General features: G+C 46.3%; 44 protein-coding genes and 1 tRNA gene (2 of these 45 cut by a window edge). 17 read left to right on the forward strand and 28 right to left on the reverse strand.

All coding sequences use genetic code 11. The annotated features are described in order from the left end of the window. Nucleotides 1-790: the 3' portion of a LuxR family transcriptional regulator gene (locus AC2UZJ_RS00290; protein ID WP_486948123.1), read on the forward strand. 254 nt of this gene lie to the left of the window's left edge; 790 of the gene's 1,044 nt are visible here — the last part of the coding sequence; its start codon lies off the left edge, out of view; the stop codon is at nt 788-790. Nucleotides 791-899: 109 nt separating this feature from the next. On the opposite strand, the gene AC2UZJ_RS00295 is transcribed toward AC2UZJ_RS00290, so the two are convergent. The 13 genes from AC2UZJ_RS00295 to AC2UZJ_RS00355 form a co-directional block, all read right to left on the reverse strand. Next, nucleotides 900-2,780: a UvrD-helicase domain-containing protein gene (locus tag AC2UZJ_RS00295; RefSeq protein ID WP_486948124.1), complete on the reverse strand. Its 1,881-nt coding sequence runs from the start codon at nt 2,778-2,780 to the stop codon at nt 900-902. Continuing rightward, nucleotides 2,777-4,762 carry an ATP-dependent nuclease gene (locus AC2UZJ_RS00300; RefSeq protein ID WP_486948125.1) on the reverse strand — a complete coding sequence of 662 codons (1,986 nt, stop codon included), beginning with the start codon at nt 4,760-4,762 and terminating at the stop codon, nt 2,777-2,779. The genes AC2UZJ_RS00295 and AC2UZJ_RS00300 overlap by 4 nt, the downstream gene beginning before the upstream one ends. 48 nt (nt 4,763-4,810) lie before the next feature. Further along, nucleotides 4,811-5,998 carry a tyrosine-type recombinase/integrase gene (locus AC2UZJ_RS00305; protein WP_486948126.1) on the reverse strand — a complete coding sequence of 396 codons (1,188 nt, stop codon included), beginning with the start codon at nt 5,996-5,998 and terminating at the stop codon, nt 4,811-4,813. A 308-nt stretch (nt 5,999-6,306) separates the two neighbouring features. Next, nucleotides 6,307-7,932: a glutamine-hydrolyzing GMP synthase gene (gene guaA, locus AC2UZJ_RS00310; protein WP_486948127.1), complete on the reverse strand. Its 1,626-nt coding sequence runs from the start codon at nt 7,930-7,932 to the stop codon at nt 6,307-6,309. Nucleotide 7,933: 1 nt separating this feature from the next. Further along, on the reverse strand, nt 7,934-9,394 hold the full coding sequence (gene guaB, locus AC2UZJ_RS00315) for an IMP dehydrogenase (RefSeq protein WP_486948128.1): 1,461 nt from the start codon (nt 9,392-9,394) through the stop codon (nt 7,934-7,936). A 42-nt stretch (nt 9,395-9,436) separates the two neighbouring features. Beyond that, nucleotides 9,437-13,459 (reverse strand): phosphoribosylformylglycinamidine synthase, encoded by a 4,023-nt coding sequence (gene purL / locus AC2UZJ_RS00320; protein ID WP_486948129.1) that lies wholly within the window; start codon nt 13,457-13,459, stop codon nt 9,437-9,439. Nucleotides 13,460-13,562: 103 nt separating this feature from the next. Continuing rightward, complete coding sequence (gene greB / locus AC2UZJ_RS00325; RefSeq protein WP_486948570.1) at nt 13,563-14,144, reverse strand: transcription elongation factor GreB; 582 nt, start codon at nt 14,142-14,144, stop codon at nt 13,563-13,565. Nucleotides 14,145-14,171: 27 nt separating this feature from the next. Continuing rightward, nucleotides 14,172-15,002 (reverse strand): 3',5'-nucleoside bisphosphate phosphatase, encoded by an 831-nt coding sequence (locus tag AC2UZJ_RS00330; protein ID WP_486948130.1) that lies wholly within the window; start codon nt 15,000-15,002, stop codon nt 14,172-14,174. 3 nt (nt 15,003-15,005) lie between these two features. Next, nucleotides 15,006-15,899: an alpha/beta fold hydrolase gene (locus AC2UZJ_RS00335; RefSeq protein ID WP_486948571.1), complete on the reverse strand. Its 894-nt coding sequence runs from the start codon at nt 15,897-15,899 to the stop codon at nt 15,006-15,008. A 132-nt stretch (nt 15,900-16,031) separates the two neighbouring features. Beyond that, nucleotides 16,032-18,506 (reverse strand): DNA internalization-related competence protein ComEC/Rec2, encoded by a 2,475-nt coding sequence (locus AC2UZJ_RS00340; RefSeq protein ID WP_486948131.1) that lies wholly within the window; start codon nt 18,504-18,506, stop codon nt 16,032-16,034. Between the two features lie 95 nt (nt 18,507-18,601). Next, entirely contained in the window at nt 18,602-19,432 is an 831-nt protein-coding gene (locus tag AC2UZJ_RS00345) for a TatD family hydrolase (RefSeq protein ID WP_486948132.1), read from the reverse strand. Beyond that, a complete protein-coding gene (locus tag AC2UZJ_RS00350; RefSeq protein WP_486948133.1) occupies nt 19,426-20,109 on the reverse strand; it encodes an ABC transporter ATP-binding protein in 684 nt (227 codons plus the stop codon). Before AC2UZJ_RS00350 ends, AC2UZJ_RS00345 begins: the two co-directional genes overlap by 7 nt. Beyond that, nucleotides 20,102-21,376 carry a lipoprotein-releasing ABC transporter permease subunit gene (locus tag AC2UZJ_RS00355; protein ID WP_486948134.1) on the reverse strand — a complete coding sequence of 425 codons (1,275 nt, stop codon included), beginning with the start codon at nt 21,374-21,376 and terminating at the stop codon, nt 20,102-20,104. The genes AC2UZJ_RS00350 and AC2UZJ_RS00355 overlap by 8 nt, the downstream gene beginning before the upstream one ends. A 15-nt stretch (nt 21,377-21,391) precedes the next feature. On the opposite strand from AC2UZJ_RS00355, the gene AC2UZJ_RS00360 reads away from it, so the two are divergent. Together AC2UZJ_RS00360 and recJ are read left to right on the forward strand one after the other, a co-directional pair. After that, nucleotides 21,392-22,375 carry a hypothetical protein gene (locus AC2UZJ_RS00360; protein WP_486948135.1) on the forward strand — a complete coding sequence of 328 codons (984 nt, stop codon included), beginning with the start codon at nt 21,392-21,394 and terminating at the stop codon, nt 22,373-22,375. Further along, a complete protein-coding gene (recJ, locus tag AC2UZJ_RS00365) occupies nt 22,357-24,072 on the forward strand; it encodes a single-stranded-DNA-specific exonuclease RecJ (protein WP_486948136.1) in 1,716 nt (571 codons plus the stop codon). The genes AC2UZJ_RS00360 and recJ overlap by 19 nt, the downstream gene beginning before the upstream one ends. On the opposite strand, the gene AC2UZJ_RS00370 is transcribed toward recJ, so the two are convergent. Then, on the reverse strand, nt 24,044-24,949 hold the full coding sequence (locus AC2UZJ_RS00370; RefSeq protein ID WP_486948137.1) for a DMT family transporter: 906 nt from the start codon (nt 24,947-24,949) through the stop codon (nt 24,044-24,046). The two genes, recJ and AC2UZJ_RS00370, sit on opposite strands and share 29 nt — an antisense overlap. Nucleotides 24,950-25,150: 201 nt before the next feature. Here AC2UZJ_RS00370 and infA point away from each other — a divergent pair, with 201 nt between their 5' ends. The 4 genes from infA to lysS all read left to right on the forward strand — a co-directional run bounded on the left by infA (nt 25,151) and on the right by lysS (nt 28,962). Further along, nucleotides 25,151-25,426 carry a translation initiation factor IF-1 gene (gene infA / locus AC2UZJ_RS00375; RefSeq protein ID WP_486948138.1) on the forward strand — a complete coding sequence of 92 codons (276 nt, stop codon included), beginning with the start codon at nt 25,151-25,153 and terminating at the stop codon, nt 25,424-25,426. A gap of 132 nt (nt 25,427-25,558) precedes the next feature. Continuing rightward, nucleotides 25,559-26,663 (forward strand): peptide chain release factor 2 gene (prfB, locus tag AC2UZJ_RS00380; RefSeq protein WP_486948139.1). Its coding sequence is split into 2 segments (ribosomal slippage): nt 25,559-25,639 and nt 25,641-26,663, totalling 1,104 coding nucleotides; the frame shifts between segments, so codons are not numbered across the junction. 11 nt (nt 26,664-26,674) lie between these two features. Next, entirely contained in the window at nt 26,675-27,427 is a 753-nt protein-coding gene (locus tag AC2UZJ_RS00385; protein WP_486948140.1) for an SDR family NAD(P)-dependent oxidoreductase, read from the forward strand. 11 nt (nt 27,428-27,438) lie between these two features. Continuing rightward, the gene (gene lysS / locus AC2UZJ_RS00390; protein WP_486948141.1) at nt 27,439-28,962 is read left to right on the forward strand and encodes a lysine--tRNA ligase; all 1,524 of its coding nucleotides are present in this window, start codon (nt 27,439-27,441) and stop codon (nt 28,960-28,962) included. 42 nt (nt 28,963-29,004) lie between these two features. Here lysS and iscA read toward each other — a convergent pair whose 3' ends face one another. From iscA to uvrB, 5 genes are all read right to left on the reverse strand, one after another. Further along, nucleotides 29,005-29,328, reverse strand: a complete 324-nt coding sequence (iscA, locus tag AC2UZJ_RS00395; protein WP_486948142.1) for an iron-sulfur cluster assembly protein IscA — start codon at nt 29,326-29,328, stop codon at nt 29,005-29,007. Nucleotides 29,329-29,344: 16 nt separating this feature from the next. Further along, nucleotides 29,345-29,752 carry an iron-sulfur cluster assembly scaffold protein gene (locus AC2UZJ_RS00400; RefSeq protein WP_486948143.1) on the reverse strand — a complete coding sequence of 136 codons (408 nt, stop codon included), beginning with the start codon at nt 29,750-29,752 and terminating at the stop codon, nt 29,345-29,347. Between the two features lie 2 nt (nt 29,753-29,754). Then, nucleotides 29,755-30,927: an IscS subfamily cysteine desulfurase gene (locus AC2UZJ_RS00405; protein ID WP_486948144.1), complete on the reverse strand. Its 1,173-nt coding sequence runs from the start codon at nt 30,925-30,927 to the stop codon at nt 29,755-29,757. Between the two features lie 23 nt (nt 30,928-30,950). Continuing rightward, on the reverse strand, nt 30,951-31,463 hold the full coding sequence (locus AC2UZJ_RS00410) for a Fe-S cluster assembly transcription factor (RefSeq protein ID WP_486948145.1): 513 nt from the start codon (nt 31,461-31,463) through the stop codon (nt 30,951-30,953). A gap of 129 nt (nt 31,464-31,592) precedes the next feature. After that, nucleotides 31,593-33,620, reverse strand: coding sequence for an excinuclease ABC subunit UvrB (gene uvrB / locus AC2UZJ_RS00415; protein ID WP_486948146.1), 2,028 nt, complete (start codon nt 33,618-33,620; stop codon nt 31,593-31,595). Nucleotides 33,621-33,708: 88 nt separating this feature from the next. On the opposite strand from uvrB, the gene AC2UZJ_RS00420 reads away from it, so the two are divergent. Both AC2UZJ_RS00420 and lexA read left to right on the forward strand, forming a co-directional pair. Then, nucleotides 33,709-34,911, forward strand: coding sequence for an amino acid aminotransferase (locus AC2UZJ_RS00420; protein ID WP_486948147.1), 1,203 nt, complete (start codon nt 33,709-33,711; stop codon nt 34,909-34,911). A gap of 119 nt (nt 34,912-35,030) precedes the next feature. Then, nucleotides 35,031-35,645, forward strand: coding sequence for a transcriptional repressor LexA (gene lexA, locus AC2UZJ_RS00425; protein WP_486948148.1), 615 nt, complete (start codon nt 35,031-35,033; stop codon nt 35,643-35,645). Between the two features lie 27 nt (nt 35,646-35,672). Here the strand turns inward: lexA and lon are convergent, their stop codons facing one another. The 4 genes from lon to tig all read right to left on the reverse strand — a co-directional run bounded on the left by lon (nt 35,673) and on the right by tig (nt 41,603). After that, complete coding sequence (gene lon / locus AC2UZJ_RS00430; RefSeq protein WP_486948149.1) at nt 35,673-38,111, reverse strand: endopeptidase La; 2,439 nt, start codon at nt 38,109-38,111, stop codon at nt 35,673-35,675. Between the two features lie 135 nt (nt 38,112-38,246). After that, entirely contained in the window at nt 38,247-39,542 is a 1,296-nt protein-coding gene (gene clpX, locus AC2UZJ_RS00435) for an ATP-dependent Clp protease ATP-binding subunit ClpX (RefSeq protein WP_486948150.1), read from the reverse strand. A 94-nt stretch (nt 39,543-39,636) separates the two neighbouring features. Further along, entirely contained in the window at nt 39,637-40,296 is a 660-nt protein-coding gene (gene clpP / locus AC2UZJ_RS00440) for an ATP-dependent Clp endopeptidase proteolytic subunit ClpP (RefSeq protein WP_486948151.1), read from the reverse strand. Beyond that, nucleotides 40,296-41,603: a trigger factor gene (gene tig / locus AC2UZJ_RS00445; RefSeq protein ID WP_486948152.1), complete on the reverse strand. Its 1,308-nt coding sequence runs from the start codon at nt 41,601-41,603 to the stop codon at nt 40,296-40,298. The genes clpP and tig overlap by 1 nt, the downstream gene beginning before the upstream one ends. A 324-nt stretch (nt 41,604-41,927) precedes the next feature. Between tig and AC2UZJ_RS00450 the strand changes: the two genes are divergently transcribed. From AC2UZJ_RS00450 to AC2UZJ_RS00460, 3 genes are all read left to right on the forward strand, one after another. Further along, nucleotides 41,928-42,012, forward strand: a tRNA-Leu gene (locus AC2UZJ_RS00450). A 71-nt stretch (nt 42,013-42,083) separates the two neighbouring features. Next, nucleotides 42,084-42,995, forward strand: a complete 912-nt coding sequence (gene prmB, locus AC2UZJ_RS00455; RefSeq protein ID WP_486948153.1) for a 50S ribosomal protein L3 N(5)-glutamine methyltransferase — start codon at nt 42,084-42,086, stop codon at nt 42,993-42,995. A 21-nt stretch (nt 42,996-43,016) separates the two neighbouring features. After that, a complete protein-coding gene (locus AC2UZJ_RS00460; RefSeq protein ID WP_486948154.1) occupies nt 43,017-44,942 on the forward strand; it encodes an ATP-binding cassette domain-containing protein in 1,926 nt (641 codons plus the stop codon). On the opposite strand, the gene AC2UZJ_RS00465 is transcribed toward AC2UZJ_RS00460, so the two are convergent. The 4 genes from AC2UZJ_RS00465 to purN form a co-directional block, all read right to left on the reverse strand. Beyond that, nucleotides 44,939-47,218, reverse strand: a complete 2,280-nt coding sequence (locus AC2UZJ_RS00465; protein ID WP_486948155.1) for a UvrD-helicase domain-containing protein — start codon at nt 47,216-47,218, stop codon at nt 44,939-44,941. The genes AC2UZJ_RS00460 and AC2UZJ_RS00465 overlap by 4 nt on opposite strands. After that, the gene (locus AC2UZJ_RS00470) at nt 47,215-48,426 is read right to left on the reverse strand and encodes a DesA family fatty acid desaturase (RefSeq protein WP_486948156.1); all 1,212 of its coding nucleotides are present in this window, start codon (nt 48,424-48,426) and stop codon (nt 47,215-47,217) included. Before AC2UZJ_RS00470 ends, AC2UZJ_RS00465 begins: the two co-directional genes overlap by 4 nt. 96 nt (nt 48,427-48,522) lie before the next feature. Continuing rightward, a complete protein-coding gene (locus AC2UZJ_RS00475; protein ID WP_486948572.1) occupies nt 48,523-49,755 on the reverse strand; it encodes an RsmB/NOP family class I SAM-dependent RNA methyltransferase in 1,233 nt (410 codons plus the stop codon). 150 nt (nt 49,756-49,905) lie between these two features. Further along, nucleotides 49,906-50,553 carry a phosphoribosylglycinamide formyltransferase gene (gene purN, locus AC2UZJ_RS00480; protein WP_486948157.1) on the reverse strand — a complete coding sequence of 216 codons (648 nt, stop codon included), beginning with the start codon at nt 50,551-50,553 and terminating at the stop codon, nt 49,906-49,908. A gap of 45 nt (nt 50,554-50,598) precedes the next feature. Between purN and AC2UZJ_RS00485 the strand changes: the two genes are divergently transcribed. From AC2UZJ_RS00485 to dut, 5 genes are read left to right on the forward strand one after another with little or no spacing between them, the layout of a single operon-like run. Further along, complete coding sequence (locus AC2UZJ_RS00485) at nt 50,599-51,564, forward strand: bifunctional riboflavin kinase/FAD synthetase (protein ID WP_486948158.1); 966 nt, start codon at nt 50,599-50,601, stop codon at nt 51,562-51,564. Continuing rightward, on the forward strand, nt 51,554-54,394 hold the full coding sequence (gene ileS / locus AC2UZJ_RS00490; protein WP_486948573.1) for an isoleucine--tRNA ligase: 2,841 nt from the start codon (nt 51,554-51,556) through the stop codon (nt 54,392-54,394). Before AC2UZJ_RS00485 ends, ileS begins: the two co-directional genes overlap by 11 nt. After that, nucleotides 54,369-54,926, forward strand: a complete 558-nt coding sequence (gene lspA, locus AC2UZJ_RS00495; protein ID WP_486948159.1) for a signal peptidase II — start codon at nt 54,369-54,371, stop codon at nt 54,924-54,926. Before ileS ends, lspA begins: the two co-directional genes overlap by 26 nt. Beyond that, the gene (gene coaBC / locus AC2UZJ_RS00500; protein ID WP_486948160.1) at nt 54,904-56,103 is read left to right on the forward strand and encodes a bifunctional phosphopantothenoylcysteine decarboxylase/phosphopantothenate--cysteine ligase CoaBC; all 1,200 of its coding nucleotides are present in this window, start codon (nt 54,904-54,906) and stop codon (nt 56,101-56,103) included. The genes lspA and coaBC overlap by 23 nt, the downstream gene beginning before the upstream one ends. 18 nt (nt 56,104-56,121) lie before the next feature. Continuing rightward, complete coding sequence (gene dut, locus AC2UZJ_RS00505) at nt 56,122-56,571, forward strand: dUTP diphosphatase (RefSeq protein WP_486948161.1); 450 nt, start codon at nt 56,122-56,124, stop codon at nt 56,569-56,571. Nucleotides 56,572-56,584: 13 nt separating this feature from the next. Here dut and clpA read toward each other — a convergent pair whose 3' ends face one another. Then, nucleotides 56,585-57,671, reverse strand: partial view of an ATP-dependent Clp protease ATP-binding subunit ClpA gene (clpA, locus tag AC2UZJ_RS00510; RefSeq protein ID WP_486948162.1) — the 3' portion only. The gene runs 1,259 nt beyond the window's last position; 1,087 of the gene's 2,346 nt are visible here — the last part of the coding sequence; its start codon lies beyond the right edge, outside the window — the gene reads right to left on this strand; it ends in the stop codon at nt 56,585-56,587.

Raw genomic sequence — 57,671 nt, forward strand, 5'->3', positions numbered from 1 at the left:
TAGCGAAATCATCCGGCTAATAGGTCTGGAAGCAATGGTGCGCATGCAGCGCCAACTGCTACGTCAGTTCATAAAGACAAGTGATGAACAAACCCAAAGAGATCAGTGCTTCGTCGCAACCATTGAATCGTTAATCGCATTAACATGGGATTGCGCCTGTAAGCGTCCGAAGAAATCAGCAGCGACCAAAGGCGTCAACCTAAACGTACAACGAAAACATAATTTCTGCGAATTCTGTGGAAACCTTACGGAGTACTCAAAATTCATGCTCGCAGTCGAGCAGAAACAAACAAATGAGGTTGAACTTATAGACCACAAGAAACTAGAACTTAGCCACAATTACTGTAAAGAGCATCGCCCCAAACTTGCCAATGACGAGTGGAATCCAAGTTACAAACAGGCAAAGCGCTCCCTCGCACAATTCAATATCGAGCTTTCCAGGTTAACTCATCAATCTGCACATCGCGCTAAGCCTCATGCAATGTCAGGAGACAAACTGATCGATGACTATTTCTTCCTATTCATGTTGAATTTAACATTACAGCCAGCAGACGTGGCGGAGCTTCGCAATCTGGCTCGAAAGATGGTCGACTCTAAACTTTCAGACAATAAGAAGAAAATGCTGGTACTTCAGCATTATGGCTACACTCAATCTCAAATTGGCAAAAAGCTACCAAGCAGAAAACAACAACCAATGACACCTCAAGCAATATCTAAAGCATTAGCAGCGGTTCGAAAAGATTTTTTGCTTCCTGCTAACAGGCCAGGAAAAGGCCAACGGAAATTTTAGCGGCTAAAATATACCAGCTCAGGCTTGAGCCGATACTCTCTGTCCGAATTGGCAGGAAGCAACGGCCCAAAGGAGACATGAAACTTCTATTGCATGGAGCGGGAGAGCATTACCTTGGCTGTACTAAGGTAGCACCCAATATGGTCGTACCGTCTATGGTTTCGACTCCCGCCGGGGCCAGTAATTGCCGTATCCAGCCAATAGCACGCCCTCGCTCAACACTCTGGGAGAAAAACGCACGCTGCTTTGCTCTGGTAAAGGCAACAAAAAAGGTGTTTAGCTCTTCACCCCGTTGCGGCGTAAGGCTCCACCAAGTCTGATTGTCGAGCCCGTAAAATATCATCGTATGGAACTCAAGACCTTTGCTTTTATGGACGGTCATCAGAGCTACCTGGCCAATACCTTCGAACTCATCCAGCGCCTCCGTCCAGTTGCTGCTGTGTTCTGCGCACTCTTTCAGGAGAGTGACGAATCCATTCCACACCCTCGCAAAATCCCTTGCACGCTGGTAAGCGGGAAAGGATTGCCGAAACGTAGGGGTTCCGACAAATTCAAGAAGCATCTCTGCAATCTCTTCCGCCGAATCCGGACCAGGCTGGCGATGCGCTAGCTCTGCTCTTAATTGACGGACGAATGCTTCAAGCTTAACCAGCAATCGCTCCTGCGTGAGATCGTTATCCGGATCGGCAGCCTCCAGAAACAGATAGTTCTGCTGGGCCTGCTCCCAGTTTTCCGGGCTTCGGCTCGTCGCTCCCAGGCGGAGCAAAGGAACGAATATGCCGGTCAGCTCTTCACCAAGCAGATCCTGTATCTGAATTTCACCGACTGACCGGGCCGCATTTCTGATTCTGAGACCTCGTTGAGCAAAAGCAGGGGATATTTCACCCTCAACCTGATCTGCCCGCATTCTGATCAGAATCGCTACATCATGTGGTGCAACACGCCCTGACTGAACCTCACGGCTCACCCATTCAGCCAGATAATTGTTCTCGTCATCTGCGCTCCGGAATTGCCAGATAGCAGAAACCTCACCTTCGATTTCACGGGTCCCTTGTGCCTGCGCTTCTTCCACATTATCGTCTATCCGGCGGGCAATCTCGTGCTGAATACGAACCAGATCCACATGTGAGCGCCAGTTAGAAAGCAGTGTTATGCGTCTGGCAGCAAAGTCGTTTTCAAACTGGTCAAAGGCGTCATCCATGGCTCCCGCCCATCCCATGATGCGCTGCTTATCATCGCCGACTGCTGTGAAAAGAGCATCGCTACCATTGAACGCAGTTAGCAGCATGTCGAACTGGGCATAGGTGGTATCTTGGTATTCATCAAGAAAAACGATGGGATATGTCGCTTGTAAGGCCCGACGGATATATGAGTTTTCCTGCAGCAGCAGTTTTACAAGCCTGTTTATCATCGGGAAGGACAAAGATATCTCCTCTCCTCCGAAAAATTGTTCATGCCAGTAATCTGCTAACGCACGATTTACTTCAGATCCATTTGACAAGTCAATTGGCAGGTCTGTCAGAAGCAGTCTTCTCTCAAGCTGTTGAGCACTCACTCCATAATAACCATGACGCTCAATAAAATCCTCATAATCCCTACGAAACGGATTAATGATCTGATACATACCGGGGGCATTGAACGGCTCTGGTAAAGCAGAACGGAATCGGTCCAGAAGCCCCTTGGTAAAGGCATCAAAAGTCATTGAATCAAAGCGACGCGCTTGATCCCTCGGGCAACGTTTTGCAACCCTCTCAGCAAGGTTTCGGGCGGCATCCTTTTTAAAACTGATGGCCAAAATGCGTTTGGGGGCCGGACAAATACCTGTCTGAAGAAGATAGGTCGCCTTTTGTGCCAGGAACTCTGTTTTTCCGGCACCGGCACCAGCAGTCACGAGGACGCTGCTTTCGGTTTCACGTAAGGCTTCCCATGCTCTGTTTTCAAGACCACCAACTCCCTGAGGTACCCAATCATCCTTGCGTACGCGAGTCATGCATCCTCTCCCGGCAGCTCAAGCTTCTGTTTTACATGCTCAATGAGCGTCCTAAGCTCATGAGGTGCTAACCTAGCAATATCGCCGTCTGGAATACGGGAAAAGGCCGATAGGTGAGTCTCGGGCTTGCTGCTGCTCAGGAACAGATACGGGTACCATTTAAAAGCGTCATCATAATGATGAGTGTATAAAGCGGGACTGCCACCTGTTTTCAGGGTGGTGCGCTTCCTAGCCTGAATTGCCTCTTCAGTCCCCATGGGGCCGCGCCCACCGGGGTTAGGCACCTGATATGCCTGCGGAAATGCGCGTAGCATGGCAAAATCGAGATCGATAGGATAGGAGAAGAAAACACCTTCCTCACGGAAAGCATGAAGCCAGTTTGTTTGTATATCGCCGCCAAGAAGGTTTTGGTTTGTGAGCTGATCAGCTTCATCAGGATCGACATTGCCAAGCAAATATTGAGTGTTATTTCGAAAGTCATTCCCAATAGCAGCCAGGTTCTCCAAGCAGCTTCTCATGGTATTCGCCCCACCATGCCTACGCCCCAGATCAAGATCTAGCAATGTGGCATGTGGAATCTCAAGATCACTAAGCAACCGCCAGAAATGCGCTACAAACCGTCCTCCTAACGGGACGACAGGAACAAATGACGGGTCAAGTGGAACCCCCATATCTTCCGCAATTTTCGGAATGACGACGCGCTCTGAATCCCCCTCACCCAGGATTACAAATCGCGCAAAATAGAGTTCAGGATATGCTTTTACTGCCAGCCTGACATATACACTTGCCTCAGTACCATCCTCCGGTAATGTCAGCTCGCGGATCGATGAGCATCGGGCGCCTCGATCCATACGATGATATCTCACTTCATTCGGCTCTATTCGGCTCAGAATCGCCGGTGAATGGCTAGATAGCAGAACCTGCGCGGAAGGCAGTGCGCCTATATCCCTCGCTTGCCTGATAATACGAGAAAAAAAGAACGGTGAAAGGCTATTTTCAGGCTCTTCGATGGCAAGAATCGTTAGGTGAACACGGCGTAACTTATCCTGTTCAAATGAGCTGTCATCAGCAGGCAAAGAAAAAGCTTCCCGCTCGGTTTCGAGCGTTGCCGCTGTAAGGGCAATATGAAACAGAGAACGCTGCCCATCACTCAGTTCGGACAACCGACGCTCCTGCCCTTCTTCATCAGGCGCAAAGGTAAATTCGGCCTTACGAACAAGCTCCTCAAAACGATTTTCGATGAGCCTTAAACGCGGCTGACTGTCTGTATCAGCTTCATGGACCTGTTGCCACCGCTTTGAAAGACGCTTCAGCAGAACCTTCGACGGTTCTTCCGCCTCGAAGCGGTTCTGGATCTGATCCGCATTATCAAAACTTGCATCCCTGAATACCGGCGACCATTTAGCAGCCTGCCATAACCGCCCCTTAAGAAGTGCGGTCACCTGCGTCGTCGCATCACGGTTGGCTGGTAAATAGATAAACTGGATCGAAGAGCGCTCTACAGCCTGAACCCTGGAACAGTCATCCCATTCAAAATTATCATCTAGGGTTCTTATCCAGCGTATATCCTCCTCAATTGCTCCTTCCGGCGTACCGTCATCCGTCCATGTTGCTTGTAGTCGTATCCGGGCCTTAAGGGGCTCTCCCTCACCGGAAGCCGCCATCTGATTAAAGAACTCCGGAACGGCATCAAGAGGAGAAGCGTCTTGCTCTTCCAGTTCAGGGAAGGCAAGTACTGCTTCGACAAACAGACTATCGCCAGACTGCAGCTCCTGCCGGTCAATAGGTATATGAAAATCCCGACGCTGTACCGACCGCTGCGCTGATGATGTACCAAACAACCGGGACACAGCTTGCAGCACTGCCGTCTTTCCGGAGCCGTTTCCGCCGACAAGTATTGTCAGTTCTTCCTCGAAATTTAGCTCGACCACCTCATGCCCGAAACAACGAAAATTTTGTAGCTTTATCTTCTCTATTTTCATCCCTGATTACCTTTTTGTAAGAGATGCCTTTAAAAGTTGGCGAGCCCCCTAAATAACCCACTCATCAATCATATCAGCCCAGTCCTGCAACATAGATGTACGCTGCTCACGATATTCGGCTTTGTTATAGATTGCCCTTACGCCTTTTTGCTCATGTGCTAGGCATTTCTCTATCCAGTCGGTGTTGTAACCGGCTTCATGGAGCAAGGTACTGGCCGTGCGCCTCAGATCGTGGGGTCCAAACTTGGCAAGAGGCTGCCCCTCTTTCTGAGCCAGCTTGTAAGTCATCGTCATCACCCGGTTCAGCGTGGCACTGCTCATGGGGACGTCAGAATCGTAGCGTGACGGCAGAACATACTCCGATCCACCGGAGAACGTCTTCAAAGCGATGAAGATGTCCATGGCCTGCCTGGATAGAAACACCAGGTGAGGGTTTCGCCGTTTCATCCGTTCCTTGGGAATCGTCCAGAGCGCTTCGCTGAAGTTGATCTCACTCCAGGTGGCATTCGTCAGCTCGCTTTTACGCACCATCGTCAACAACAGTAGCTTGACCGCTGCCCGGATCGATGGCGATGTACCAATACGCCCCATGTACTGGTACATAAGTCTGATTTCTTCAGGCGTTAGGGTACGATCTCGCGGCTCAAACTTGGCAATGCTCGCTGGCCTCACCAGGTCTGCCGGGTTCTCGACTTTCTGGCCTCGCTCAGTCGCCCAGCGGTATACTTGGAGTACGATCTCACGCGCATGAACCGCCGTAGCAGGTGCACCGCGCTCTACGATGGCGTCGGTTAATGCTCGCAAGTCCTCGTGGGTGATTTCGGTCAGCTTCTGATTGCCGAATTTCGTTTCCAGCTCTCTCGTATAAACCGAGCGGCGCATATCACGGGTAGAATCGGCCATCTGATAGCCACGTAGCCACTTTTCCGCCCAGGCACCAAAGGTTTCAGCCCCTTTAACACGCGCCTTGTCTCGGGCCTTCTCCTTCGCTGGCGACTTTCCATCGGCGACCATCCGCTTGGCTTCACCAAGCCGCTCACGGGCTTCTGCCAGAGTGATACCCCCAACGCCATAGCGGCCAAAGGTGATTGTCTCTTGCCTACCATTGATCGAGTAGTTGTAACGGAATGAGATAGAACCGGCAGGAGTGACGGCCACGTAGAGGCCATCCCGGTCATTCACTTTGTAGAGTTTATCCCTCGGCTTGAGGTTGCGCAGCTTGGTATCGGTCAGCAAGAGTCTTATCCTTCTTCGATTCCAATACCATGCTGGAAGATTACCCGAAAATCAGGCCATAAAGCCAATAAAAACAGTTAGTTAAACAATTTCGATACCATGAACACATAAGATCAAGCAGCATGGTATCGGCTATCACTCATGGCATCATGTCTCGATAATACCACCTTGGATACCACGCTCAAGCGGTGCTTCCCGCTGCCATCAGTTGCCAAACACTGCCAGACATAAAAGTAAAAAAGCCCATGAAAACATGGGCTTGAGTATCATTTAATGCCAGTTAGTACCAGCTAATGCCTAACGTGTGATCATTCCCACTCAATCGTCGCCGGCGGCTTACTAGACACATCGTAGGTGACACGGTTAATACCGCGCACTTCATTAATGATACGACTAGAAACGCGCTTCAATAAAGCATAGGGCAGTTCAGCCCAATCGGCAGTCATAAAGTCTGACGTTTCTACAGCACGCAGGGCCACTACGTACTCGTAAGTACGCGCATCACCCATCACCCCTACGCTTTTCACCGGTAAAAACACCGTAAACGCTTGAGAGGTTAAGTCATACCAGTTTTTACCGGTTTCGGCATCCACAGTATTACGTAACTCTTCAATGAAAATAGCATCCGCACGGCGGAGTAAATCGGCGTACTCTTTTTTCACTTCACCTAAGATACGCACCCCAAGTCCTGGACCGGGGAATGGGTGCCTATAAACCATATCGTGTGGTAAGCCTAGGGCTACACCCAGTTTACGCACTTCGTCTTTGAAAAGCTCACGCAGTGGTTCAAGTAAACTTAGGTTTAAGGTATCTGGCAAACCACCCACATTATGGTGTGACTTAATACCGGTGGCTTTACCCGATTTGGCTGCCGCCGATTCAATTACATCGGGGTAAATGGTACCTTGCGCTAACCATTTAGCATTATCTACCTTGCTGGCTTCACGTTGGAAGATTTCTACAAACTCTTTGCCAATGATTTTGCGTTTAGCCTCGGGGTCGGTAACGCCGGCTAACTCGCCCATGAACTGGGCGGTAGCATCCACATGAATGATTTTCATGCCGAAGTTTTGCGCGAAGGTTTCCATCACCTGTTTGCCTTCGTCTAAACGCAGCAAACCATGATCTACAAACACACAAGTGAGCTGATCACCAATGGCACGGTGTATTAACGCTGCCGCCACCGAGGAATCCACACCACCCGATAAACCTAAAATAACGTGATCGGTACCCACTTGCGTGCGTATGCTGGCAATGGCCTCTTCCACGTAATCGGGCATATTCCAATCACCCGTGCAGCCACAAATATCCCGCACAAAACGCTGGAAAATAGCCGCCCCTTGCTTGGTGTGTGTGACCTCAGGGTGAAACTGTAAGCCATAAAATTGCTTGGACTCTTCCGCCATACCTGCAATGGGACAAGACGGCGTGGAGGCCATCACTTTGAAGCCTTTAGGTAATTCTGTGACTTGATCACCGTGTGACATCCAGACATTCAACATGCCATGGCCTTCATCAGTAACGAAGTCTTCAATGCCATTTAAGAGGGCCGTATGCCCATGAGCACGCACTTGCGCATGACCAAACTCACGCCGTTCAGTTTGCTCAGTTTTACCGCCTAAATGCAACGCCATGGCTTGCATACCATAGCAAATGCCTAAGACCGGCACACCGGCCTCAAACACCGCACTAGGCACTTCTAAAGCATTATCAGCATAAACTGAAGCATGACTACCTGACAAAATAATGCCATGTAAATTGGGCTGCGCAGCAATGAAATCATTGCCTACGTCACCGGGATGAATTTCACAAAACGCACCCGCTTCACGCACCCGACGCGCGATGAGCTGTGTGACCTGAGAGCCATAATCTAAAATAAGAATACGTTGATGCTGTGGCTGATGTTCAGACTGATTAACTTGATTTTGTTGCATATTAATCAGCTCTGTAATTAGGGGCTTCTTTGGTGATTTGCACATCATGCACATGCGACTCACGTACACCTGCTGCCGTAATTTCTACAAACTCGGCCTTTTCATGCAAATCAGTAATGGATGCAGCACCGCAATACCCCATAGAAGCACGAATACCACCCACCAACTGATAAATAATGGCTAGCACTGTGCCTTTATACGGTACACGCCCTTCAATGCCTTCAGGAACGAGCTTATCCGCATTGCTACCGGCTTCTTGGAAATAGCGATCTGCAGAGCCTTCTGCCATGGCACCTAAGCTGCCCATACCACGGTATGATTTGTAAGATCTACCTTGGTAAAGAACCACTTCACCAGGGGCCTCTTCGGTGCCGGCAAACAACCCACCCATCATACAAGTGGATGCTCCAGCGGCTAAAGCTTTAGCCACATCACCGGAGAAACGAATGCCGCCATCAGCAATTAGAGGTACGCCGGTGTCTTTTAACGCTTCTGCCACATCACTGATGGCCGTTACCTGAGGCACACCCACACCCGCTACAACGCGTGTAGTACAAATAGAACCTGGGCCAATGCCCACTTTGACGCCATCTGCACCTGCTTCAACTAGGGCTAAGGCAGCTGCAGCAGTAGCAATATTACCGCCAATAACTTGGATATGCGGGTAATTTTCTTTCACCCAACGCACACGGTCAATTACGCCTTTAGAATGGCCATGAGCGGTATCTACCACAATGGCATCTACGCCAGCCTTAGCCAGTAAGGCCACACGTTTTTCTGTATCACCACCTACGCCTACAGCAGCAGCCACACGCAACTGACCGTACTGATCTTTACACGCTTTAGGGTGCTCGGTGTTTTTAACAATATCTTTAACCGTAGCTAAGCCACGTAATTCGAAATCGTCATTGACAATTAGCACGCGCTCTAAACGATGCTTATGCATAAGCGCTTGCGCCTGCTCTAAGGTAGCACCTTCTGGCATAGTGACTAGGCGCTCTTGCGTGGTCATCACCTTACTAATAGGCAGTTCTAAACGGTCTTCAAAACGAAGATCACGGTTAGTCACAATACCTACTAATTTGCCGTTATCAATAACCGGCAAGCCAGAAAAACCATTTTCTTTTTGTAAATGAATGGCATCACGTACCGTCATGCTAGGAGTCACCGTGACTGGGTCAATCACTATACCGAACTCATGACGTTTAACGCGAGATACTTCCCGTGCCTGCTTTTCTGCAGAAAGATTTTTATGAATGACCCCAATACCGCCTTCTTGAGCCATCGCAATGGCAAGGCGAGCCTCGGTAACCGTATCCATAGCGGCTGAAGCTAAGGGTATATTGAGTTTAATATCCTTTGTAAACTGTGCGGTGAGCACCGCATCTTGCGGTAACACCTGCGAATATGCTGGCACTAACAACACATCATCAAAGGTAAGTGCTTTTCTGATAAGACGCATGTTCTTATATCCCGTCCAAAACCTGATTATACGCTTAAGTTTTTAACCTAGCCAGACCCGTGCGTTATAGAACAAACGCATCCAGGGAGTTAAGCCACCAGTTGTGGCTTGGTCACCACCACTATCTGCACTACCCCAGCGCTCTGGAGCCCATGAAAGTTGTACATTACGAATCACTCGCTCAGGGTGCGGCATCATGATGGTAAAGCGACCATCGGTGGTAGTGAGGCCGGCTATACCGCTGGGACTGCCATTCGGATTAAAGGGGTAATTTTCAGTGCGTTGACCCTGATTATCGGTGTAATGCAGTACCGATTTCGCTTGCGCCACATTCCCCTGGCGATCAAAGTTCGCAAAACCTTCACCGTGCGATACCACGATGGGTAAACGTGCTCCAGCCATGCCTTGTAAAAAAATGGAAGGAGATTCAGCAACTTCAACGGTAGCCAAACGCGCTTCATACTTCATTGACTGGTTTGCCGTAAATAATGGCCAGTCTTCAGCCCCCGGAATCATGGGTGCCAAGGCAGCCATCATTTGACAGCCATTACATACGCCCAAAGCAAAGGTGTCTTCACGTTGAAAGAAGGCGGAAAACTGATCGTTTAATTTTGAATTAAAACGAATAGTGCGCGCCCACCCTTGGCCTGCACCTAACACGTCCCCATAGCTAAAACCACCGGCTGCCACAATGCCTTTTAAATCGGCTAAATCATAACGTCCGCTCAGTAGATCAGTCATGGGGAGATCAATCACATCAAAGCCAGCTTGATCAAAAGCCCACGCCATTTCTACTTGGCTGTTACTACCTTGCTCACGCATAACGGCAATTTTAGGACGTACACCCGTTTTGATATAAGGTGCAGCACTATTTTCTTGGGGGTTAAAGACCACATTAGCGACATTAAGACCTGGATCTTCCACATCATCCCAAAGGGAATGTTCAGCAGCAGCACTAGCTGGGTTGTCACGTAACAACATCATTTGATGCGTCACCTCCGACCACACTTTACCTAGCTCAGCGCGTGCAATTTGATAAATACACTCACCATCACGGTACACCCCTATAGTATCTGTACTATTAGGCTTGCCGATTACATGTGAATAAGGTGAGAGCCCTACCTCACGTAACTGGTGTAATACCTCATCACGCTTATTAGCAGGCACTTGAATGACGGCACCCGCCTCTTCGTTAAAGAGGGCTTTAAAAGTGAGCTCATCACGCTGTACAGCCACTTGATTTGCACGGATTTTAAAATCACCCCAATCGGCAGCATGTGGGTCTATGGTGAGCATATCAATGTTTAATGACACACCGGTATGCCCCGCAAAGGCCATTTCGGCCACCGTCGCAAATAGACCACCGTCAGACTTATCATGGTAAGCCCACAGCAGATCTTGGTCTGCTAGCTGGCGGATACTATTCACAAAAGCCGTCAAACGTGCCGCATCGGTAAAATCTGGGGCCTCTACGCCTTCCTGATTAAAAGCATGACACAGTACGGAACCGGCCATGCGTTGCTGACCCGCCGCTAAATCAATAAAAATTAAGACACTATCTTCATCTGTACGCAACTGTGGGGTTAAGGTTTTACGTACATCAGCCACTTGAGCAAAAGCGGTAACCACCAGAGATACTGGAGCAATCACATCACGCTCACTGCCATCTTCAGCTTGCCACGTCGTACGCATAGATAATGAATCTTTGCCTACCGGTATCGATAAACCTAACTCTTGACACCATTGGCTCACAGCAGACACCGTGTCATACAGAGCCGCATCTTGGCCTTCTACTCCGCAAGCAGCCATCCAGTTAGCAGATAGTTTAATATCATCAAAACTGCGCACATCACTGGCAACAATATTTGTGATGGCTTCGGTAACCGCCATACGGCCAGAAGCCGGAGCATCAAAAATAGCAATAGGGCTACGCTCACCCATGGCCATGGCCTCACCACGAACTTGCTCAAAATCCGCCAAAGTAACCGCGCAATCCGCCACGGGAATTTGCCAAGGACCTACCAGCTGATCTCGACTACACAAACCACCCACACTACGATCGCCAATAGTAATTAAAAAGTTTTTATTAGCAACAGTAGGATGCCGCATGACGCGTTCTACCGCTTCATTTAAAGCTATCACCGGTAAATCCAAGGTACCTTCAAAGCGATCTTCACGCTGTACATCACGCAAGGTGCGCGGCGCTTTACCTAAAATCACCTCTAGCGGCATATCTACTGGACTAGACTCGCCATCAAGTACACGTAACTGACGCTCTTCGGTCGCCACACCCACTACCGCCCAAATGCAACGTTCACGCTCAGCAATGGCCTTAAAGCGATCTAAGTCTTCGGGGGCAATTGCTAACACGTAACGCTCTTGAGATTCATTACACCAAATTTCAGCGGGAGATAAACCCGATTCTTCTAGAGGCACCTTTTTTAAATCAAAGGTAGCACCACGCTCGGCATCATTCACGAGCTCAGGGAAGGCATTAGATAAACCACCCGCGCCTACATCGTGAATAGCAATAATGGGGTTGTTATCCCCTTGCTGCCAACATCGATCAATCACCTCTTGGGCACGGCGTTGCATTTCTGGGTTACCCCGCTGCACAGAATCAAAATCCAGCTCAGCCAAATTCATGCCAGAGGTCATGCTGGATGCCGCGCCCCCACCCATACCAATACGCATACCCGGACCGCCTAACTGCACGAGTAAAGCACCTACGGGTAAAGGGTCTTTGTGGGTCAAGCGATCATCAATGGCGCCCAAGCCCCCCGCAATCATAATAGGCTTATGATAACCCCAGTGTTTGTTGTTAATGGTTTGTTCAAAACTACGGAAGTAACCCAGTAAATTCGCCCGACCAAACTCATTATTAAAGGCTGCGCCCCCTAAAGGGCCTTCGGTCATAATATCTAAAGCCGTAGCAATGCGCTCAGGAAAACCATGGGAATCTTGCTCCCAAGGCTCGGTTAAGCCCGGTAAATGCAAATGCGATACGGTATAACCAGTTAAGCCAGCTTTGGGCTTAGAACCCCGGCCTGTCGCGCCTTCATCACGAATTTCCCCACCTGAGCCCGTAGCGGCCCCAGGATACGGCGCAATCGCGGTAGGGTGATTATGCGTTTCTACCTTCATTAAGGTGTGCATGGTGGCTTCGTAAGACTGGTATTGCCCTTTAGTCGCTGAGTCAGGCAAACTGGCATAAAAAACCTTGGCTTTACCGCCAGACATAATGGCGGAGTTATCAGAATAGGCAACTACCGTATTACGCGGCTGCGCGGCATGCGTTTCACGAATCATGCCAAATAAGGTTTTATCTTTGGTTTGACCGTCTATCACCCACTGCGCATTAAATATCTTGTGTCTACAGTGCTCACTGTTTGCTTGAGCAAACATGAGCAACTCTACATCATGCGGGTTACGCTTTAACTTCGTAAACGCCTCAAACAGATACTCAACTTCATCTTCAGACAAAGCCAAGCCCATTTGAGTATTTGCCTGCACCAAAGCATCAATGCCTTGTTCTAATACAGGGATAGATTGCATAGCTTTAGGCGCCAGCTCGTGAAAGAGTGCGCTGCCATCAAATGCCTGATCAACCACCTGTTCTGTCATGCGATCATGCAATGCATCAGCTATTTGTTGAAGCTGCTCTGGGCTAAAAGTCTTAGTACCGAGTAATCCACGCACGGGCTCAATCACATAACGCACACCACGCTCTAAGCGATGTATCTCATCTAAGCCACAATTATGTGCAATATCTGTGGCTTTACTGGCCCAAGGAGAGATGGTACCTAAACGTGGAATCACGCGCAGCACGAGCTGATCCTTAGATTGCGCCTTTGGGTCAAAGGTGGGCTGACCGTCATCAAGCAAACTAATAAGCTGCTGATATTGCTCTACGCTTAGTTTCTGCCCTACGGGTTTAACGTAGTACTCGTAATACGCCGTAATACCTTCAATAGGTAAGGCTAAAGATTGAAAATGGTTTAAAAGACGCTCGCTTTGAAAAGCGGGCAAGGCGGATACGCCTGGAATAGTTAGAATAGTGGACACGATGTGAGCCAATGCAAGAGTGTTATCAATGCACGTCATTTTAACCATAAATCTTACCAAATAGGTTGGCTTATTACGGCTTAATCAACGCACAGGACTAAAATTATTCGTCGTGACGTAGTTCTGTCACGGTATCGGGGTAATGGACTTCGAGTATATCTAATTCTTGTATGCCGCCTGGTGTACGTAAAGTCACCATATCACCCTCTTCGGCTTTTAATAAAGCGCGTGCTACTGGAGATATCCAGCTGATTTTGCCATTTAACGGCTCAGCCTCATCGACTCCCACTATAGTAACTCTGGTTTCCGCACCGTCTTGGTCTGCATATACTACGGTAGCACCAAAAAAAACACGGTTTTTATTAGGCTGTAAGGCGGGATCTACCACTTCAGCAATATCTAACCGTTTAGTAAGAAATCGAATCCGTCTATCTATTTCGCGTAAACGTTTTTTGCCATAAATATAATCACCGTTTTCAGATCTATCACCATTGGAGGCGGCCCACGAGACCACACTAACCATTTCGGGGCGCTCCGTTCTCAATAGATGCCGAAGCTCATCTCTTAAGGCGATGTAACCTTGCACGGTAATATAGTTTTTAGTGCCTTTAGGTAATTGGACCGCTTCAGGGACTAAATCCTCTTCGATTTCATTGTCGTTTTCTTTAACAAATGCTTTACTCATCATTTTCTCCTGCTTTATGACTTAGTCTCACAGCCAACGCTGCCAAATAGGGCGTAAACCACTGGGCAATGCGGGCACTTGCCCAAGATCCATACGCCCTTCCACAAAGCCATGAAAGTCAGAGCCACAGGAGGCCTCAAAACCATAGCGCTTAGCAACACGAGCGTACTCTTGGTATTGATCAGGACTGTGGCTACCCGTGACTACCTCTATGCCTTCACCGCCTAACTCTTTGAAAGTATCAAATAACAAATCAAACTGCAAAGTACTGAAATTATAGCGCCCTGGGTGGGCAATGACAGCTACCCCACCGGCTTCGTGTATCCATCTTACGGCATTTTCTAAACGTGCCCACTGCATAGGTACATAAGCTGGGCAACCTTCACCTAAGTATTTATCGAACACCTGCTGTATGGAGCTGCAATGCCCTTCGTTAATTAAAAAACGCGCAAAGTGAGTACGTGAAACCAGCTCAGGATTTGAGGCTAAAGACTCTGCACCCTTTAAAGCGCCTTCAATACCTAGATCAGCTAGGGCTTGTGCCATGTCTTTGGAGCGCTGCACTCGCCCTGAGCGCACATAACGTAACGCATCTACTAGCTCTAAGCGCTGGTAATCAATGTTTAAACCCACTATATGTACGGTTTTATTGAGCCAGGTAACGGAAATCTCTACGCCGGGTATAAATTGTATGCCTAGATCGGTAGCTATTTGTTCGGCCTCTGCTAAACCGCCCACCTCATCGTGGTCAGTCAAGGCCCACATTTCAACCCCATTGGCATGGGCGCGCTGCGCCAAGGCTACGGGTGATAATAGACCATCAGATACGGTTGAGTGTGAGTGTAAATCTACATTCATTGATTATTCCTGCAATAAAAACTGTTTAATTTTTTCAATTTGCCTGGGTTGCATTAAGGTAGGAGCATGACCTACGTCACTGACTTCGTAAAGACTGGCTTTAGCATTACGCGCTAGCATTTGCTCTGTGGTTTTTTTGGATAATAAATCCGAGTCTACACCATGTATTATCAATACCTCAGCAGGCAAACTTTCAAACGCTTGCCACAATACCTCTTCGGCCTCTTCTACTATGGCTTCGGCTTGCTCATCTTTTTGTTGTAAAAACTGCTTTTTAAAAGGCGCCGCAATACCTAAATCATAGGCCAACACCCACTGCCCATCTTGCTGCATAAATACATAAGTCGTTAGGTGCTCCCATTGCTCTTGAGTGTGTGGACCAAAGTCTTGCCAGCGTACCTTAGCGTTCTCTACCGCCTCCCCAAAGCTATCAAAAACCAACTCTTGGTCAATGTAATTCCCGATACGGGCTAGACCTTCCGCATTAATCACCGGACCTATATCATTAATTACCATGCGTCTAAAAGGTATAAGCTCACTGAGATCTGAAGCCGCCTGGGCGGTGCTCCAAGCTAATAATTGTTGAGCGTTACTTAAGCCCGCAGCCACTCCCAACCCAATTAACCCACCCATAGAAGTGCCTACCCAATCTAAGACAGTGGGTTGTAAGCGAGCAATTAGAGTAAAAATATCTGCTACGTATTGCGGCACCACATAGGCATCAGGATCAGCTAGACGGTCAGAACTGCCCCGCCCTACTATATCTGGACAGACAACGCGATAATAAGGACTAAGTGCTTGAGCTAAAGCATCAAAATCTCTGCCTGTACGGGTCAGACCATGCACACATAATAAAACACGTGAATTTGTAGGGTCACCCCACTCCCAGTATGCCATACGATGGATACCAGCCGAGCTAGTACACACCACGTAATTTAATCGAGGTGTGGTTTGTAGAGTTTGTGTAGACAAAGCAAGCTCCTTTTTCTTCATTAATCGCTTTGTCTTAGTATACGCTGTGCGCGCCGCTTATTCTTTGAGTCTGCCATTATTTTGCCAATAACGTCTCCGTACAAGGCGCTCTTTATAGGTCTCTAGTCCTGCTATGGATGAATGCACAATAATTGCACCCTGATAATCAGTGCGTAAAAACTGAGCTCCAGAGCGCAGCCACCTATGTTCTACTTCCTCGTGTGGATGACCATAACGACTCCACCATCCCACTTGCGCGATAGCAATTTGGCTTTGCAGTTGGTCTACCCACAACTGCCCCGACGAAGTCTTGGAACCATGATGACCTACTACCACCACATCTTGGGTGGGCAGACCTGCTTCAATAAGCTGCTTTTCCTGCGCAACACCTATATCACCCGTTAATAGAGCACGGTGATGAGCCCCTTTCACCTCCACCACGCAGCTGTTGGCATTTTTATCGTTATTTGTCTGCACAGTAGAACTAGGCCACACAAAACGAAATTGCACGCCGTCAACTTCCCAACTCTGGCCTCGCTGACAAACACTTTGTGCCCAAGGTAAAACTACAGCAAGTGTTGAATTATCTAATAACCGAGCTTCGCGTTTTAAATAAGCCGTCAAATCAAAGGAGCTATATGACTGCTGTACGGGGAAAAACTGCAACACACTGCGCGTACCCCCTACATGATCTAGATCCGCATGTGACAACACCAGAGTATCTATTTTTGTATGCCCTAAACTGCGTAAATAGGGCACTATAGTGCGCAGCCCTTCATCGCTCTCAGGGCCACGGCGCAATCCCGTATCAAAAAGCAAAACGGAGCTAGCGGTTTCTACTATTACGGCACTACCTTGCCCCACATCTAGCGCATGCAAGCGCCACTCTCCTGTAGACAAGGTAGGATTACGCCAAAACAAAGCCGGAACCACTAAACCCCAGCCTAACCATGCCAAAGGAAAAGCTCTAGGCATCAACGCTACAATCATACCAAGTAGAGCAATTAACAATACCCAAAACGGGGGTTTAGCTGCTGGTAAACTCGCCAAGGGCTGCTCACTTAACCAAATCGTAAGTTGCATCATAAACAATAATAAGGAATGCGCTGTCCACAACACAGCCTCCGTAAGCCCAGGAAAAGGCAACAAACTTAGTAAGGCAAACAACAAAGCTAATGGGGTGACCAATAAACCAATAATGGGAATAGCATAAGCATTCGATAAGGGCGAGACCAAAGAGAGCTCAAAAAACAAAAAAGCCAGGGCAGGTAAAAGCGCAACGGAAATCAGCAGCTGCCAAATCGCTGCCATACGCCATTTCTGCCACGTTTTCTCCCAGTAACCTTTACCACCATTCCACAATACTTCACCCCACCATTTTGCACAGGCTACTAAAATAACCACCGCACCAAATGACAGCCAAAATCCTGTCGATTTAATGGCCAGAGGATCAAAAAGCAAAACACTCACCGCTGCTGCGGCAATAATCTGTGTAACAGACAACGGTAAACGTAATAGTAAAGTAACTATGGTGACCGCAAACATAGTGAATGTACGTTGTGCGGGCACGCCCCAGCCCGCTGTTAGGCTATATAAGCCTGCTACCATTAAAGCAAAGCAACCCGCTGCTACTGCCGTAGGCACATACTCTGGCAACATCTTCCCCATCCAGTGCAATCGACGCCAGCCAAACGCGAAAAACAACGCACTAAAAGTAGCCAATAAAGTGACATGCGTGCCGCTTATAGAGACGAGGTGCGTGAGCCCCGTACGATTAAACACCTCCCAGTCCGTTGAGTTAATACTGGCTTGATCACCTATGGATAACGCTAATATCACTCCCCCCCAACGCAAAGACTCCACATAGGGCAACATAGTCTCTCGCAAGCTATGGCGCCACCTTTCAGCCGCCAAGGAAATAGACCAGCGTTGTGGACTTTCACTAACTAGCTTAGGCGTACCCCGTATAGCCCCTATGGCTCGAACACCTTGAGCAAACACATACGCCTCATAATCAAAACCATTGGGATTGCGAGCACCATGTGGTGTTTTTAAAAATGCCGTCACTTGCCAAACCTGTCCTGGTTTTATAGCAGGAAAAGCATATTTTTTAGGCTGAGCATAGGGACCACCCCACTCAGGACTGCTCCAGCTCAAAGAAATAGTTTTAGGTACCTGACGGGGATTCGCTTCTAAAACCGTGGCTCTAAAACTGCGGCTATCCGGCTTTAAACGCACTAAACTATCCACCTGTATTAAAAGCTTGAAGGGTTTGTTTTCTTCATGGGCTGGAAGTTGTTGCCGTTGCAAAACGTCAGCCTGCCAGTTAGCATTAGCCAAAGCCAATAAAAAAGTTGCGCCTAATGCCAAGTTATAGCGTACAAAACCGCTTTTTAAAACATACGCAGTGCCTATCCCCACTAACGCCACGACTAATGCCATGGCTTGCCAAGCAACAGGCCAAAGCTGTGACCATAACTGCACCCAAGCTGTACCTAATATAAAGGCCGCAGCCATTATTCTACCTAGCATTCTTTTCCCTTAGCTCTCTTGTTTTTCTACTTATTAAGATATAAAAAAAGCGCACCAAAAGGTGCGCAAAGAGGGGAAATAAAACCTACGTATTTTTACGCATACGTATGGCTCTGATGCCACTGCTGTAGGCGGGGCAAAACGCGCATAGCAGTGTGGGTTGTTTCCTTTTTAATTCTGGCTATATCTAGCTGCCGTAAATCAGCTAATACTTGAGCTATAGCGGCTATCTCGGCAGGCCTATTGTATTGCTCAGGGTGCTCTTTGGGATTTAGCCAAGCGGGAGCAATATCAGGCGCATCCGTTTCTAATACTATATGCGATAAATCAATATCTGTGGCTAATCGGCGTATCTGTTTGGCGCGAGTAAATGTCATAGCGCCCCCGAAACCCAAAGCAAAACCGCGATTTATAAATTGTTCGGCTTGTTGATGACTACCATTAAAGGCATGCGCTATGCCCCTAATACTTTCATGCCTACGCAAATATTTTAAAATTTCATCTTGTGATCTACGCACATGCAGTAACACCGGCAACTCAAACTGCTTGGCTAATTTGAGTTGCTGTTCATAGAAATAAAACTGTTTTTCTCGCATACCCGCTGTGCGTAAGGTGGGAACAAAAAAATCCAGACCTATTTCACCTATAGCAACTAATTGAGGATCAGTAATGTGCTGCTCAAGCTGAGCTTCTAGAACCTGTAAATCGTCTTCGGTGGACTCTGGGACACATAAAGGGTGAATGCCCAGTGCGTATGTAAGACTGGGGGCACTATGTGCCATCTGCCGTACGCTTGCAAAATTATTACGGCTAATTGCAGGAATAACTATATAGCCCACGCCTTGCTTTTGAGCGGCAGCAATTAGCTGAGCTGGCGTTTCAGTAAAAATCTCAGCATCTAAATGACAATGTGTATCAATTAACATCCATTTAATATACCTTGATCCATGGCCAGTTGGCGATGGGCTAAGGCAGCTAAGGCCGAATCATGTGTAACAATTATAAACGCGATGCCTAGTTCTTCATTCATTTTTTGTAACAGCGCAAACATAGCTTGAGCGGTTTGTCTATCTAAATTTCCCGTAGGCTCGTCAGCCAATACACAAGCAGGCTGCGTCACTAAGGCTCTGGCCAAAGCGATACGTTGCCGCTCTCCACCCGACAGTTGGCCCGGGTAATGATGGGCACGTGCGGTTAAGCCAACTTGCTCGATAATTTGAGCTGCTTGCTCCCTAGCCGATGATCGACTCATACGGCGTACTATTAATGGCATGGCCACATTATCTAAGGCAGTAAACTCAGGCAATAAATGATGAAACTGATACACAAAACCTAAAGATTGGTTACGAATTTGACTGCGTTGCTTTTCATTTAGCGTCTCAGTGCTTTGGCCTGCAATGGCTAATTTGCCGGCGCTTGGCTTATCTAAAAGACCCAAGACATGTAGCAAGGTACTTTTACCTGAACCTGACGCCCCCACAATGGCAACCATTTCTCCGGTTGCGACCTGCAAATTCACATCTCGCAATACTTCCACACGATTGTCACCATCCTCGTAATAACGTTGTATATGTTGAGCATCAAGCACCAAATGTTTAATCATGACGTAATACCTCTGCAGGCTGCAAGCGTGAAGCACGCCAGCTGGGATAAATGGTGGCTAATAAAGAAAGCACTAAAGAGGTAACACCTATAATTACCATATCGCCCACTTGAGGGTTTGAGGGCATTTGACTAATGAAATAAATTTGTTGGGGTAAAAACTCTTGGCCAGTCATGCGTTCTAAAAAAGGCACAATAACATCGATGTTATAAGCCACCAAAGCGCCTAAACTCACTCCGATGACCGTGCCCAAAACACCAATAATGGCTCCCTGCACTAAGAAAACACGCGCCACCTCATTGGGCGTTGCGCCCAAACTGCGTAAAATAGCAATATCGCTACGCTTATCTTTTACTGCCATCACTAAAGAAGACAGCAAATTAAAAGCCGCTACCGCCACAATCAGCGTTAAGATTAAAAACATCATACGCTTTTCCGTTTGCACTGCTGCAAACCAAGTTTTGTTGTTTTGCGTCCAATCATTGACCCGAATAGTAGGTGGTAATTGTCCAACTAATTCATCGGCTACCTGCGGTGCTTTTTGCATATCTTGAATACGTAAACGCACACCGCTACTCCCACTATCCCTAAACACTCGAGCCGCATCTTGATAATGCACAAAGGCTAAGGTAGCGTCATACTCATAATGCCCTGAGGAATAAAGACCCGCTACGGTAAACTGCCGCATACGCGGGGCAAAGCCGGCTGGCGATATGGACCCTTGAGGTGCCATCAACATTAAATTATCGCCCACTGTGACGCCTAGGGCATGAGCCAACTGATTCCCTAATATAATGCCAAAACCTTTGTCTTCTAAGGCGTCCACCCCATTAAATATCATTTGATCTGCTAGCTCAGAGACTGCCGATTCCAACGCCGGGTCTATACCGCGTACTTGCACACCGTTTAATTGATCACCGCGCACCAGCATAGCTTGTGCAGCCACAAAAGGGGCAGCCCCTATAACGTTAGGATTTTCTTGTGCCTTGTCTGCTACCTCTTGCCAATGCGACAATACCGTTTGGTGATCCGCGCCATTTATGGTTAACTCCATATGTGGCAAAACCGACAGCATGCGATCTCGTACTTGGGTTTGAAAGCCATTCATCACTGATAACACAATAATCAGTGCGGCCACGCCTAGCGCAATGCCTGCCATTGAGCTAGCAGCAATAAAGGAAACAAAACGGTCTTTACGCTTTGCTCCACGGCGACTAAACCCGGCTATGCCGGCGTAGCGCGCTCCTATCCAAAACTCATAAAACATAGATATTTACCGTTAATGACTGCTGAAAATTTTAGTATTGTACTAACTGAAGGCTTAGCGCCTGCACCTATTGCCACCGAACTACTTAAGCAACTACCTACTTATGCTCCGCATTTAACCAGTTATTTAGACCAGTGCAAAAGTGAAAGAACCACCCTAGAGCTCAACCAAATTAAATGTACTGCTTTTGAGGCATGGCAATTAGAGCAGGCGGGATTTGCTGCATCGATGGCAAAGCATAACGCAGCTTTGGCGCTTTTGTTAGCCAGTGAGCAACAAAAATTAACAATGGCTGCTTCTACATCACCTTTTTGGCTCGTCGAACTAGTGCATATTTCACCCGCCCGTGATGGTGCCGCTTTAATCCCCGCATCGGCCTTGGCAATAGAATCCACGCATAGTGAGGCGCTATTACAAAGTGCTCAACGCCTTTGTGAAGGAACGCCCTTTCGCTTAAGCTCTTGGTCTGCCACGCATTGGCAGCTACACAATGACGGTGACAACCCACTACCTGCTATCTTTGCAAGTAGTGATTTAGTAAGTCGTATGGCGGTTAACGACTGGTGGGATCAAGACGCCCGCAGCCGTGAATGGCGCCGTTTTGTAAATGAAATTCAAATGCTTTATTTTGATCATCCCATTAACATTACACGCCAACAAAACGGCCAGCCTCCTCTCAATAGCCTATGGCCAGTGGGCGGTCTCAGTCCCGCAGTCTGGCAGCCTCAACCACCCCTACAGTCTCACAAAATATTTACTGCTCTTAGCGCTGCTTATTTACGTCAAGACTGGGGCCAATGGCTACTAGAGCTACAAAACATAGATAAAGCAATCGCTCCCCTATTACAAGTAGAAGATTCTACGCTCAGGCCACAACTTATATTAACGAATACCAACGAATACTTAAGCGCTTGCCCACAAGCAACCCGCTTTTGGCAACGTTTTTTACCTTTTAAATCCATCCCATCTTGGAGAAACCATTGGCTAGCCCAGTCTTAAGCCCTCGCCCATCACAACCGGCGGTTGCCCAACAACTAGAACAAGGCGGTTTACATCCTTTATTAGCGCAGCTGTACGCCGCCCGCAATGTAAACACTATTCAAGAAACCACATCTAAATGGGCGGCTCTACTGCCTCCTCATTCTTTACATCATATAAAGCAAGGCGCCCAACTTTTAGCCGATGCTATTGAAGGGCAATGGCGTATTTTAATTGTGGCCGATTATGACTGTGATGGCGCCACCGCCTGTGCGGTAGGCATACGTGCCCTAACAGATATGGGCGCTGATGTGGATTTTATTGTGCCAAATCGCTTTGAGACGGGTTATGGCTTATCACCCGAAGTAGTGCACATTGCCGCAGAACTGCCAGAAGGTAAACCCGATTTAATTATCACCGTAGATAATGGTATTGCGGATGTACAAGGGGTAGAAATCGCTAAACAACTGGGCATACAAGTATTAATTACCGATCACCACTTACCTGGCGATACGCTGCCTGATGCCGCAGCCATCATTAACCCCAGTCATCCAGAGTGCAACTTTCCTTCAAAAAGCTTGGCTGGTGTAGGCGTCATTTTTTATTTGATGCTGGCTTTACGTGCGGAATTGCGAGAACGTGGTGCCTTTGGCGTGGAAGATCAACCACGCTTAGATCAACTGGCAGATATTATTGCCTTAGGCACGGTGGCCGATGTGGTGCCTTTAGATGCAAATAATAGGCTTTTAGTTGCTCAAGGCTTAAAAAGAATTCGAGCTGGACGCGCGCACGCAGGCATCGCTGCCTTGTTTACGGTTGCCGGGCGTGATGCCTCCAAAGCCAACACCTTTGATCTAGGATTTGCTGTGGGTCCGCGTATTAATGCTGCAGGTCGCCTCACCGACATGAGCATTGGCATTCATTGTCTTTGCACCGATGATCCTTTAAAGGCCATGGAGTTGGCTAAGGAATTAGATCGTATAAACCAAGAACGTAGGCAAATTGAAAGCGGCATGCATCAAAGTGCATTGCAATCAGTGGAGCAAATGATGCAGCTCACACCCAGCGCTAGCGTTTGTGTGTATGGTACAGATTGGCATCAAGGCGTAGTAGGACTAGTGGCATCACGTCTTAAAGAAAAGTATTGGCGTCCCACTATCGCCTTTGCTCCCGGTGATAACGGTGAAATCAAAGGTTCTGGCCGCTCTATTCCTGATGTGCACATGCGTGATGTGATTGATCTTATTGCCAAAAAACACAAAGATATGGTGTTGAAATTTGGCGGCCATGCTATGGCAGCCGGTTTAAGTATTCACGAATCCAAACTAGACGCTTTCAAACAAGCCTTTGATGAGGCAGTCATTCAATTTACGGGCCGCACTCACTTTGAACCCTTGATTGAACATGACGGTTCATTAGCTACCCAGTACATAGATGTAGCTACTGCGACCTTGCTGAACCAAGAGGTATGGGGTGCAGGCTTTCCGCCCCCAGTCTTTGTGGATCGCTTTACCGTGCTACACCAACGGGTACTCAAAGAAAAGCATCTTAAACTGCGTTTAGAACGCGATGGCCTAGTGCTAGATGCCATTTGGTTTAATCATGCCGAACCCTTTACACTCAATGAAACCGTGAAAGCCGCCTATAAAATGGATGTGAACCACTGGAACGGCAAAAGCAATGTGCAGCTTATGATTGATTACGCGACGCATATATAATGCCTCCCACAATTAATAGGAAGGCAATAGCATGATAAATTCTTGGACTTTCTCCTAAGAAAATGGTGGATAACAGTGCAGCAAACAAGGGCATTAAATTAGCAAAAAACCCGGCCATCGTAGGCCCTACGCGCTGCACTCCTAAGCCCCAAAATCTGAAGGCGATAATGGCGGGACCGGTAGACACATAAAGCAGCGCTAACACCAAACCCCAACTCCATTCAATATGCCAATCAGTAATAGCCCACTCCCCAACAGAGAACATCCCCGCCCACATCACCCCAAAGGTAACTTGAGCCAAGAGAATCATAGACCAATTCTCCTTCATCTCAGGCTCGTGTTTGTCTTGACTTAAAAGCCAGCTATAAAAAGCCCAAGCAATGACTGCAACCAGCATATAAATATCACCAATCACAAAGCTGAAATCTTGCAGCTGCGTGAAATCACCACGCACCAATACCAACGCAACCCCTAGCAATGATAAAAAGGCCCCACCAAATTGCTTAAAATTAATAGAAGCACCAAAAAACAAACGCCCCACTAATAGCATCCAAATAGGCATACTCGAATTCACTAAGGTGACATTAATAGGCGTAGAGCTATGTAAAGCCATGTATTGCAAGGCGTTATACATACCAATACCCAACAAACCTAACAAGGCATACTCACGCCAATTACGCCATAAAGCGCTGTCTTTACGGAGGATTTTCCCGCCAAATAACGCCAATATACAAAAAGCAATAGACCAGCGTATGAAGTTCAACGTAATAGGTGGCACCATATCACTAATTGCGCGCCCTACAACCGCATTACCTGCCCACAAAAACGTTGCGGTCACCAACAGCAATACTGCAGTAGGCGTTAATTTTTGACTCATGCTGCACCTTTAAAGCAAAAAGCAGATCACACACTGCTGATAAATAATTGAAATAGTTGAAATAATTAGAATTCGAAAGAATTATATAGTTAATCACCCTCTAATCCCATGACAAAAGTATCTAGCAGCGCGTAAACCATTGACTCATAAAGCGTTTTCGCGTAAAATAGATAGATTGATAATTTTATAAGGATTTACTATATGTCAAAAGAAGAACTACTTGAAATGCAAGGTTCTGTTACTGAAGTATTACCCGATTCACGTTTTCGCGTTACGCTAGAGAACGGTCACTCTGTGATTGCCTATACAGGCGGTAAAATGCGTAAGCACCACATACGTATCTTAGCAGGAGATCAGGTTACATTAGAAATGTCACCTTATGATTTAACTAAAGGTCGTATTACTTTTCGTCATTTACCTAAACGCACTCATCAGCCTACTGGTGGTGGTAATCAGCAAAATCGTCGCCGCCGTTAATTTTTTATGTAGCGAAGGTCTGACGCAATTACAATGCAATGCAGCAACATGCTAAATGAAATCACTCAAGCCATGGATCGCTACCATGGCTTTTGTATTTTTAACTCTTAGAATTCAGTATAGGAATTGTCCATGGAATCCGAACGTCTCAATCAACTCGAAGCCCAATTAGATGATTATCTAGAGCGCACTACCGAACTACGGAGGTATCTTTGACTACGATGAAAAAGCGCATCGCTTACACGTAGTTAATGCCGAGTTTGAAAATCCAAATATTTGGGATGACCACGAACACGCCCAAGAGCTAGGCCGTGAAAAAAAGAGCTTAGAAGATGTGGTGCACGGTTTAGATGAAATAGAACAACAATTATCCGATGCTAAAGAGCTTTTTGAGCTGGCAGCCATGGATGATGACACGGAAACCATTGCAGCGATTGAGGCTGACAGCACTAAACTTAAAAAACGTATAGAAGAATTTGAATTCCGGCGTATGTTTTCGAACCCGGCGGATAATTTAAACTGTTTTATGGATATTCAAGCTGGCGCAGGAGGTACCGAAGCGCAAGATTGGGCCTCTATGCTGTTACGTCAATATACTCGCTATGCCGAACATAAAGATTTTAAAGTTGAAATACTCGAGCACTCTGACGGTGAGGTGGCTGGTTTAAAATCCGCCACTATCAAAATTGAAGGCGAATACGCTTACGGCCTGTTACGTACCGAATCTGGCGTACATCGCCTAGTGCGCAAAAGCCCTTTTGATTCATCTAATGGCCGCCATACTTCATTTTGCAGTGTGTTTGTGTATCCGGAAATTGACGATTCTTTCGAGATAGACATCAATCCTGCTGATTTGCGCGTAGACACCTACCGTGCTAGCGGGGCGGGTGGTCAACACGTGAACAAAACTGACTCTGCTGTGCGTATCACCCACGCTCCTTCTGGTATTGTGGTGCAATGTCAAAACGATAGATCACAACACCGCAACCGCGCTGAAGCCATGCAAATGCTGCGCTCACGCTTATATGAACTAGAAATGCGTCAGCGTATGGCCGAGCAGCAGAAAATGGAAGATGCAAAAAGTGATGTGGGTTGGGGCCATCAAATTCGCTCATATGTACTAGATCAAAGCCGCATCAAAGATTTACGTACCAATGTGGAAATATCAAATACCCAGCGAGTCTTAGATGGCGACCTAGACCCTTTTATAGAAGCCAGTCTTAAACAAGGGGTATAAGCAAAAGCGATATGATACAAAAACTCATTATTATCAGTGGCTCATCACGTGGCCTAGGCTTGGCATTAGCACAGCAATTAGCTACAAAAAACACCTTGCTCATAGGTATTTCACGTAGTAATAACCCTGAGTTAGCCGCATTCTGCCATCAATCTGGGGCCTCTTACAAGCACATCAGCGCCGATTTAGCGCACATACAAGGGGTTGAACAAGCCGCTAGCGCACTACAATCGCTACTTGCACAACACACAGAGCTTCAGCATTACTGGCTAGTTAATAATGCGGGCACCGTTGCCCCAATGGCACAGTCTCATCAAATGCAAGATCCCCATGCCATTGCTCAAGCGCTACAATTAAACATTGGCAGCCTAATGAGTTTAACGGCTACCTTTTTAGCGCATAGTCCAGAAAACGCAGACAGACGTGTGTTAAACATTTCCTCAGGCGCTGGACGTGGCCCTGTACCAGGTTGGGGCGTATATGGAGCAACTAAAGCCGCCGTAGACCACTTCACCCAAACCTTAGCTACTGAACACCCCAGCGTGGGCTGCGTTGCTTTAGCTCCAGGTGTGGTAGATACAGATATGCAAGCTGAAATTCGTGACATGGATGTGGAGCTATTTCCAAACCGCGATCGTTTTATTCAATTGCACCAACACCAACAACTTAGCTCTGCCAGTACTACCGCAGAACATATTGCCCATTATTTGACGCGTAATGACTTTGGTGCCAAAACCATTGATGACATTCGCCATTATTTTTAATTGTTAGCCTCATGACTTCTACTCCTGAGTCAACTCCCGTTGACGAAAACCATCTCATTACCGAACGCCGCGCAAAACTTAACTTACTACGCGAATCCGGTAATGCTTATCCCAATGATTTCACCCCCAGCAATCAAGCAGCTGAATTACACCAGCTGTATGGTGAGCAAGACAAAGAAAGCTTAGCAGCCACACCCAGCATCGTTAGTGTGGCAGGTCGTATGATGCTCAAACGTGTGATGGGCCGCGCCAGCTTTGCTACCCTACAAGATAGCAGTGGCCGTATTCAGCTATATTTAGATAAAAAAACCTTAGGTGAAACGCTCTATGAGCAATTCAAGACCTGGGATATAGGTGATATTTTAGCTGTTAGCGGTGAGATGTTTAAAACCAATAAAGGCGAACTCTCAATTAAGGTCAGCGAGTTACGTATACTCGCCAAATCACTACGTCCCCTACCTGATAAATTTCATGGTTTAGCTGATCAAGAGCAGCGTTACAGGAACCGTTACGTAGATCTTATTATCAATGAAGAGACGCGTCATACCTTTTTAGCTCGCAGCAAAGTGATTAACAGCCTCAGAGAGCACATGGTGGAGGCGAACTTCTTGGAAGTAGAAACCCCCATGCTGCACCCCATCCCAGGGGGAGCCGCAGCCAAGCCTTTTGTAACGCACCATAATGCGCTGGATATGGAAATGTACTTACGCATTGCACCGGAGCTATATCTAAAGCGTTTAGTCGTGGGTGGTTTTGAGCGTGTATTTGAGATTAATCGTAATTTTCGTAACGAAGGCGTAAGCCCCCGTCATAACCCAGAATTTACTATGATGGAATTTTATGCGGCTTACACCAACCACCACTGGTTAATGGATTTCACCGAAAACTTGGTGCGTGATGCGGCGATTGCAGCCAGTGATACCGGCTCAGCTCATGTGCAATATCAAGAGCAAGATTTACGTTTAGATCAACCTTTTGATCGTTTAACCATAGTGGAAGCCATTCAAAAGTACTTCCCTCACTACAGCACCGAGCAGCTTCACGATACGGATTTTTTACGTGCCGAACTGAAAAACAAAAAAGTTGATGTGGATGCTCCGGCTTTTATGCATGCCGGTGTGGGCGCCCTACAACTCGCCCTTTTTGAAGAAACCGCTGAAGCCAAGTTATGGCATCCTACCTTTATTGTGGACTATCCGGTAGAGGTTTCACCCCTAGCTCGCGCTTCTGACGAAGACAACACGATTACTGAGCGTTTTGAACTGTTTATTACCGGCCGTGAAATTGCCAATGGTTTCTCAGAGTTGAATGACCCTGAAGATCAAGCGGCACGCTTTTTGGCACAAGTGGAGGCCAAAGATGCCGGTGACGAAGAAGCCATGTTTTATGATGAGGACTATATACGGGCACTAGAATACGGTATGCCACCCACAGGAGGATGCGGTATTGGCATAGATCGGTTGGTCATGTTGCTAACTGATAGCGCCAGTATTCGAGATGTGATTTTATTCCCGCATTTACGTAAAGCGGAGTAGAAAAAAGCCCGATTAATCGGGCTTTTTTTGGATTTTTAGTGATTAAACGGTAAAAGATTCACCGCAACCACAAGCAGCTTTGGCATTAGGGTTCGCGAACTTAAAGCCATAACTTAAGCCTTCCCGCTTATAGTCTACGCGTGTACCGTCCACAAAAGGCAAGCTACGTGGATCAACAAACACTTTAATGCCCTGATCTTCAAAAATATGATCAGCGTCCGTGCTCTCATCAACGTAATCCACCTGATACTCCATACCTGAACATCCTGTTAAACGTACACCTAAGCGCAGGCCTATGCCAGCACCACGTTTTTCAAGGTGCTTATTAATATGATCAGCTGCTTGAGGGGTAAGTGTAATAGACATAAAAAACCTCTTTAAATTATGAATGACTAGCGCTAGCTGATTGCCACGCTATGGTAATTTTCTCTAGCGCCTCGCTAGCTAACCAAGTGCAATGCATTTTTACCATAGGCAACTCAAGCTCTATGGCCAACTCTTGAGTATTAAAAGACTGCAATTGCCCTAAGTTTAAACCAATCAAACGCTCACATAAAACATCAGCCACGGCAATGCACGCTCCGCAGCCATACATTTGAAACTCAGCACTGATGATTTTTTCTGTTTGTGCATCTACACGCACAAAAAGGCTAAGCATCGCCCCTTGCTCTTGAGCGCCTACACTCACTTTATAATAAAAGGGCTGAGCACTGTCATCAAGCTCCATCTCCTTATAGGCATATTGTGTATGCATAAAACGAGACATAATAGCGTCCGAATAAGCGGCCATAATTAAGCCCCCCACACAGGTGATAATGCACGTAACCTATTTACCTGGGTAATGATCTCATCTAAAGCAATCACCACATCAGCTTCCGTACTTTGACGCCCTAAACTAATACGCAACGCACTATGCGCTAATTGATCATCACGCCCTAAGGCTGTAAGCACATAAGAAGGCTCTAAACTGGCTGAGCTACAGGCAGAGCCGCTCGATAATGCCAACCGCTGTAAAGACATCATTAAGGCCTCACCTTCTATGCCTGCAAAGCTAACATTCAAATTGTGAGGCACCCGCTGTGCGACCGAACCATTTAAATAAATTTGAGGTAGAGCCTCAGATAAACCTTGCCACAATTTTTTTTGTAACGCTGCAATACGTGCATTGTCTGCCGCCATTTCCGCTTTTGCTAATGCAAAAGCCTCGCCCATACCCACAATTTGATGGGTAGCTAAAGTGCCTGAGCGATGGCCACGCTCGTGGCCCCCACCATGAATCTGCGCTATGAGACGCACTCGCGGTTTACGCCGTACATACAAAGCGCCTATGCCTTTAGGCGCATACACTTTATGGCCAGAAAATGAGATTAAATCAATGGCTAAATCATTTACGTTTAATTCAATTTTACCAGCCGCCTGAGCAGCATCTACATGAAACAAAATATTATGTTCTGCACATAAATCGGCAATAGCAGAAAGATCCTGAATGACTCCAATCTCATTATTTACTGCCATAATGGAAATTAAAATCGTATCCGGGCGTATGGTGGCTTGGAGCTCATTAATGTCTATTAACCCCTCGGCATTCACATCTAAATAACTTACCTCAAAGCCTTGGGTCTGTAGGTATTCCATAGGGTCTAAAACCGCTTTGTGCTCTGTTTTAACCGTAATCAGATGCTTACCCTTATGAGCATAAGCTTGTGCGGCGCCTTTTATGGCTAGATTGTTTGACTCCGTAGCCCCGGAAGTCCAAACAATCTCACGCGGATGCGCTCCGATTAGATCCGCCACCTGAGCCCGTGCCTTTTCTACCGCCTCTTCAGCTGCCCAGCCGTAGGCGTGACTCGTAGAAGCCGGGTTACCAAAATTCATGGTTAACCATGGGAGCATTTGCTCTAAAACACGTTTGTCTATGGGGGTGGTGGCAGCGTAGTCCAAATAAACAGGATTGGATGTGGACAAGATAAACTCCAACTTTATATTGATTAGCTAGCAGCTGGGTAAGGGTTAAGGGGATGGGTTTTAGAAGCCGTACCATTTTGCTTTTGCTGTTTACGCACCGAAGCTTCTAGTTGACGCATACGCTGTTGATCAACTAAATCTTGTAACGATACAGAGTCTAGGTAATCCACCATCTTGCGACTTAAGGTAGCCCAAAGCTCATGCGTCATGCATTGGATACGATTTCCGTCTGCATCAATCTCGCAATCACCCTTACCGCCACACTTAGTAGCATCTAAAGGCTCATCCACTGCAAAAATAATATCAGCAACAGTAATGTGTCTAGCTAAACGCGCCAAGCTATAACCGCCCCCTGGGCCTCGTGTGCTATCAACTAACTCATGACGACGTAAGCGGCCAAATAGCTGCTCTAAATACGACAAGGAAATGCTTTGGCGCTCGCTAATTTTTGCTAAGGTAACCGGCCCGCTTTGCTGACGTAAAGCCAAGTCTATCATAGCTGTGACTGCAAAACGCCCTTTAGTAGTTAAACGCATAATCGGAATCCTTGAGTTAATTTGTTTATGTCGGCACAAGCACATAAAGCTATACCCGACTAATTTAGTCCAGTATAACAAATACCCATTAAATTAGTAAGGATTTGCGTGATTTATTCGTTAATTCCTTTATGCGAGTAACGCCTGCTCTTTAAGACGACGCAGCTGATCTCTGGTTTGTGCTGCTGCTTCAAACTCTAAGTTTTTAGCGTGGTCTAGCATTTGCTTCTCTAAGCGTTTTAGCTCACGTGCTAACGATTTCTCATCTTTGAGCACATCTAAAGAAATGTCTTCTAAGCTTTCAACAGCAGCTTGATGCGGGGCAATAATGCCATCAATTAATTCTCTAACCGCTTTATTAACACCACGTGCCACAATGCCGTGATCTATATTGAACTGTAATTGCTTTTCTCGTCTACGTTCCGTTTCATCCATGGCTTTACGCATGGACTCGGTAATACGATCTGCATATAGAATCGCATGGCCATGTAAATTTCGTGCAGCGCGACCTATGGTTTGTATCAAACTGCGCTCTGAGCGTAAGAAACCTTCTTTATCGGCATCCAAGATAGCCACCAAAGATACCTCAGGTATATCTAAGCCTTCACGCAATAAGTTAATACCTACCAACACATCAAACACACCTAGGCGCAAATCACGAATAATTTCCACGCGCTCAACAGTATCAATATCGGAATGCAAATAGCGCACTTTTACGCCATGCTCAGCCAAGAAATCACTCAAGTCTTCAGCCATGCGTTTGGTCAACGTAGTGATCAATACACGCTCTTGACGGGCTACCCGTTTATGAATCTCAGACAACACATCGTCCACTTGTGTAATGGCAGGACGCACCTCCACTTCGGGATCAACTAAGCCCGTAGGGCGCACCACTTGCTCAACCACTTGATCTGCATGACGTTGCTCATACGCTGCAGGCGTCGCAGACACAAACACAGTTTGCGACATACGCGCTTCAAACTCTTCCATTTTGAGTGGACGATTATCTAAAGCCGAGGGCAGCCTAAAACCAAACTCCACTAAAGTACTTTTGCGCGATCTATCCCCTTTATACATACCACCAATTTGCCCCATAGTGACGTGACTTTCATCAATAAACATAATGGCATTTTTAGGTAAATAATCAATTAACGTGGGGGGAGGATCGCCGGCTTTGCCGCCTGATAAATGACGCGAATAGTTTTCAATACCCTTACAAAAACCCAGCTCATGCATCATTTCCAAATCAAATCGGGTGCGTTGCTCTAAGCGCTGTGCTTCCGCAAGCATGCCTTGCTCTGTTAAGTGCGCTAAACGCTCCTTAAGCTCCTCTTTAATGGTTTCTACTGCGCGTAATACCGTCTCACGTGGTGTGACAAAATGAGAGCCGGGATAAACCGTAAAACGAGGCAACTCTTGTTGCACTTTACCGGTGAGCGGATCAAATAAGGCTAGCTCTTCAATTTCATCATCAAATAAGGTGACGCGTAAAGCTTGTTCAGCATTTTCCGCTGGGAAAACATCAATAATTTCACCTCGAGCTCTAAACATACCGCGCTCAAAATCCGTATCATTGCGCTCGTACTGCATAGAAACCAAACGCGCCAACAACTCTTGACGTCCTATTTCATCACCTACGCGCAAGGTGAGCACCATAGCATGATAATCCGCCGGGTTACCTATACCGTAAATACACGACACAGAGCCCACAATAATGGTGTCAGGACGTTCTAATAAGCTCTTAGTAGCAGATAAACGCATCTGCTCTATGTGCTCGTTAATGGAAGAATCTTTTTCTATGAATAAATCTCGTGAAGGCACATAGGCTTCCGGTTGATAATAATCATAGTAAGAAACAAAGTATTCAACGGCATTTTTAGGGAAAAACTCGCGCATCTCCGCATACAGCTGCGCAGCTAACGTTTTATTTGGCGCCAACACAATGGCTGGCCTGCCACTGCGTGCAATTACATTCGCCATGGTGAAGGTTTTACCAGAGCCTGTCACACCTAACAGGGTTTGGTACATCAGTCCATCTTCCAGTCCTTCTATCAATTGATCTATAGCTGCAGGCTGGTCGCCAGCAGGTGGATAAGGCTGAAATAATTGAAATGGACTATTCGGATATTGAACAAATTGCGGTGTAAAGGTTTGCATACTGCCCCCACATTAGTAGATACTTCTATTATCACATTAATTTTCGGGCATTTGCCCGCTTCTGTTTACCCCCTCTTATTATTCAACTATGACTTCCCTATTTAACAGCGTTAGCCAAGCGCCACGTGACCCAATTCTTGGCCTCAATGAACAATTCAATGCCGATTCCCGCGCTCACAAGGTCAATCTAGGTGTAGGCGTTTATTATAACGAGCAAGGCTCTATGCCTTTACTGCCGTCGGTAGCTACCGTAGAGCAACAACTAGCCGAGCAACCGGCTGCCCGAGGTTATTTACCCATAGATGGCATGAGTTCTTATAATTTAGGCGCTCAACATCTGCTCCTGGGTGCTGAGGCTGAAGCTATTGTTGCTGGTCGTGCTGTAACTATCCAAAGCTTAGGTGGCACTGGTGCCCTTAAAGTGGGTGCTAGCTTTTTGAAAACCTTAATTCCTAACGCCAAAGTGGCTATTAGCAATCCTAGCTGGGAAAACCACCGCGCGTTATTTGAAAATGCCGGCTTTGAAGTAGTTGAATACCCTTACTACAACCCCCATACCAAAGGCTTAGACCTAGAAGGTATGTTGCAAGCGTTAGAGCAACTGCCCGCTCAAAGCATTGTGGTGTTACATGCCTGCTGTCACAACCCCACAGGCATAGACCCAACCTTTGAACAATGGCAACAAATTGCCGACATACTAGTAGCTAAACAACATATTCCTTTTATGGATATTGCTTACCAAGGCTTTGGTGCAGGCTTAGAAGAAGATGCCGCAGCTGTACGTATGCTGGCGCAACGCCAAATCCCTATGCTAATTAGCTCTTCTTTTTCTAAATCCTTTGCTTTGTATGGTGAGCGCGTGGGTGCACTCACTGTGCTCACCACGGATGCCGAACAAAGCCCACGGGTATTAAGCCAGTTAAAACGTTTAGCACGCACTAATTACTCAAACCCTCCCACCCATGGGGCAAAAATCATCAGCACCATATTTAACAATCAACCGTTGCTACAACAATGGCAAGGTGAACTCCGCCATATGCGTGAACGCATTAAGCAGATGCGTCATCAGCTAGTAGCCAAACTTAAAGAGCACGGCGTAGAACAAAACATGGATTTTGTTCTAGAGCAAAATGGTATGTTTTCTTATTCAGGTCTCACACAACCTCAAGTGCAAAAACTGCGTGATGAAGATGCTATTTATATATTAGACACGGGACGCATCTGTGTAGCAGCGTTGAACGATACTAATATAGATACCGTAGCAGCGGCTATTGCTCGCGTATTACGTTAATACATCAAAAAAGAAAATAAAATCAAGGGAACTAAGACATAACGCCTTAATTCCCTTGATTTTTTTACACTTTTAACTGACAATTGGGCTGTATATAACTCCAGTCCAATAGGTGCTTTGTGAAACTTACCGCACGTCAACAACAAGTCTATGATTTAATCCGTACTGAAACTCAACGTACGGGCTTTCCTCCAACGCGCGCAGAGATAGCACGCATCTTTGGTTTTAAATCGGCTAATGCTGCTGAAGATCACCTTAAAGCACTTGCTCGCAAAGGCGCTATAGAATTAATAGCGGGTACTTCGCGCGGTATACGCCTTCTAATAGACTCAGAAGAAACGAATAAGCCTTCCTTGCCTATTATAGGTCGAGTAGCTGCGGGTAGCCCTATATTAGCCTCTGAACACATAGAACGAGAGATTGATATTGAGCCTTCTTTATTTAGCCAACCTGCTGACTACTTACTGCGTGTACGCGGCCTTAGTATGCGTGATGCTGGCATTTTAGAAGGCGACTTACTCGCCGTTAAAAAAACCTCTGAGGCGCGTCATGGGCAAATTGTAGTAGCTAGACTTGGTGATGAGGTTACCGTTAAGCGCTTACAACATATAGATAAAAAAATAGCGCTATTACCTGAAAACCCCGATTTTGAACCTATTATTATCACCTCTCAAGATGACTTCACTTTAGAAGGCATTGCAGTAGGACTGATTAGGGATCAGGCATTTCATTAATTATGGGGGCTAGGCCCCCATGATTAATTAATGCTTGGTCACACCCGCTTCACCTGCAGACACCTTAGCGGCTACGGCTTCAGCTGTAATGCGTGCTAATTCCTCATCAGACAATGGCACAGGCATATTTTCTAAAGCGACCTCTAAAACGCGATCTATCCAACGTACTGGAATAATCTCCAAGGTGTTTTTCACGTTATCAGGAATCTCAGCTAAGTCTTTGACGTTTTGCTCAGGGATCATCACGGTTTTAATACCACCGCGCTGTGCTGCCAACAACTTCTCTTTCAGACCACCAATTTCTAATACCTCACCACGCAAGGTAATCTCACCTGTCATGGCGACATCAGCACGTATAGGAATACCGGTTAAAGAAGACACTATAGCTGTGGTTATAGCAATACCGGCTGAAGGGCCATCTTTAGGAGTGGCGCCGTCTGGAAAGTGAACGTGTATATCTCGCTTCTCAAACACCGGATCAGCAATGCCCCACTGTTGCGCCCGTGCACGTACTACCGTACGAGCCGCTTCTACCGACTCCTTCATCACGTCACCAATAGAGCCTGTACGTTGTATTTGCCCTTTACCTGGTACGTCCGCAACTTCAATGGTGAGTAAATCACCACCTACTTCAGTCCAAGCTAAGCCCGTGACTTGGCCGACCTTGTTTTCAGTCAAAGCAACACCAAAGTCATAACGGCGTACACCCAAGTAATCATTAAGGTTTTCGCTATTGATCACAATCACATCGGCCTTCTCGCCTTTTTTCAGACCCAAGCTCAATGTTTCGTGTACCACTTTACGACACACTTTGCTGATTTCACGCTCTAAGGAACGAACACCTGCCTCACGTGTGTAGTAGCGCACAATATCGCGTACCGCTTCTTCTTCAATTTGCATTTCACCTTTTTTAACACCATTGTTTTTCATCAACTTTGGTATTAAATGCTTGAAAGCAATATTTACCTTTTCGTCCTCGGTATAACCCGATAAACGAATGACTTCCATACGGTCTAATAGTGCCGGCGGAATGTTTAAGGTATTACTAGTAGCCACGAACATCACATCAGACAGATCAAAATCCACCTCTAAGTAATGGTCTTGAAACGTGTGGTTTTGCTCAGGATCTAAGACCTCTAATAAGGCCGAAGACGGATCACCGCGGAAATCAGCTCCCATTTTGTCAATCTCATCTAACAGGAATAAGGGGTTACGTACACCCACTTTACCCATATTTTGGATGATTTTGCCTGGCATAGAACCAATATACGTACGACGGTGACCGCGAATTTCCGCCTCGTCACGCACACCACCCAAAGCCATACGAATGTACTTACGGTTAGTAGCTTTAGCTATAGACTGCCCAAGTGAGGTTTTACCTACACCCGGAGGCCCTACTAAACAAATAATAGGCGCTTTGAGCTTAGACACCCGCTGCTGTACGGCTAAGTACTCTACAATACGCTCTTTTACTTTTTCTAAACCGTGATGATCGGCATCTAGCACTTTTTGCGCATTATCTAATGAGTTATTAATGCGACTACGCTTGCGCCATGGTAAATCAATCAATGTGTCTAAGTAATTGCGTACTACTGTAGCCTCTGCCGACATAGGCGACATCATTTTCAGCTTTTTTAACTCAGCTTCAGCTTTTTTAAGTGCTTCTTTAGGCAACTTAGCATCCGCTAGACGCGTTTCAATTTCTTCAATTTCTGCGCCGTCTTCGCCATCACCCAGCTCTTTCTGAATGGCTTTAACTTGCTCGTTTAAGTAGTAATCACGCTGGCTTTTCTCCATTTGCTTTTTAACGCGACCACGAATGCGTTTTTCAACTTGGAGTATGTCAATCTCAGTCTCTAACTGCGCCAATAACGCTTCTAAACGTTCGACCACAGCCACAGACTCTAGCATGTGCTGCTTCTGCTCTAACTTAAGTGGTAGATGAGCGGCGACCGTATCGGCCAAACGACTCGCTTCGTCTATAGCACTCAATGATGTCAAAATCTCTTGTGGTATTTTTTTATTGAGTTTGACGTATTGTTCGAATTGCGCCACCACCGCACGGCGTAATGCCTCAGCCTCAGCGGGTGCTTCTTCAGCAGATTCCACTGCTATGGCTTGACCACTAAAGTGTGTTTCGTTATCAATAACTTGCTGTACCCGAGCACGCTCTACCCCTTCTACTAGCACTTTAACGGTGCCATCAGGGAGCTTTAGCATTTGTAAAATCGTAGCGGCACAGCCAATTTCATACATATCATCAACAGTGGGCTCGTCTTTACTTGCTGTTTTTTGAGCCACTAATAAGATAGTATTGCCCGACTCCATAGCCAACTCTAAGGCTTTGATGGAGCGAGACCGTCCAACAAATAGCGGAATCACCATATGCGGAAACACCACTACATCACGTAATGGCAATAAAGGGAGTTCCGTGGATTCCATAGATAAAATCTGGCTTGCAGACATAGTAATTTCCTTTTAATTACCTACAGACTAGAAGGGGAAGCAAGATCGCTTCCCCTTCTAGCTCTAGCTTCTGCATTACACATTGTGGCGATCTTGATTATTTCAAGTCTTTTTGAGTAAAAACAGGACTAATTGTTAGGCAACAGCATTATGAGGCGTAGCTGCGACTTGTTTTGTACCATCATTAAAAACTAATGTTGGTTTCGTTTTACCCTCTACAGCTTCTTTAGTTAGCACCACTTTACTAACATTTTCTAATGAGGGTAACTCATACATGGTGTCTAATAATGATTTTTCAACAATAGAACGTAAGCCACGCGCTCCGGTACGACGTGCAATAGCCGCTTGAGCTATAGCTTGTAAAGCCTCATCTTCGATTTCCAGCTCTACTTCCTCAAGCTCTAAGAGTTTTTGAAACTGTTTGACTAAAGCATTACGCGGTTCAGTTAATATACGAATTAGGGCTGACTCATCGAGCTCTTCTAAGGTAGTCACTACAGGTAGACGCCCCACTAATTCTGGTATTAAACCAAACTTAATAAGGTCCTCTGGCTCCACTTCTGAAAAAAGCTCTCCTACGCCACGCTCACTTTTTGCGCTTACATTCGCGCCAAAACCTATACCGGACTTTTCTGTACGGTTTTGAATCACTTTCTCTAAACCATCAAAGGCTCCACCCACTACAAAAAGAATATTAGTGGTATCCACTTGAATGAAGTCTTGATTTGGGTGTTTACGCCCACCTTGAGGAGGTACAGAAGCTACTGTACCTTCGATTATTTTTAATAACGCTTGCTGCACACCCTCTCCAGAGACGTCGCGAGTAATGGAAGGGTTGTCCGCTTTACGTGAAATTTTATCTATTTCATCAATATAGATAATAGCGTGCTGTGCTTTATCTACATCGTAATCGCAAGCTTGCAGTAATTTTTGTACGATGTTTTCAACGTCTTCACCCACATAACCGGCCTCAGTTAACGTGGTTGCATCTGCCATCACAAAAGGCACTTTAAGCATGCGGGCTAAGGTTTGAGCGAGTAAGGTTTTACCCGAACCCGTGGGACCTATGAGTAAAATATTACTCTTAGATAACTCTACCCCATCATCACCACCACCACTACCGGTATGTTGAATGCGTTTGTAATGATTGTAGACGGCCACCGCTAAGTTGCGCTTGGGTTGATCTTGACCAATCACGTAATCATCAAGAAAAGTTTTAATTTCTTGAGGTGTGGGTAATTTTGAGCCTAATAATTCCGTTGCGGTCTGCTCTTGATTTTCCTCAATGATCATTTCATTGCAAAGACTAATACACTCATTGCAAATATAGACCGCCCCAGGCCCTGAAATCAGCTTGGTGACCTCAGTTTGAGATTTATTACAAAAGGAGCAATGTAAGGCTTTATCATCGGCCGAATGTTTGTCGGACATAAATATATACAGTCATTAAAAGAGCGGCAAGCCGCAAATGGCAAATAAGGTAGCAACGGACTAATCAATACAAGATAAGCCCGCTGCCTCCCCTTTAAATATCGTCTGAACGATGTGTTAGCACCTTATCAATGATGCCATACGTCACGGCTTCATCCGAATCCATAAAACGATCACGTTCGGTATCTAACGCGATTTGATCAATGGTTTGGCCAGTTTTATCAGCCAAAATCTGATTAAGACGCTCACGCAGGCTTAAGATTTCCTTAGCTTGAATTTGAATATCTGACGCCTGACCTTGAGCACCACCAGACGGCTGGTGAATCATAATACGAGAATTAGGCAAGGCAAAACGCTTTTCTTTTTGACCAGCAGCCAATAAAAAAGCCCCCATACTTGCTGCCATCCCTGTGCACAAGGTCGCCACCTCAGGCTGGACAAACTGCATCGTATCAAAGATAGCCATACCCGCATATACTGAACCGCCAGGCGAGTTAATGTATAGCGAGATATCTTTCTCTGGGTTTTCCGACTCTAGGAATAATAACTGCGCCACAATTAAGTTAGCGGAGTGATCATGTACCGGCCCAACCAAAAAGATAATGCGCTCACGCAATAAGCGTGAATAAATATCATAAGAACGCTCTCCGCGGCCAGACTGCTCAACCACCATAGGAATGTAGCCTAAACCCGAAGGGGTTACAGACTGCCCACCGTGCATAGAAGCATAGAAGTCGATAAAACTAGACGACATTAGTTATTTCCCATTAATTGCTCAAAGTCTACGTCTTCATCGGTCACCTTGGCTGCAGCCACAACGTGGGCAACCACATTGTCTTCCAGCACAATAGCTTCGATTTCAGCGTGACGCTGAGGGTCAGATAAATAATAGCTGATGACTTGCTCAGGCTGCTCGTAATTTTGTGCAAACTCTTCGATGCGCTCACGAACTTGTTCTGGTGTAGCTTTTAGGTCAGCGCTTTCAACCAGTTCAGCAAGTAATAAACCTAAACGTACGCGACGCTCAGCTTCCTCTTGGAAAACCTCCTCAGGAATAGGCATATCATCAGCATTTGGTAAACCACGCTCTTTAAGCTCTTCACGCGCCATGGCTATACGATTTTTAACCTCGTTAGCAACCAAAGCTTTAGGTGCATCAAACTCAGTAGCAGCCAATAAAGCTTCCATCACACTGGCTTTAGTTTTAGCATCTACACGAGATTTGGCTTCACGCTCAATATTGGCACGTACATCAGCTAATAACGCTTCTATATCCCCTTCTGCTTGACCTAGCTCTTTAGCGAATTCGTCATTCAGCTCAGGTAACTGTGGCTCAGCAACTTCAGTGATTTTAATAGTGAACTCCGCTGTTTTACCAGCCACTTCTTCACTACCGTAATCTTCGGGGAAATCTAAGGTAAAGACTTTCTCTTCACCGGCTTTTAAGCCTGTAGCCGCCTCTTCAAACTCAGGCAACATACGGCCTTGGCCAAGTACGAAACTAAAGCCTTCAGCTGAACCACCTTCAAAGGCTACACCATCTATAGTACCAACAAAGTCAAGCGTAACACGATCTTCCTCTTGAGCGGCTCGGTCTTCACGGGCTTCGTAATTAGCACGTTGTTTACGTAGAATATCTATAGTGCGCTCTACATCCTCATCTCCTACCTCAATCTGGCTACGAGTCACCTCTAACTCAGACAGCTCAGGTAGTGTGATTTCAGGATAAACCTCAAACGTAGCACTAAACACCATAGAACCTTCTGGCGCGTCTTCTTTACCTTCTACTGAAGGTGCACCAGCAATACGTAGACCGCTTTTTTCAATGGCACTATCTAATGCTTTACCTAGCTCATTATTAATGGCGTCGTAGCGAATGCCAGCGCCGTGGCTACGCTCTACAATGGATAGCGGTGCTTTTCCTGGGCGAAAACCCTGGATTTTGGCAGTACGCGCTACACGTTTAAGTTGTGTCTGGACTTCTTTTTCGACATCAGCTGTGGAGATAGCCACATCGATGCGGCGCTCCAAACCGGACAGAATTTCAACCTCGGGCTGCATTAGAGACCTATATAAATGAATGGTTTAAAAAAATGTATTTTACCGTATATACCTATAGCTCTGGTAAAATATGTGTGAAAATATATGAATAGCTGTGAGTAGTATTTATAACACTCAACCATCACAAAGTATAAGAGTACCTGTGTTTTAACATGGCTTCAATCTCTACTTTCTTATTTCTTCGTGAAAAACAACTAGACAGCCATCCCATATTAGGTTAATATTATTTTTTTGCAGTAATACACTCGCAAAAAAGAAAACAACAGGTAAAAATATCTTTACAATATTATTTTATTGAATTATAATTTTATCTTTACGCACCAAGCGAACGTGGCGGAATTGGTAGACGCACCAGATTTAGGTTCTGGCGCCGAGAGGTGTGAGAGTTCGAGTCTCTCCGTTCGCACCAAAAAACAATCCTTTGTTAGCATCTATGCAGCAAGGGATTTTTTTTTCCCTTTTTCGGCTAGGATTCTACCTGTGGCAACCCTCCCTCCCCCTTATATAGATGCCGTTCATGAGCTACGCACCGTGCGTGACCTATTACGCTGGACTATGAGCCAGTTTAACCGCCATCAACTTCAATTTGGCCATGGCAGTGATAATGCCTGGGACGAAGCTATCTACCTGCTCTTACACAGCCTACACTTACCTTTAGATCAATTAGAGCCCTATTTAGATGCTGCCACCACGCAGACTGAACGCACTGATTTTATTCAATTAGTGCAACGCCGCTGCGAAGAACGCTTACCTGCAGCCTATATTACTGGTGAAGCGTGGCTCCAAGGTTTACGTTTTAGAGTTAGCCCAGACTGCATCGTCCCGCGCTCGCCTATTTCTGAGTTACTCAGCACACAATTGGCGCCTTGGGTAGAGGACCCTACTGCCATTAATGCGGTATTAGACGTATGTACGGGTTCAGGCTGTTTAGCCATTTTAGCAGCACTGACTTTCCCTCATGCCCAAGTTGATGGCGTGGACCTCTCTACCGCTGCTTTAAATATAGCCCAGCAAAACATTGCCGATTATGACTTAGAAGACCGCGTGCACGTACTTCACAGTGATTTATACACGGCAGTACAAGGTAAAAAGTACGATATTATTATCTCTAATCCACCTTATGTGAATGAAAGCTCTATGCAAGCGCTGCCTGCCGAGTACTTGCATGAGCCACGCATGGCCTTGGCGGGTGGTGATGATGGCATGGATCTAATACGCACTATTATAGCGCAAGCTGCTGAGCACCTGAATGATGAGGGTTTCTTACTCTTAGAAATAGGCCATGAGTACGCACACTTTTGCGCTGCCTTCCCTCACTTAGACCCCATGTGGCTCAGTACTGAAAATGCAGATGATCAAATACTGCTACTACATAAAACCCAATTAACCTAACTTACAAAGAAAGGATACTCCGTGATTCGCGCAACTGATCTGGGACTACGCCGTGGCGTTAAAGTTTTACTCCAAAATACGAGCTTCGTTATAAACCCCCAAGAGCGAGTAGGTATAGTAGGACGTAATGGCGCCGGTAAAACCAGTTTATTTGCGCTGATTCAGCACCAAATAGAACCTGACAGCGGACTACTTGATATGCCTGCACGTTGGCGTTTGGCCAGTGTAGAGCAAGAGATCACTGAAAGAGATAGACCTGCACGTGAATTTGTGATTGATGGCGACACGCATTTACGTGAACTACAGTCCCAGCGCGCCCAAACCTCAGACGACGATGGCAATGCCATTGCCGCCTTAGAAACGGCGCTGATTGAAGCCGATGCGTGGACGGCCCCCTCACGCGCTGAACAGTTATTGGCGGGCTTAGGCTTTAGGCCTGATCAGTGGCTGCAACCCGTAGGACAATTTTCAGGCGGCTGGCAAATGCGTATAGCTTTAGCTAGAGCGCTGATGGCTCCTTCAGATCTACTGCTGCTTGATGAACCCACCAACCACTTAGATTTAGATGCCATGCTCTGGCTAGAGCGTTGGTTACAATCTTACCCTGGCACCGTACTGATTATTTCGCATGATACCGAATTTTTAGATGCCACTACCACCCACATACTACATTTTGATCAGCAACAATTAATAAAATATCGTGGTAATTACAGCAACTTTTTAACCCAACGAGCGGAACGTTTGCGTCAAGACCAGTTTGCTTGGGAAAAGCAACAAAAAGAAGTGGCGCACCTACAAAGCTTTATTGATCGTTTTAAAGCCAAAGCCACCAAAGCCAAACAAGCTCAAAGCCGTGTTAAAGCTTTAGCTAGGATGCAAGAACTGGCCCCCGTACGTTTTGATGCCGAGGTACAATTCTCCCTCCCCACACCTGAGTCTATGCCTGACCCGCTACTGCGTCTAATACATACTGATTTAGGTTACAGTCAACCTGAAACTAAAACCATTCTACATAATGTAAACGTAGATGTACGTAGTGGCAGCCGCATTGGTATTTTAGGCATGAATGGTGCCGGTAAAAGTACCCTCATTAAAACCTTAGCAGGTGAAATCAACCCTTTAACAGGCGAGTTCCTCCCATCAGCACGCTTAGAAATTGGTTATTTTGCTCAGCATCAACTTGATATGATTGATGCCGAACTGAGCCCCATACAGCATTTGCAACGTATCGCTCCTGAAGTACGTGAACAGGAATTACGCAACTATTTGGGCCGCTTTGCTTTTAGTGGAGATATGGCAACAAACTCCACTGCTGGTTTTTCTGGTGGCGAAAAAGCTCGTTTAGCCTTGGCACTCGTGGTTTGGTTTAAGCCTAATCTATTATTATTGGATGAGCCCACCAACCATTTAGACGTAGAAACTCGCGAAGCCTTAGCCGCCGCGTTAGCTGAGTATGAAGGCAGTGTTTTAGTGGTATCACACGATAGACAGCTGCTACGCTCTACCGTTGATAACTTCTGGATAGTGGCTGACGGCGCTGTTTCTGAGTTTGACGGAGACCTTGAAGACTATCGCGATTGGTTACTCACTCGTGCAACTGCCATGCGTACCAGTAATAACAAGTCTTCTAATGTGCAAACTGAAGACAATGAACCGGTGATAGATCGTCGCACCCAGCGCCGTCTAGAAGCCGAGGCCAGACAAAAGACAGCCGTCTTACGCAGACCTTTAGAAAAGAAAGTAAACCAATTAGAAAAACAGATGGATCAGCAACGCGCCCGTCTGCATGAACTCGACGAACTCATGGCAGATCCAGAGTTTTATGGTGACAACTTTAAAGATGAACGCCCCGTGCTCTTAATGGAGCACGGGGAGCTCAGTAAAGCCTTAGAGGATAATGAAGAAAATTGGCTGGAGCTCCAAGAGCAAATTGAAGCCCTTGACTAACCGCCCGTAATAATATCCAGCTTAGCAATGCCTAAGGCCAAGGTCTTGGTACCGGCATCACGGAAATGAATTTGGGCTTGGGCTTCATTACCACTCCCACTTAATGTGAGCACCGTGCCTTCACCAAATTTAGCATGGTTCACGCCTTGGCCTATACGAAAATGCTGATCACCCACAATAACGCCGCTAGCTGCCATAGCAGGCGGCACTCCACCGTAGTTTTGCTTAGCCTTATCCCAAGACGCCCCGCCACGACCAAAACCACCTGTCCAAGAGCTGGCTACCACGGGAGCCGCTTGACGAGGAGTAAGCCATTTGAGGTTTTCATCAGGGAGCTCATCTAAAAACTGTGAACGCGTAGCATAACGTGTTTTACCGTGCAACATACGGCTTTGCGCTAAGGTTATATACACGCGTTTACGGCCACGCGTGAGAGCCACATACATTAAACGACGCTCTTCTTCTAAACCATCAAGCTCAGCTAAACTGTTTTCATGTGGAAATAAACCCTCTTCTAAGCCCGTAATAAACACCGCATCAAACTCTAGGCCTTTAGCTGCATGAATGGTCATCAACTGCACCGCCGCTTGACCAGCTTGCGCTTGATTATCACCGGCCTCTAAAGAAGCGTGCGTTAAAAAAGCACCTAATGGTGACATGGCCGCTAATACAGGGTTGCCCTGATCATCTATTTGCGCCTCAGTGCCTAGGCTAACAGGAAGACGTCCGGCCACTTCTTCAGCTAAGCCTTCTTCATTCACAAAAACCGCCGCAGCATTCACTAATTCTTGTAAGTTTTCTAAACGGTCTGCGCCTTCACGATCTTTTTTATAGTGGGCTAATAATCCGCTCTCATGCACTACGTGCTCTATAAGCTCAGGCAAGGGTAGCATTTGAGCTTGAGATGCCAACTGATTAATGAGAGCTACAAACTTACCTAAGTTTGTACCGGCCCGCCCTGTCATATAAGGTACGGCACGGTATAAGCTGCAATTATATTGACGTGCTAAATCACTGAGCTGCTCTAAAGAGCGTGCACCTATACCGCGTGTAGGAAAATTCACCACTCTCAACCAAGAGGTGTCATCGTGAGGATTATCTAATAAACGTAAATAGGCCAATGCATGTTTTATCTCTTGGCGCTCAAAAAAACGCTGGCCGCCATACACCTTATAAGGTAAACCACTACTAAATAAATGATGCTCTATAACGCGCGATTGGGCATTACTTCTGTATAGCACAGCGATTTCATCGTGAGCATAACCATCATTATTAATGAGCGCTTTAATTTCTTCTACTACCCATTGCCCCTCTAAAGCATCAGAGGGTTTTTCTACTACGCGTATACTTTCACCAGGACCTGCATCCGTCCAAAGTTTTTTACCTAGGCGTTCAGAATTATTGGCAATAAGCGCGTTAGCGGCGTCCAAAATATGGCCAGAGGAACGGTAATTTTGCTCCAGACGCACCACATTCCCTTTGGCATAATCGCGCTCAAAACTCTTCATATTACTAACATCAGCCCCACGAAATGCATAAATGGACTGATCATCATCACCTACGGCAAACATTTGACCACTATCACCAGCTAATAAAGTGAGCCACGCGTATTGCAAGGGATTAGTATCTTGAAACTCATCGATTAAAATATGCGAAAAACGCTGCTGATAATGCTGCCGTAAAGCCACGTTATTTTGTAATAACTCATATGCCCGCAGCAATAACTCAGCAAAATCCACCACGCCCTCGCGCTCGCATTGCATTTGATACAGCTGGTATATTTCTATTAATCGACGCGTATGCGGGTCGTAGGCTTCAATAAAAGCCGGACGTAAGCCTTGGTCTTTCTGATTATTAATGAAGCGCTGCACTTCACGCGGCACATATTTTTCATCGTCTATACCATTGCCTTTAATCAAACGCCTTATAGCAGCTAACTGATCCGCACTATCGAGTATTTGAAAACTTTGTACCAGTCCGGCATCTTGGTGGTGCAAGCGTAACAACCTATTACATAAGCCATGAAAAGTACCTACCCACATGCCACGCGTATCTATAGGCAGTAACGCATTAAGCCGCGCTAACATTTCACGCGCGGCTTTATTGGTGAAGGTAACGGCTAATAAGGCATAAGGACTAATGCCTTGCTGCATGAGCCAAGCCATCCGAGTGGTAAGTACCCGGGTTTTACCGCTACCCGCCCCCGCTAAAATTAGCGTGTGTTGGGCGGGCTGCGTAACGGCTTGTTGTTGCTGAGGATTTAAACCATTAATCATGCGTAACGGCGTAATCTCAAGGCAAATTGCTCTAGACTATCTATGCCGCTTTGTTGAGCACGTTGCACCCAAGCGCGTAAATCAGCCAATAACTGATCACTGCTAGCGCTAGAGCTTTCCCATAAACGAGCCAACTCAACCTGCATTTGTACTACGGTGGAGAGTTTACCTTCGTCATTTAGTACGGTTTGCAGCTGGGCACGCTGAGCATCATCTAAGACCTCATCGCCTCTACCAATCCAGTCTCTACAACGTTTTAGTAAAGACAACTTTTTATGATCTTCGGAAGATTTTGTGCTTAAGCGCGCAATTTCTTCAGAAGCCGTATGACGAATCACATCGGCGTAGCGCGCTAGAATTTCATAACGGTGGGTAATAACCCCCTGTAAGGTATCTAAGCTAATGTCTGCTGCAGCCGCTTTGTCAGCGGGGGCTAAACGTAACTTAGGTGCTACTTTTTTCACGTGCGCCAGTTTAAAGAAACGCAAGATGCTGATATAGACCCAACCTAAGTCAAACTCATACCACTTACTAGAAAACTTAGCTGAAGTTCCGTAAGCATGGTGGTTATTATGCAGTTCTTCACCACCAATAATAATACCCCACGGGAAGACATTAGTGCTGGTATCAGGACTGGCAAAGTTACGGTAACCAATGGCATGACCTATACCGTTTACTACTCCGGCTGCCCAGAACGGAATCCATGCCATTTGTACTGCCCAAACAGCAAAGCCCACTAGACCAAACAAGGCAAGATCAATACCTAACATGATCAAAATACCGAGGAAATTATGACGCGCATAAACATTACGCTCCATCCAGTCATCTGGGGTGCCGTGACCGAAGCGTTTTAATGTTTCCTCGTTTTTGGCTTCTTCACGATACAACTCAGCACCCCGAAAAAACACCATACCCAGACCAAAAACCACCGGGGAATGAGGATCACCTTCACGTTCGCAACGCGCGTGATGCTTACGGTGGATGGCGACCCATTCTTTGGTGATCATACCCGTGGTAAGCCACAACCAAAAACGGAAAAAGTGCATGGGAATGGGGTGCAAATCCAAACCTCGGTGCGCTTGGCTACGATGTAAAAACACCGTAACTGAAATAATGGTGACGTGCGTAACAGCCAATGTGAACAAAAGAATTTGCCACCATGACCACTGCATTAGCCCGCCGGCTAGAAAATTAAGTATATTTTGCATAGACCTTATTGAAAAGTGATCCATGTGAATTTACAACTAAAACCTATGGAACCTCGTATTATAGACATGCTGGATCTCAGGCTGTCTTGCGCCATATCAAATGGCCTCGGTTTTACGTTGCAGTACGGCCGCAAAGAAACCATCGGTATGATGATAATCTGGGCGGAGTTCTAAAAAGGGCCCTGACATGGATAATGTAGGACTACGTGTGGCTATTATAGGATTAATATCCATAAGCTCAAAATGGGGATGCTGCTCTAAAAACCAAGTGATTTGATTTTGATTCTCTGTAGGCAACATACTACAAGTAGCATAAACCAAACGGCCGCCGGGCGCGACACATTTCGCAGCCCGTTGCAAAATGTCACGTTGTATACCCACATAATAATCAATGGTTTCTGGGTGCTGTCGCCACTTTAAATCCGGGTTTCTACGTAAGGTACCAGTACCGGTACACGGTGCATCAACCAATACACGTTGTGCTTTGCCTTGCAAACGTTTAACACGGGTGTCATTTTCTTCGTTAATCACTACAGAAACCACATTAGATAACCCACTGCGTGCAAAACGCGGTTTGGCTCTAGCAAGGCGTGCCGCTGAAGTATCAAAGGCATACAAACGGCCCGTAGAGCGCATTAAAGCACCTATTAACAAGGTTTTCCCACCCGCTCCGGCACAGAAATCAATAATCATTTCACCACGCTTAGGTGCCACTAGAGCGGCTAACAACTGGCTGCCTTCATCTTGGATTTCAATTTGACCTTTTTCAAACTGTGGCCAATTAACAATGTAAGGTCTACCCAGTAAACGAATGCCCCATGGTGAGTAAGGGGTGGCTTCCGGCTTAAAGCGAGCCGTCTCCCGTTCTTCTTTTAATTCGGCAAGTATTTGATCACGATCCGCTTTAAAAGAATTGACGCGTAAATCCAACGGTGCTTCGGTATTTAAGGCTTGAGCTAGCTGCTCTGCATCAGGCATTTGTTGTATTTGCTCAGCTAACCAATCGGGCAAACTATAACGCTGAGCGAATGGCATTTCTAACTGATCAAGATTTTGCACGTGATCTAGCCACGCTTGCTCGCCTTCGTCTAACGCGGGTCGTATATTTTTATCCCAGGTGTTTAATAAACCCAGAATTGCTAAACGCCGCGACCCCGAACCCACGCCACTTTCTGCCAAGTATCGGTACTTACGTAAATGACGTAACACATCAAAAACCGCATTAGTGGTTTCCGCTCTGTCACGACCGCCCATGTTTTTTTGCTTACGCATCCACTGAGAAAGTACGGAATCTGCCGGGTATTGCCATTGCATAATTTGACCCAACACCTCCGCTACTTGATTAATTCGACGTGAAAACAAGGAAGTGGGCGTAGTAGTGTTATTACTACTAGCTGTGTGTTTGCGCTTTGAGCGATTTTTTTTATGCGCTGGACGTTTGGTAGACATATATAAAGAAATTGTAAAAAATAAAAGTGACTAAGCGACAAAGGCGCGATGCGGTACTCCTTGTACCTGGACGCGCCCGCTTTCTAACAGACGCACTTGATCTGCTACTAACCACTCCACCACTTGATTATACACTCGGTGTTCTATGGTTAATAATCGTGTGGCTAAGCTGTGCGCATCATCATCATGGTATACAGGGACTATACCTTGGGCGATAATAGGGCCATTATCAACCACAGGTGTCACGAAATGTACTGTGCACCCGTGCCACTGTAATTCAGCATCTATAGCGCTTTGATGAGTATTAAGCCCTGGAAATAAGGGGAGTAATGAGGGGTGAATATTAATAAGGCGACCAGTGAACTGCTGTACAAATTCCGGCGTTAAAATGCGCATGAACCCAGCCAGTAATACGTAATCAGGTTGGTATTGTTGCACAAGCTGAGCCAGCCGTGCATCAAAACTTGTACGATCTGTAAACTGCTTGTGCTCAAGCACCTCTGTATTTATGCCTTGCTCCTGAGCCCATTGTATGCCTTTAGCGTCTACTTTATTAGCAATAACAGCTACTACTTCCGCATTTAGCTGTTTATTTTTTATTGTTTCTACTATAGATTGCATATTTGAGCCGCGCCCTGAGATTAGGATAACTAAGCGGCATTTTTTATTTAAACCCATTCGTTTTACTCCAACGCTTTCAACCATATTTTGTTAATTTTGCCTGTGAAACCTACATTTACTATTTATCGTCACCTGCCGCGTTATGATACTAACGCGCCAAGTGCTGTAACCATCGGCAATTTTGACGGGGTACACCGTGGTCATCAGACAATACTGCACCGTTTGCGTGATGAGGCGCAACGGCAAGACCTTTTACCTACCGTCATGACCTTCAATCCGCATCCACGTGCTTTTTTTGCCGATAAAGCCAAACGCCCTGAATTGTACCCCGCCCCCATCAATACCCTAAGAGATAAATTACAAACGCTGGCTGCGCATGGCGCCAAGCAAATTGTAATGCAACGCTTTAATGCGGAATTTGCCACATTAAACGCTCAGACTTTTATAGACAAATTACTGGTCAAAGGGCTCAATACTAAATGGTTGCTTGTGGGTGAGGATTTTAAATTTGGCCACCAGCGTCAAGGTAACATTGATCTTTTGCGTCAAGCCGGTGCCACTTATGGCTTCAAAGTTGAAACCATCGCTGATATTCCCGACACTACAGGACAACGCATCTCCAGTTCCGATATACGTACAGCTCTAGCTCGTGGTAACTTACAACTAGCCAGCGAACTATTAGGTCGCCCTTACGCCATCAGTGGTCATGTTATACATGGTCAAAAACTAGGGCGTACTATTGGCTACCCTACATTAAATGTACCGGTACCGCTGCACTGTGCGGCCATGTCGGGCGTTTATATCGTCTTAGTACATGGCTTAGCTAATGAACCTTTAGCCGGTATAGCAAGTTTAGGGGTACGCCCTACCGTAGTAGATGCCGGCAAGCTATTATTAGAAGTGCATATATTAGACCGCAGCCTAGATGCTTACGGTAAACTAGTAAATGTTGAGTTTCTACAATTTGTACGAAACGAAGAAAAATTTCCTGATCTTCAAACAATGATGACTGCCATCGATAACGATGCACGCAGCGCTCGTGAGTATTTTGCTTCCCATGGATTATAAAAACACTTTAAACCTCCCCGACTCCCCTTTTCCCATGCGTGGGAACCTACCCAAACGTGAGCCCAATTGGGTACGTGAGTGGCAAGAGAAAGATCTCTACGCTGCTATACGTACGGCCAGTCAAGGGCGGCCTAAATTTGTGCTACACGATGGCCCCCCTTACGCCAATGGCAGCATACATATAGGCCACGCGGTTAATAAAGTACTCAAAGACATTATTGTTAAAAGCCGTAATATGGCGGGTTTTGATGCTCAGTATGTACCAGGCTGGGACTGTCATGGTATGCCCATTGAAGTACAGATTGAGAAACTTTACGGCAAAAACCTGCCAGTTAAAGAAGTACAGGCCAAAGCCCGTGCCTATGCCGCAGAACAAGTGGATAGCCAACGTCAGGACTTCATTCGTTTAGGTGTTTTAGCTGAGTGGGATAACCCTTACCTCACTATGAATTACAGCAACGAAGCCGATGAACTACGTGTATTAGGCCGTATTTTAGAAAAAGGCTTTGTGTTTCGCGGTTTAAAGCCAGTGAACTGGTGTTTTGACTGTAGATCTGCGTTAGCAGAAGCAGAAGTGGAGTACGCTGACCGCACAGACCCTTCCATCCATGTGGCCTTTCCTTTTGCTGATAAAGCAAAAGTGGCTAAGGCCTTTGGCTTAGACAGCGTAGAAGACGGTGCCGCCGTCATCTGGACCACCACGCCTTGGACCATACCCGCTAACCAAGCCCTAAACGTACACCCAGAGTCTGAATATGCGCTAGTGCGCTTAGAAAAAGCACGTGCTACAGGCTCAATGTTGATTATTGCCAAAGATTTAGTAGAACAAAGCTTAGAAGAATGGAATCTACAAGGTGAAATCATTGCCACTACCTTGGGGGAAAACTTAGAGTTACTCTCTTTCCACCATCCCTTAGCTAAAGCCGATGAAGGTTACAACCGCCTTTCCCCTATTTATTTAGCGGATTACGTCACTTTAGACTCAGGTACCGGTATTGTGCACTCCGCTCCCGCTTATGGGGTAGAGGATTTTATCTCCTGTAAAAATCATGGTTTAAAAGACGATGAGATGATCAGTCCGGTAATGGCAAATGGGGTATATGCTTCATCATTACCGTTATTTGGCGGTCAATTTATCTTTAAAGCTAACCCGCTCATAGTCGAGGCTTTAGAAACAGCGGGCACCTTAATAAAAACTGAAAATCATCAGCATAGCTATATGCACTGCTGGCGTCATAAATCACCCGTTATCTATCGCGCTACTAGCCAATGGTTTGCAGGTATGGATATTGAAAACAGTACCGGAAAACCTTTACGTGAAATGGCTCTAGAGGCGATTGAGGACACTGACTTTTATCCGTCATGGGGTAAAGCTCGTCTACACGCCATGATTGCTAATCGTCCCGATTGGACTCTATCACGTCAGCGTCAGTGGGGGGTACCGATGGCTTTTTTTGTACACAAAGAAACAGGTGAGTTGCACCCACGCACCCCTGAGCTGATTGAATTAATAGCCCAACGCATCGAAGTGGAAGGCTTAGAAGCGTGGCAAAATATAGAGCCGGTAGACTTTTTAGGTGATGAAGCCGATCAATACGAAAAAAACAAAGATACCTTAGACGTCTGGTTTGACTCAGGCACCACACACGCTACAGTATTGGGTGGCCATGATGACCCACAAATCAAAGGCTCCCACTCCCAACAGCTCAGTTGGCCTGCAGACTTGTACCTAGAGGGCTCAGACCAGCACCGCGGCTGGTTCCACTCCTCCTTACTCACTGGGTGCATGATGTATGGCCGCGCGCCTTATAAAGCCCTCCTAACACACGGTTTTGTTGTAGATGGCAAAGGGCGTAAAATGAGTAAATCAGTGGGTAATGTGATGCTACCGCAAGAAATTGCTGATAAGCTGGGCGCAGAGATTCTACGTCTTTGGACGGCTTCCACCGATTACTCGGGTGAGCTCACCATTTCTGATGAAATTCTCAAACGTGTAGTAGAAGGCTACAGACGTATTCGTAATACGTTGAAATTCCTCTTAGGTAATATTGCTGATTTTGATATTGAGAAAAACGGCATTGCCGTTAACCGTCTCTTAGATATAGACAAATATGCCTTAGGTATGACACATACCATGCAAACTCAGGCGCTAAAAAATTACGAGCGCTATGAGTTCCATCCTATTGTTTCGCGTTTACAAACCTTCTGTTCTGAAGAATTAGGTGCATTTTATTTAGATATTTTAAAAGACCGCCTCTACACCACGCAGCCTAATAGTCATGCACGTCGTTCGGCGCAAACCGCGCTCTACCACATCAGTCATGCGTTGATTAAACTGATGGCGCCTATTTTGTCCTTTACCGCCGAAGAAGCATGGCAAGATTTACACATAGGCAAAGAAGCGCCACTCACCATTTTTACTGAGCAGTTCCACGAGTTACCCTTAGCGACTGAAAATGCCTCTTTAATCGCACAATGGGAGCGCATACGTGAAATACGCGCTGAGGTAATGCGTCAAATAGAAACCTTGCGTAGTGCCGGTAAAGTGGGCTCTTCGTTAGCGGCTGAGGTGGATATTTATGCTAAAGGGGAAGACTACGCCCTACTAGCTCAGTTAGGAGATGATTTACGCTTTGTGTTTTTAGTGTCTAGAGCTACCCTACACAACGGCGATGAGTTACTCATAGAAGTGATTCCCACCACAGCAGATAAATGTGATCGCTGCTGGCATCATAGCGCGGATGTAGGCGCAAGTGAAACGCACCCTACTCTATGTGGACGTTGTGTGACAAACTTAGATGGGATTGGCGAACTCCGTGCGCACGCCTAAACCCTCCGATTTAGCGTCAGTCTCAAAAACCAACCTTAAAGGTGGTTTTTGGGGCTGGTTATTGATTGCTGCAGTTATTGTGTTGGTAGATCAAGTCACTAAACAATACATGGAAAACACCTTGCTCTACGCTGAGCGGTGGTCTGTATTGCCGTTTTTTGATTTCACCTTGCTCTATAACCCAGGGGCTGCCTTTAGCTTTTTAGCCGATGGCGCGGGGTGGCAACGATGGTTTTTTACGCTAGTTGCTATGGTAGCCACCACACTTATTGTGTATATGCTGCGCAAAAACTCACAACAAACGCTTTTCTGCGCCTCTTTAAGCTTAATTTTAGGGGGTGCTATAGGCAATGTAATAGATAGAATTTGGCATAGTCATGTGATTGATTTTTTACTTTTCTATTGGCGCGATTGGTATTTTCCCGCATTTAATGTGGCAGACATTGCTATTACTTGTGGAGCCATTCTCTTAATTTTAGATGAATTTATACGTATCAGAAAAAACAGACATGCCAAAACCCTTAAAAAATAAACGCTTAATCTTAGGGCTCACAGGTGGGATAGCCTGTTATAAAAGTGCCGAATATTTACGGCGCGCTCAAGACATGGGCGCGGAATTTGATGTGGTGATGACAACGGGTGCCCAGCAATTTATTACCCCCATCACCTTCAAAGCACTTTCTGGTAGGCAGGTACATACCGACTTATGGGACAACAGCAGCCCCGATAATATGGCGCACATACACCTTAGTCGTGCAGCTGATGCCATTATTATCGCTCCAGCAAGTACCAATTTTATTGCACGCTTAGTAGCCGGTTTAGCCGACGATTTACTGACTACGCTTTGTGTAGCGCGCGGTAATTGCCCGCTGATTATTGCCCCTGCTATGAATAGAGAAATGTGGGCACACCCCGCTACTCAACGCAACATCGCCCAATTACGTGCTGATGGCGTGCATATTATTGGCCCGGGAGCTGGCGATCAAGCTTGTGGGGAAATTGGTGACGGCCGTATGCTAGAGCCTTTAGAGCTATTAGCAGAAACCATCGCTTTTTTTCAACCTAAGGTATTAGCGGGTAAACGAGTACTCATTACGGCCGGCCCCACCTCTGAGCCTATAGACCCGGTGCGTACCATCACTAATCGTTCTTCCGGAAAAATGGGCTACGCTATTGCTCAAGCGGCTTTTAATGCAGGCGCTGAAGTGCATTTGGTGTCTGGACCCGTACGGCTAGACACCCCCTACGGTGTGAAAAAACAATCCGTGGGTAGTGCTCGCGATATGCATGCCGCCGTCATGGGTTTAGCTCCGCATCATGATATTTTTATTAGTGTGGCGGCGGTGGCAGACTGGTATGTGAAAAATGCCAGTGATCAAAAAATGAAAAAAGACAAAGATCAAAGTGCACCACAATTGGAGTTTGCGCCTAACCCCGATATCCTAGCCAGTGTGGCGACCATGCCTACAGAACAAAGACCTTTTTGTGTGGGCTTTGCTGCCGAAACAGAAAAGCTTGTAGAAAACGCCCAAGCTAAACGTCTACGCAAAGGGGTGCCCTTATTAGTGGGTAATTTAGCCCAAGACGCTATGGACGCGGACGACACGCAACTTATGATCTTTAATGAAAGTGGCTATGATCAATGGCCAACACAGACCAAGACCGATGCCGCCCAACAATTAATCGCCCATATTGCTACACAAATATAGATAATTATTTATAATTTTATGAAAAGTATTGCCATTAAGTTTTTAGACGATCGCATTAAACAACTGCCCGAATACGCTACCCCTGGGTCTGCTGGCTTAGATCTACGCGCTTGTATAGATACAGCCCTCACTTTAAAACCCGGGGAAACTCAACTAATTCCTACCGGTATGGCGGTGCATATTGCAGACGCCGGCTATGCCGCTATGATATTACCTAGATCAGGATTAGGCCATAAACATGGCATTGTGTTGGGTAATTTAGTGGGCTTAATTGACTCTGATTACCAAGGACCCTTGATGGTATCTATGTGGAATAGAGGCAGCACAGATTTTTTAATTGAACCCATGGAACGTATTGCTCAAATGGTGATTGTACCGGTGATGCAACCTAGTTTTCATGTGGTAGAAGACTTCGATGCCGCGTCAAAGCGCGGCATCGGAGGTTTTGGGAGTACAGGTAGCAATTAATGAGTAATTACTACTAATCAATCAACTCGGCTTGAGGGTGGTTAGGCGCAGGCTGTTTAGTCTCGCCATTATCTGAACCATTATCATCAAATAATAGCACCACCTTATCTTCTGCAGTATCAATATCTACTGTCACTGCACCCCCGTTTGTTAAGCGTCCAAATAACAGTTCATCAGCCAAAGCGCGACGAATGGTGTCTTGAATCAGTCTATGCATAGGTCTAGCCCCCATAGCAGGATCAAAACCATTAAGCGCCAAGTAATCACGCAAGGCATCGCTAAAGCTAATATCAACCCGTTTTTCTTGTAGCTGCTGCTCTAACTGTAAGAGGAATTTATCTACTACGCGTAAAATAACCTCTTTAGATAAAGGCTCAAACGGGATAATGGCATCTAAGCGATTACGGAACTCCGGTGTGAACATACGCTTGATGGCTTCCATTTCATCACCCGCTTCACGCTTATTAGAGAAACCAATCACGTTTTTACTTAAGGCCTCAGCGCCAGCGTTTGTGGTCATGATAATAATCACATTGCGGAAATCCGCTTTACGGCCGTTGTTATCTGTCAACGTTCCATGATCCATGACTTGCAGCAAGATATTATAGACATCAGGGTGCGCTTTTTCGATCTCGTCTAAGAGCAACACACAATGCGGCTGCTTAGTAACAGCCTCAGTTAAGAGCCCGCCTTGATCAAAGCCTACATAACCCGGTGGCGCACCAATTAAACGTGAAACCGCATGACGCTCCATGTATTCCGACATATCAAAACGCAGTAATTCCACACCCAGCACAAAAGCTAACTGCCTGGCCACTTCGGTTTTACCTACGCCTGTAGGACCAGAAAACAAGAAAGAACCAATGGGTTTATCAGGGCGCCCTAAGCCAGAACGAGTCATTTTAATTGCCGATGCTAAAGCTTCAATGGCTTTATTTTGACCAAATACCACGGTATTTAAATCGCGGTCTAAGGTGGCTAGCTTATTGCGATCATCGGTGGATACATTTTGAGGCGGTATGCGCGCTATCTGTGCAACGATGGCTTGAATATCGGTTTTGCCTATGGTTTTTTTCTGTTTAGATACAGGTAATAAACGC

This window comes from Paenalcaligenes sp. DL 309 (assembly GCF_057475285.1).

What these genes read in the sequence shown, in the direction of transcription:
- AC2UZJ_RS00420 (WP_486948147.1), top strand. Translation starts at nt 33,709, where the DNA reads ATGACTTCCCTATTTAACAGCGTTAGCCAAGCGCCACGTGACCCAATT.
- clpX (WP_486948150.1), bottom strand. Translation starts at nt 39,542, where the DNA reads ATGTCCGACAAACATTCGGCCGATGATAAAGCCTTACATTGCTCCTTT.
- AC2UZJ_RS00330 (WP_486948130.1), bottom strand. Translation starts at nt 15,002, where the DNA reads ATGAATGTAGATTTACACTCACACTCAACCGTATCTGATGGTCTATTA.
- infA (WP_486948138.1), top strand. Translation starts at nt 25,151, where the DNA reads ATGTCAAAAGAAGAACTACTTGAAATGCAAGGTTCTGTTACTGAAGTA.
- coaBC (WP_486948160.1), top strand. Translation starts at nt 54,904, where the DNA reads ATGCCAAAACCCTTAAAAAATAAACGCTTAATCTTAGGGCTCACAGGT.
- AC2UZJ_RS00340 (WP_486948131.1), bottom strand. Translation starts at nt 18,506, where the DNA reads ATGCTAGGTAGAATAATGGCTGCGGCCTTTATATTAGGTACAGCTTGG.
- purN (WP_486948157.1), bottom strand. Translation starts at nt 50,553, where the DNA reads ATGGGTTTAAATAAAAAATGCCGCTTAGTTATCCTAATCTCAGGGCGC.
- AC2UZJ_RS00385 (WP_486948140.1), top strand. Translation starts at nt 26,675, where the DNA reads ATGATACAAAAACTCATTATTATCAGTGGCTCATCACGTGGCCTAGGC.
- AC2UZJ_RS00400 (WP_486948143.1), bottom strand. Translation starts at nt 29,752, where the DNA reads ATGGCCGCTTATTCGGACGCTATTATGTCTCGTTTTATGCATACACAA.
- ileS (WP_486948573.1), top strand. Translation starts at nt 51,554, where the DNA reads ATGGATTATAAAAACACTTTAAACCTCCCCGACTCCCCTTTTCCCATG.
- guaB (WP_486948128.1), bottom strand. Translation starts at nt 9,394, where the DNA reads ATGCGTCTTATCAGAAAAGCACTTACCTTTGATGATGTGTTGTTAGTG.
- clpP (WP_486948151.1), bottom strand. Translation starts at nt 40,296, where the DNA reads ATGTCGTCTAGTTTTATCGACTTCTATGCTTCTATGCACGGTGGGCAG.
- guaA (WP_486948127.1), bottom strand. Translation starts at nt 7,932, where the DNA reads ATGCAACAAAATCAAGTTAATCAGTCTGAACATCAGCCACAGCATCAA.
- greB (WP_486948570.1), bottom strand. Translation starts at nt 14,144, where the DNA reads ATGAGTAAAGCATTTGTTAAAGAAAACGACAATGAAATCGAAGAGGAT.
- AC2UZJ_RS00355 (WP_486948134.1), bottom strand. Translation starts at nt 21,376, where the DNA reads ATGTTTTATGAGTTTTGGATAGGAGCGCGCTACGCCGGCATAGCCGGG.
- uvrB (WP_486948146.1), bottom strand. Translation starts at nt 33,620, where the DNA reads ATGCAAACCTTTACACCGCAATTTGTTCAATATCCGAATAGTCCATTT.
- lysS (WP_486948141.1), top strand. Translation starts at nt 27,439, where the DNA reads ATGACTTCTACTCCTGAGTCAACTCCCGTTGACGAAAACCATCTCATT.
- AC2UZJ_RS00360 (WP_486948135.1), top strand. Translation starts at nt 21,392, where the DNA reads ATGACTGCTGAAAATTTTAGTATTGTACTAACTGAAGGCTTAGCGCCT.
- AC2UZJ_RS00350 (WP_486948133.1), bottom strand. Translation starts at nt 20,109, where the DNA reads ATGATTAAACATTTGGTGCTTGATGCTCAACATATACAACGTTATTAC.
- iscA (WP_486948142.1), bottom strand. Translation starts at nt 29,328, where the DNA reads ATGTCTATTACACTTACCCCTCAAGCAGCTGATCATATTAATAAGCAC.
- tig (WP_486948152.1), bottom strand. Translation starts at nt 41,603, where the DNA reads ATGCAGCCCGAGGTTGAAATTCTGTCCGGTTTGGAGCGCCGCATCGAT.
- AC2UZJ_RS00345 (WP_486948132.1), bottom strand. Translation starts at nt 19,432, where the DNA reads ATGTTAATTGATACACATTGTCATTTAGATGCTGAGATTTTTACTGAA.
- AC2UZJ_RS00370 (WP_486948137.1), bottom strand. Translation starts at nt 24,949, where the DNA reads ATGAGTCAAAAATTAACGCCTACTGCAGTATTGCTGTTGGTGACCGCA.
- AC2UZJ_RS00300 (WP_486948125.1), bottom strand. Translation starts at nt 4,762, where the DNA reads ATGAAAATAGAGAAGATAAAGCTACAAAATTTTCGTTGTTTCGGGCAT.
- AC2UZJ_RS00470 (WP_486948156.1), bottom strand. Translation starts at nt 48,426, where the DNA reads ATGCAAAATATACTTAATTTTCTAGCCGGCGGGCTAATGCAGTGGTCA.
- AC2UZJ_RS00335 (WP_486948571.1), bottom strand. Translation starts at nt 15,899, where the DNA reads ATGGCATACTGGGAGTGGGGTGACCCTACAAATTCACGTGTTTTATTA.
- AC2UZJ_RS00410 (WP_486948145.1), bottom strand. Translation starts at nt 31,463, where the DNA reads ATGCGTTTAACTACTAAAGGGCGTTTTGCAGTCACAGCTATGATAGAC.
- AC2UZJ_RS00295 (WP_486948124.1), bottom strand. Translation starts at nt 2,780, where the DNA reads ATGACTCGCGTACGCAAGGATGATTGGGTACCTCAGGGAGTTGGTGGT.
- lon (WP_486948149.1), bottom strand. Translation starts at nt 38,111, where the DNA reads ATGTCTGCAAGCCAGATTTTATCTATGGAATCCACGGAACTCCCTTTA.
- AC2UZJ_RS00465 (WP_486948155.1), bottom strand. Translation starts at nt 47,218, where the DNA reads ATGATTAATGGTTTAAATCCTCAGCAACAACAAGCCGTTACGCAGCCC.
- dut (WP_486948161.1), top strand. Translation starts at nt 56,122, where the DNA reads ATGAAAAGTATTGCCATTAAGTTTTTAGACGATCGCATTAAACAACTG.